This is a genomic window from Paraburkholderia sp. 31.1, assembly GCF_014397645.1.
GTDB lineage: Bacteria > Pseudomonadota > Gammaproteobacteria > Burkholderiales > Burkholderiaceae > Paraburkholderia > Paraburkholderia tuberum.
This window is the reverse complement of sequence record NZ_VZQN01000006.1, coordinates 57672-114352: the sequence shown is the minus strand read 5'-3', so window position 1 is coordinate 114352 and position 56681 is coordinate 57672. Positions and strand designations below refer to the sequence as shown.

Annotated in this window: 52 protein-coding genes and 2 pseudogenes (2 of these 54 cut by a window edge); 29 read left to right on the top strand and 25 right to left on the bottom strand. The window is 62.6% G+C overall.

Annotated features, from left to right (window positions below):
• A pseudogene (locus F6X37_RS05765) lies at window positions 1–483 on the bottom strand (amidase); it reaches 910 nt to the left of the window's first position.
• Window positions 484–734: 251 nt separating this feature from the next.
• Window positions 735–1430 (bottom strand): GntR family transcriptional regulator, encoded by a 696-nt coding sequence (locus tag F6X37_RS05760; RefSeq protein WP_187610619.1) that lies wholly within the window; start codon window positions 1428–1430, stop codon window positions 735–737.
• Between the two features lie 299 nt (window positions 1431–1729).
• Between F6X37_RS05760 and F6X37_RS05755 the strand changes: the two genes are divergently transcribed.
• Complete coding sequence (locus F6X37_RS05755; protein WP_184061581.1) at window positions 1730–3283, top strand: hypothetical protein; 1554 nt, start codon at window positions 1730–1732, stop codon at window positions 3281–3283.
• 213 nt (window positions 3284–3496) lie between these two features.
• On the opposite strand, the gene F6X37_RS05750 is transcribed toward F6X37_RS05755, so the two are convergent.
• From F6X37_RS05750 to F6X37_RS05740, 3 genes are read right to left on the bottom strand one after another with little or no spacing between them, the layout of a single operon-like run.
• Window positions 3497–3775, bottom strand: a complete 279-nt coding sequence (locus tag F6X37_RS05750) for a 2Fe-2S iron-sulfur cluster-binding protein (protein WP_090807615.1) — start codon at window positions 3773–3775, stop codon at window positions 3497–3499.
• A gap of 52 nt (window positions 3776–3827) precedes the next feature.
• Entirely contained in the window at window positions 3828–4148 is a 321-nt protein-coding gene (locus F6X37_RS05745) for a hypothetical protein (protein WP_187610618.1), read from the bottom strand.
• Window positions 4145–4453 carry a 2Fe-2S iron-sulfur cluster-binding protein gene (locus tag F6X37_RS05740; protein ID WP_184061583.1) on the bottom strand — a complete coding sequence of 103 codons (309 nt, stop codon included), beginning with the start codon at window positions 4451–4453 and terminating at the stop codon, window positions 4145–4147. The genes F6X37_RS05745 and F6X37_RS05740 overlap by 4 nt, the downstream gene beginning before the upstream one ends.
• Window positions 4454–4779: 326 nt before the next feature.
• On the opposite strand from F6X37_RS05740, the gene F6X37_RS05735 reads away from it, so the two are divergent.
• The 6 genes from F6X37_RS05735 to F6X37_RS05710 all read left to right on the top strand — a co-directional run bounded on the left by F6X37_RS05735 (window position 4780) and on the right by F6X37_RS05710 (window position 11329).
• Window positions 4780–5511 carry a TenA family transcriptional regulator gene (locus F6X37_RS05735; RefSeq protein WP_090807609.1) on the top strand — a complete coding sequence of 244 codons (732 nt, stop codon included), beginning with the start codon at window positions 4780–4782 and terminating at the stop codon, window positions 5509–5511.
• A gap of 105 nt (window positions 5512–5616) precedes the next feature.
• The gene (locus tag F6X37_RS05730) at window positions 5617–7077 is read left to right on the top strand and encodes an aldehyde dehydrogenase family protein (protein WP_187610617.1); all 1461 of its coding nucleotides are present in this window, start codon (window positions 5617–5619) and stop codon (window positions 7075–7077) included.
• A gap of 56 nt (window positions 7078–7133) precedes the next feature.
• On the top strand, window positions 7134–7613 hold the full coding sequence (locus F6X37_RS05725) for a GlcG/HbpS family heme-binding protein (RefSeq protein WP_184061585.1): 480 nt from the start codon (window positions 7134–7136) through the stop codon (window positions 7611–7613).
• A 66-nt stretch (window positions 7614–7679) separates the two neighbouring features.
• Complete coding sequence (locus F6X37_RS05720; protein ID WP_187610616.1) at window positions 7680–8696, top strand: 2Fe-2S iron-sulfur cluster-binding protein; 1017 nt, start codon at window positions 7680–7682, stop codon at window positions 8694–8696.
• Between the two features lie 53 nt (window positions 8697–8749).
• Window positions 8750–9694: an ornithine cyclodeaminase family protein gene (locus F6X37_RS05715; protein ID WP_187610615.1), complete on the top strand. Its 945-nt coding sequence runs from the start codon at window positions 8750–8752 to the stop codon at window positions 9692–9694.
• A gap of 6 nt (window positions 9695–9700) precedes the next feature.
• Window positions 9701–11329 (top strand): MFS transporter, encoded by a 1629-nt coding sequence (locus tag F6X37_RS05710; RefSeq protein WP_262419812.1) that lies wholly within the window; start codon window positions 9701–9703, stop codon window positions 11327–11329.
• A gap of 13 nt (window positions 11330–11342) precedes the next feature.
• On the opposite strand, the gene F6X37_RS05705 is transcribed toward F6X37_RS05710, so the two are convergent.
• Window positions 11343–11870: a GNAT family N-acetyltransferase gene (locus F6X37_RS05705; protein ID WP_187610614.1), complete on the bottom strand. Its 528-nt coding sequence runs from the start codon at window positions 11868–11870 to the stop codon at window positions 11343–11345.
• Window positions 11867–12454, bottom strand: coding sequence for a helix-turn-helix domain-containing protein (locus F6X37_RS05700; RefSeq protein ID WP_187610613.1), 588 nt, complete (start codon window positions 12452–12454; stop codon window positions 11867–11869). The genes F6X37_RS05705 and F6X37_RS05700 overlap by 4 nt, the downstream gene beginning before the upstream one ends.
• Window positions 12455–12853: 399 nt before the next feature.
• On the opposite strand from F6X37_RS05700, the gene F6X37_RS05695 reads away from it, so the two are divergent.
• Window positions 12854–15082, top strand: coding sequence for a beta-glucosidase family protein (locus F6X37_RS05695; RefSeq protein WP_187610612.1), 2229 nt, complete (start codon window positions 12854–12856; stop codon window positions 15080–15082).
• A 60-nt stretch (window positions 15083–15142) separates the two neighbouring features.
• Here F6X37_RS05695 and F6X37_RS05690 read toward each other — a convergent pair whose 3' ends face one another.
• The gene (locus F6X37_RS05690; protein WP_262419811.1) at window positions 15143–16609 is read right to left on the bottom strand and encodes a metal-dependent hydrolase family protein; all 1467 of its coding nucleotides are present in this window, start codon (window positions 16607–16609) and stop codon (window positions 15143–15145) included.
• Window positions 16610–17117: 508 nt separating this feature from the next.
• Between F6X37_RS05690 and F6X37_RS05685 the strand changes: the two genes are divergently transcribed.
• The gene (locus tag F6X37_RS05685) at window positions 17118–17984 is read left to right on the top strand and encodes a MipA/OmpV family protein (RefSeq protein ID WP_187610611.1); all 867 of its coding nucleotides are present in this window, start codon (window positions 17118–17120) and stop codon (window positions 17982–17984) included.
• Window positions 17985–18068: 84 nt separating this feature from the next.
• On the opposite strand, the gene F6X37_RS05680 is transcribed toward F6X37_RS05685, so the two are convergent.
• The 3 genes from F6X37_RS05680 to F6X37_RS05670 form a co-directional block, all read right to left on the bottom strand.
• Complete coding sequence (locus tag F6X37_RS05680) at window positions 18069–18608, bottom strand: thioredoxin family protein (RefSeq protein ID WP_018423742.1); 540 nt, start codon at window positions 18606–18608, stop codon at window positions 18069–18071.
• Between the two features lies 1 nt (window position 18609).
• Entirely contained in the window at window positions 18610–19326 is a 717-nt protein-coding gene (locus F6X37_RS05675) for a cytochrome c biogenesis CcdA family protein (protein WP_187610610.1), read from the bottom strand.
• A gap of 180 nt (window positions 19327–19506) precedes the next feature.
• Window positions 19507–20478, bottom strand: coding sequence for a LysR family transcriptional regulator (locus F6X37_RS05670; RefSeq protein ID WP_187610609.1), 972 nt, complete (start codon window positions 20476–20478; stop codon window positions 19507–19509).
• Window positions 20479–20782: 304 nt separating this feature from the next.
• Here F6X37_RS05670 and F6X37_RS05665 point away from each other — a divergent pair, with 304 nt between their 5' ends.
• From F6X37_RS05665 to F6X37_RS05655, 3 genes are all read left to right on the top strand, one after another.
• On the top strand, window positions 20783–21826 hold the full coding sequence (locus tag F6X37_RS05665; protein WP_187610608.1) for an alpha/beta fold hydrolase: 1044 nt from the start codon (window positions 20783–20785) through the stop codon (window positions 21824–21826).
• Between the two features lie 376 nt (window positions 21827–22202).
• A complete protein-coding gene (locus F6X37_RS05660; protein WP_187610607.1) occupies window positions 22203–22550 on the top strand; it encodes a DUF4148 domain-containing protein in 348 nt (115 codons plus the stop codon).
• Between the two features lie 88 nt (window positions 22551–22638).
• Window positions 22639–23427, top strand: a complete 789-nt coding sequence (locus tag F6X37_RS05655) for an alpha/beta fold hydrolase (RefSeq protein ID WP_187610606.1) — start codon at window positions 22639–22641, stop codon at window positions 23425–23427.
• A 23-nt stretch (window positions 23428–23450) separates the two neighbouring features.
• On the opposite strand, the pseudogene F6X37_RS37885 reads toward F6X37_RS05655, so the two are convergent.
• From F6X37_RS37885 to F6X37_RS05625, 6 genes and pseudogenes are all read right to left on the bottom strand, one after another.
• Window positions 23451–23525, bottom strand: a pseudogene (locus F6X37_RS37885) (AsnC family transcriptional regulator); the annotation flags it as partial.
• Window positions 23526–24306: 781 nt separating this feature from the next.
• Window positions 24307–24462 carry a DUF3309 family protein gene (locus F6X37_RS05645; protein WP_018423731.1) on the bottom strand — a complete coding sequence of 52 codons (156 nt, stop codon included), beginning with the start codon at window positions 24460–24462 and terminating at the stop codon, window positions 24307–24309.
• A 225-nt stretch (window positions 24463–24687) separates the two neighbouring features.
• Complete coding sequence (locus tag F6X37_RS05640) at window positions 24688–24894, bottom strand: hypothetical protein (protein ID WP_187610605.1); 207 nt, start codon at window positions 24892–24894, stop codon at window positions 24688–24690.
• A gap of 346 nt (window positions 24895–25240) precedes the next feature.
• Window positions 25241–25459, bottom strand: coding sequence for a hypothetical protein (locus tag F6X37_RS05635; RefSeq protein WP_184005151.1), 219 nt, complete (start codon window positions 25457–25459; stop codon window positions 25241–25243).
• Window positions 25460–25654: 195 nt separating this feature from the next.
• Window positions 25655–25957, bottom strand: a complete 303-nt coding sequence (locus F6X37_RS05630) for a hypothetical protein (protein WP_090807592.1) — start codon at window positions 25955–25957, stop codon at window positions 25655–25657.
• A gap of 91 nt (window positions 25958–26048) precedes the next feature.
• Window positions 26049–26315 (bottom strand): hypothetical protein, encoded by a 267-nt coding sequence (locus F6X37_RS05625; RefSeq protein WP_090807590.1) that lies wholly within the window; start codon window positions 26313–26315, stop codon window positions 26049–26051.
• A gap of 433 nt (window positions 26316–26748) precedes the next feature.
• On the opposite strand from F6X37_RS05625, the gene F6X37_RS05620 reads away from it, so the two are divergent.
• Window positions 26749–28839, top strand: a complete 2091-nt coding sequence (locus tag F6X37_RS05620; RefSeq protein WP_187610604.1) for a serine/threonine protein kinase — start codon at window positions 26749–26751, stop codon at window positions 28837–28839.
• Window positions 28840–28867: 28 nt separating this feature from the next.
• Here F6X37_RS05620 and F6X37_RS05615 read toward each other — a convergent pair whose 3' ends face one another.
• Window positions 28868–30868, bottom strand: coding sequence for an SUMF1/EgtB/PvdO family nonheme iron enzyme (locus F6X37_RS05615; protein ID WP_187610603.1), 2001 nt, complete (start codon window positions 30866–30868; stop codon window positions 28868–28870).
• 312 nt (window positions 30869–31180) lie between these two features.
• On the opposite strand from F6X37_RS05615, the gene F6X37_RS05610 reads away from it, so the two are divergent.
• The 9 genes from F6X37_RS05610 (at window position 31181) to F6X37_RS05570 (ending at window position 43889) form a co-directional block, all read left to right on the top strand.
• Window positions 31181–31684 carry a DUF4399 domain-containing protein gene (locus tag F6X37_RS05610; RefSeq protein WP_187610602.1) on the top strand — a complete coding sequence of 168 codons (504 nt, stop codon included), beginning with the start codon at window positions 31181–31183 and terminating at the stop codon, window positions 31682–31684.
• A 46-nt stretch (window positions 31685–31730) separates the two neighbouring features.
• A complete protein-coding gene (locus F6X37_RS05605) occupies window positions 31731–32168 on the top strand; it encodes a DUF4399 domain-containing protein (protein ID WP_090807583.1) in 438 nt (145 codons plus the stop codon).
• Window positions 32169–32420: 252 nt separating this feature from the next.
• Window positions 32421–32699 (top strand): hypothetical protein, encoded by a 279-nt coding sequence (locus tag F6X37_RS05600; RefSeq protein ID WP_184061603.1) that lies wholly within the window; start codon window positions 32421–32423, stop codon window positions 32697–32699.
• A gap of 349 nt (window positions 32700–33048) precedes the next feature.
• Window positions 33049–34425 carry an efflux transporter outer membrane subunit gene (locus tag F6X37_RS05595; protein WP_222944766.1) on the top strand — a complete coding sequence of 459 codons (1377 nt, stop codon included), beginning with the start codon at window positions 33049–33051 and terminating at the stop codon, window positions 34423–34425.
• A gap of 239 nt (window positions 34426–34664) precedes the next feature.
• Window positions 34665–37277, top strand: a complete 2613-nt coding sequence (locus F6X37_RS05590) for an FHA domain-containing protein (RefSeq protein ID WP_187610601.1) — start codon at window positions 34665–34667, stop codon at window positions 37275–37277.
• Window positions 37255–38628 carry an HlyD family efflux transporter periplasmic adaptor subunit gene (locus F6X37_RS05585; RefSeq protein WP_187610600.1) on the top strand — a complete coding sequence of 458 codons (1374 nt, stop codon included), beginning with the start codon at window positions 37255–37257 and terminating at the stop codon, window positions 38626–38628. The genes F6X37_RS05590 and F6X37_RS05585 overlap by 23 nt, the downstream gene beginning before the upstream one ends.
• Before the next feature lie 37 nt (window positions 38629–38665).
• On the top strand, window positions 38666–39418 hold the full coding sequence (locus F6X37_RS05580) for a peptidylprolyl isomerase (RefSeq protein WP_187610599.1): 753 nt from the start codon (window positions 38666–38668) through the stop codon (window positions 39416–39418).
• Window positions 39419–39468: 50 nt separating this feature from the next.
• On the top strand, window positions 39469–42537 hold the full coding sequence (locus F6X37_RS05575; protein WP_187610598.1) for a peptidase domain-containing ABC transporter: 3069 nt from the start codon (window positions 39469–39471) through the stop codon (window positions 42535–42537).
• Window positions 42534–43889, top strand: coding sequence for a sigma-54 interaction domain-containing protein (locus tag F6X37_RS05570; protein ID WP_187610597.1), 1356 nt, complete (start codon window positions 42534–42536; stop codon window positions 43887–43889). Before F6X37_RS05575 ends, F6X37_RS05570 begins: the two co-directional genes overlap by 4 nt.
• 45 nt (window positions 43890–43934) lie before the next feature.
• Here the strand turns inward: F6X37_RS05570 and F6X37_RS05565 are convergent, their stop codons facing one another.
• Together F6X37_RS05565 and F6X37_RS05560 are read right to left on the bottom strand one after the other, a co-directional pair.
• Complete coding sequence (locus tag F6X37_RS05565; protein WP_090807568.1) at window positions 43935–44705, bottom strand: PP2C family protein-serine/threonine phosphatase; 771 nt, start codon at window positions 44703–44705, stop codon at window positions 43935–43937.
• Between the two features lie 5 nt (window positions 44706–44710).
• Window positions 44711–44998, bottom strand: coding sequence for a hypothetical protein (locus F6X37_RS05560; RefSeq protein ID WP_090807566.1), 288 nt, complete (start codon window positions 44996–44998; stop codon window positions 44711–44713).
• 450 nt (window positions 44999–45448) lie between these two features.
• Here F6X37_RS05560 and F6X37_RS05555 point away from each other — a divergent pair, with 450 nt between their 5' ends.
• Both F6X37_RS05555 and F6X37_RS05550 read left to right on the top strand, forming a co-directional pair.
• The gene (locus F6X37_RS05555; protein ID WP_090807562.1) at window positions 45449–45970 is read left to right on the top strand and encodes a lecithin retinol acyltransferase family protein; all 522 of its coding nucleotides are present in this window, start codon (window positions 45449–45451) and stop codon (window positions 45968–45970) included.
• A 40-nt stretch (window positions 45971–46010) separates the two neighbouring features.
• Window positions 46011–46262 (top strand): hypothetical protein, encoded by a 252-nt coding sequence (locus F6X37_RS05550; RefSeq protein WP_090807560.1) that lies wholly within the window; start codon window positions 46011–46013, stop codon window positions 46260–46262.
• 4 nt (window positions 46263–46266) lie between these two features.
• Here the strand turns inward: F6X37_RS05550 and F6X37_RS05545 are convergent, their stop codons facing one another.
• Window positions 46267–47145, bottom strand: coding sequence for a LysR family transcriptional regulator (locus tag F6X37_RS05545; RefSeq protein ID WP_187610596.1), 879 nt, complete (start codon window positions 47143–47145; stop codon window positions 46267–46269).
• 340 nt (window positions 47146–47485) lie between these two features.
• Here F6X37_RS05545 and F6X37_RS05540 point away from each other — a divergent pair, with 340 nt between their 5' ends.
• Complete coding sequence (locus F6X37_RS05540) at window positions 47486–47977, top strand: DUF4126 domain-containing protein (RefSeq protein ID WP_090807556.1); 492 nt, start codon at window positions 47486–47488, stop codon at window positions 47975–47977.
• A gap of 65 nt (window positions 47978–48042) precedes the next feature.
• Here the strand turns inward: F6X37_RS05540 and tehA are convergent, their stop codons facing one another.
• The 3 genes from tehA to F6X37_RS05525 all read right to left on the bottom strand — a co-directional run bounded on the left by tehA (window position 48043) and on the right by F6X37_RS05525 (window position 51138).
• A complete protein-coding gene (gene tehA, locus F6X37_RS05535) occupies window positions 48043–49065 on the bottom strand; it encodes a dicarboxylate transporter/tellurite-resistance protein TehA (protein WP_187610595.1) in 1023 nt (340 codons plus the stop codon).
• A 180-nt stretch (window positions 49066–49245) separates the two neighbouring features.
• Window positions 49246–49596, bottom strand: a complete 351-nt coding sequence (locus F6X37_RS05530) for a PleD family two-component system response regulator (protein ID WP_090807552.1) — start codon at window positions 49594–49596, stop codon at window positions 49246–49248.
• Between the two features lie 6 nt (window positions 49597–49602).
• Window positions 49603–51138: an ATPase domain-containing protein gene (locus tag F6X37_RS05525; RefSeq protein ID WP_222944765.1), complete on the bottom strand. Its 1536-nt coding sequence runs from the start codon at window positions 51136–51138 to the stop codon at window positions 49603–49605.
• A 505-nt stretch (window positions 51139–51643) separates the two neighbouring features.
• On the opposite strand from F6X37_RS05525, the gene F6X37_RS05520 reads away from it, so the two are divergent.
• Together F6X37_RS05520 and F6X37_RS05515 are read left to right on the top strand one after the other, a co-directional pair.
• Window positions 51644–52690: a phytoene/squalene synthase family protein gene (locus F6X37_RS05520; protein WP_187610594.1), complete on the top strand. Its 1047-nt coding sequence runs from the start codon at window positions 51644–51646 to the stop codon at window positions 52688–52690.
• A gap of 184 nt (window positions 52691–52874) precedes the next feature.
• Window positions 52875–53123 (top strand): hypothetical protein, encoded by a 249-nt coding sequence (locus tag F6X37_RS05515; RefSeq protein WP_187610593.1) that lies wholly within the window; start codon window positions 52875–52877, stop codon window positions 53121–53123.
• 274 nt (window positions 53124–53397) lie between these two features.
• Here F6X37_RS05515 and F6X37_RS05510 read toward each other — a convergent pair whose 3' ends face one another.
• On the bottom strand, window positions 53398–53712 hold the full coding sequence (locus F6X37_RS05510; RefSeq protein ID WP_184024579.1) for a DUF4148 domain-containing protein: 315 nt from the start codon (window positions 53710–53712) through the stop codon (window positions 53398–53400).
• Window positions 53713–54521: 809 nt separating this feature from the next.
• Here F6X37_RS05510 and F6X37_RS05505 point away from each other — a divergent pair.
• Window positions 54522–55757, top strand: coding sequence for an ABC transporter substrate-binding protein (locus F6X37_RS05505; RefSeq protein WP_262419819.1), 1236 nt, complete (start codon window positions 54522–54524; stop codon window positions 55755–55757).
• A protein-coding gene (locus F6X37_RS05500) for an EAL domain-containing protein (protein WP_187610591.1) crosses the window boundary here: on the top strand, window positions 55754–56681 show its 5' portion. It continues 1997 nt past the right edge of the window; 928 of the gene's 2925 nt are visible here — the first part of the coding sequence; the start codon lies at window positions 55754–55756; the stop codon falls past the right edge of the window. Before F6X37_RS05505 ends, F6X37_RS05500 begins: the two co-directional genes overlap by 4 nt.

The window sequence follows — 56681 nt, the reverse complement described above, 5'->3', positions numbered from 1 at the left end:
ATCGACGAGCCGACATCCGAGCCGACGTCGAAGAATGACATGCCCGCGCAGACGGCCGCCGCGCTGCCACCCGACGAACCGCCCGGCGTGCGGGACGGATCGCGCGGATTGCGGGTCGTGCCGTAGAGGTCGTTATAGCTTTGCCAGTCGCGCAGATAGATCGGCACGTTGGTCTTGCCGAGCAGCACCGCGCCCGCGTCGAGCAGGCGTTGCACGACGTCCGCATGGGCGCTCGCGATGCGCGGGGTCGCCAAGGGTCGTCGGCCAGCCGCGGACGTCGAAAGATTCCTTGATCGTAAACGGAATGCCGTGCAAGGGGCCGCGCAGCCGCCCCCCGCGCCGTTCCTCGTCGCGTGCTTCGGCGGTGGCGTAGGCGGCGTCGAAATCGGATACGACGACCGCGTTCAGCAGGCCGTTGTCGGCCTCGAATGCGGCTTCGCACGCGGCGACGAGCGAGACGGCGTCGATCTCGCCGGCGCGCATGTCGTGCGCGGCCTGCTGGACAGTGGCGTAACGGTAGCGCGCCGCCTGACTGGCGGCGGGTGGGGAGGAGCTTGGTGTCATGAAAGGCCTGAGAGGGCGATTGATGGGCGGTATGTTGTATACCGTCTATCGCCAAATTCAGCCTGTCAAGTGGCTTGCAGCGTAGTCGACGAAATTATCGGGTGGCGTAAAGCGAGCGCGGTGGCGGGTGCCGCGCCTCGCTTCCTATGCCGCGCGTTTCAAAGGCCGTTTCAACGCGCATTGTTCGCCAGATAGTGCTGGGCGGCGCGCATCACATGCCGCTCGGCGAGCAGCGCCGACAGCGTCGCATCGCCCGACTGCACCGCGCGCAGGATCGCGGCGTGTTCGTCCCAGGTCTGGCGGACTTCCGCATCGCTCGCGTTCGTGAACAGCATGCGCGTGCGGTCGCGCAACGAGCGCATCAGGTCGCTCAGAATCGTATTGGCCCCGGCCGCGTAGAGCAGGTCGTGAAAACGCGCGTTGAGTTCGAGCAGGCCGGCCGTCTCGCCGGCGTCGACTTTTGCCTTGCCTTCAGCGAGCACCTGTTCGATCTGGCCGACCAGTTCGGGCGTTCGATGTTCGGCGGCGAGCCGGGCGTTGAGTCCCTCGAGCGTCGCGCGGATCTGGATCATTTCGCGTGCCGCCGACGGCTGCAGCGACGCGACCACCGCGCCGTGCCGCGGCCGCACTTCGACGAGGCCTTCCGAGGCGAGCGCGCGCAGCGCTTCGCGTACCGGCACGCGCGAGACGTCGAGCTCCTGGGCGATGCGTCCTTCGACCAGCCGCTCTCCGGGCGCGTACGTGCCCGAGACGATTGCTTCGCGCAGCCGCGCGGTGACGAGATGCGACAGCTGCTGATGCATGATCGGCGCGCTCGATTGCCCCTGTGCGCCGCTTGCCGCGGTCGTGTCCGCTTCGGTCTTCATAAGGATCTCCAACCTGTGTTGCTGATGGCGTGTGATGCAGGCGATTTTACCTCAGTGCACGTCACGAATACTGTAGACCTTATACGGAAATAGCCGGCTCGGTCTTGTCTGGCGGGGCATTGAAGCACGCGCCCCGCTTCCTCGTGGCTACCGGGAAAGGCGGGATTTCCGGCGAATGCGGGTAAACGCCAGGCAAACAGCCGTTGATCCTGTTTTATTTGGTACATAGTATACCGCGTGGTTATCTCAAACCCGCCGCATCCACCCGCGCTCGCAGGTCCGCGCAGTCAGGAGAAGCAATGGAATCTCACGTCGTTCTAACGTCGGCGCACTGGGTTTATCTGTGTGGTGTCGTCTCTATCATCGCGACGCTGGTGTTTCGCGCCAACGTCGTCGCGCCCGCGATTCTCGCGACCTTCGCCACCGTCTACGCGTTTTCCGGCCAGGTGTCGACCGCGATCGAAGCGGTGTTCTTCGCGCCGCTTACGGCGGCGCGCGAGCTGTTCAATATCTTCCTCGTGATTTCGCTGATGACCGCGTTGCTCAACGCGCTGAAACGGATCAACGCGGATGTGCGCATGGTCCAGCCGTTTCGCGCGGTCATGGTCAACGGGCACGTCGGCTTCTTCGTGCTCGGCTTCGTGAGCTACGTGTTGTCGCTGTTCTTCTGGCCGACGCCGGCCGTGCCGTTGATCGCCGGCATTCTGCTGCCGGCCGCGATTTACGCGGGCGTGCCGCCGCTGGGCGCGGCGTTGTGCATCGGCATCGCGGGACTCGGCACGGCCTTGTCGTCGGATTACGTGATCAAGGTCGCGCCGGGCATCAGCGCGAAAGCGGCCGCGGTCGCGATGCCGGACGTTGCCGACAAGGCGCTGCTGCTGTCGCTGATCACGGGCGGCATCGCGTTCCTGATCGCCTATCTGCGTATCCGCAAGCAGATCCAGGCGCCCGATGCGCGCCATCTCGAACGCTGGGAAGCGACCCAGGTCACGGCGAATGCCGTTGTCACGCCCGCGGCCGGCACGAGTCGCGCGCGCATCCGGCGCGGCAAACCGCAGCATGCGTCGGTCGGCGACGGCGGCCAGGTCAGCGGCGCGAGCGGCTCGCGGGCGTTGTTGTCGTCGCGCGACCTGTTGACGCCGTGGCAGGAGCGCTGGTCCCGCTGCTTCGCGATCGTGATCCCCGTCGCCTTTCTCGCGATCGTCGCTTACATGGTGTTGCCGCATCTGATCCCCGGCTTCAAGGGCGCGAGCGGTGCAGCGGCCGCGGCGCTTGTCGGCGGCGTCTCCGCGTTGCTGATGGTGGCGGTAGCCGCTGCGCGCGACTATCGCGCGATCTGCCGCAGCACGGCCGAGCACGTCACCGAGGGCTTCGTGTTTTCGTTTCGCGCGATGAGCTCGGTGCTGCCGATTGCGGGCTTCTTCTTCATCGGCGTGGCCGGCACTGCGGCGCCGATCCTCGGCTTGCCCGCCGGTACCCATGCCCCCGGCCTGCTTGCCGATCTCGTGAAAGCGGGCGAGGTCTACATTCCGCACAACGCGTTCTTCGTCTCGTACGGCATTCTGCTGGCCGGCATGGTGACGGGCATCGACGGCTCGGGCTTCGCCGGTTTGCCGTTGACCGGCGCGCTGGCGGGCGCGCTCGGCCGCACGGTGGGCTTCGACGTGTCGACCCTCGCGGCGATCGGCCAGATGGGTTCGGTGTGGACCGGCAAGACGCTGACCGCATGGTCGGCGCTCGCGGCGGTGGCGAGCTTCGCGCGTGTGCCGGTGTTGCAGGCGGTGCGCAATCTGTTGCTGCCGGTGGTGTGCGGCCTGGTGGTGTCGACGTTGGTGGCGATTCTGATCTGGTGATGGGGGGGCGGGACGCGCGTGTCGTCCGCGCGGTTTTTGCCGGGCCTTGCGCGTTGGTTTGCCGATGCGCAAGGCCTTGGCGGTTTGATCGTCGGCGCGCTTTGCCCGCGAGTTGCGGCCTACGTTTTACGCCTCGCAACGACAAGCAAAAACGCCGGCTTCAGTGCATCGAAGCCGGCGTCCCAGTTTGACTCACTACGTTGTGTTGCTAACTCACCATGACACGCTGACGTTGCCATTGACGAAAGTCTGACAGGCCATCCGATAGCCAGCTTTGATTTCGTCTTCGCTCAGATGGCGTTTTTCCTTGTCCTTCACGCTATCGGTATGTTCGATGCCGTGTTCGACCTTGCATTTGCAGGTGCCGCACAAGCCGCCGCCGCATTTGAACGGAATGCCGCCTTTTTCGCGCAGCGAGACGCGCAGCAGATTGCTGTTGGGCGGCGCGCTGACCGACTTGTTGTCGTTGCTGAGGAAAGTAATCTGGATCATTCGGAGGCTTACGTATTGGGTTCGGAGAGGAGGGGATGAAACGGCGCGGCAACTAGCGCGGGGTCAGTTGCGCGGCGCCGTTGCCGTGGCCCGCGAGCTGCCGCAGCGACTCGAGCGCGGCTTCAGGCGTCGCGAATTTTTCGAGGAACCTGGTGGGAACGAGATTGACCGCCGACGGTGTGGCTTCGTCGATCACCCTGATCTTCGTTTCTTTCATGAGCGCGGCGATGACGAACGTGGCGATATGCCGGCCGCCGTAGAGGTAGTCGAAGGTGGCGAGCGGCACGATGCCTTCGGTCGCCTCGGTGCGGTACTGGCCGGGCTTGCTCGTCAGAATCACGTGCGTGCCGGCCGCGACGGAGCGCGTATTCATGCTGCCTGCTCCAGATCGTCCTGCGCGAGTTCGATGTCGTGCTCGATCCATAGTTGGCACGCGAGGCGATAACCCTGCGCAAGCCGCTCGCCGAGCTGTTTTTTTTCCTTCCAGTTGGGCTCGGGCAGATACTGCGCGCCGGACATCACGCGGCACGCGCACTTCGAGCACTTGCCCATGCCGCATTCGTAGCGCAGATGCGGAAACGGGAATTGCCTGATGCCGGCGCGCACGACGAGGTTGGTGTTCTCCTTGACCTCGCCCTGATGGGTCGCGCCATTTTTGTGAAATACCACTGTTGGCATAACGCTCTCCGTGATTCGCTCGGATCTAGTCTAGTTGAAAAAAAGGATATAGTATACCGTCTACTGCCGGACGGACCACGGCGAGGGCCGAAGACAGCGCCGGTTGGCGCGCATTAGTTCCAGTTTTCTTAGGCTTTCCGCGGTGAGGCCGCAATGAAGCGGCGCGTAGACGGAGCGCTCTTCCCAAGAACGGCTCGCGCAATTCAGACATTTCGGTATACAGTATGCATTAAGAAGGCTACACTAGCTCAACTGTTCCTTCCGTGCCCGACGGCATTCGGGCTTTCGACAACGCCAACCTTTTCCCTACCTGTCAGGAGCTTGAAATGGCTGAATTGATGAACCGTGATGACTTCCGCGCCGCGCTCGAGGACGCCATCAAAGGCAAGAGTGCGAACAAGGCGCCGTTCAGCATCGCGTGGGCGAGCGGCAAGCTGAGCCGCGCGCATCTCGCGCGCTGGGCCGAGAACCACTATCACTACGTGGGCCCGTTCGCCGACTATCTGGCCTACATCTATGCGCGCACGCCGGACCGCTTCACCGAGGCTAAGGACTTTCTGCTCGCCAACATGTACGAAGAGGAAATCGGCGGTGACCGTCATACCGATCTGCTGATCCGTTTCGCCGAAGCGTGCGGCACGACGCGCGAGCGCGTGATAGATCCCGACAACATGTCGCCGACCACGCGAGGCCTGCAGGCATGGTGTTATTCGGTGGCGATGCGCGAGGACCCGATCGTCGCGGTCGCGGCGCTCGTCGTGGGTCTGGAATCGCAGGTGCCGTCGATCTATCGCAAGCAGACGCCGACGCTGCGCGACAAATACCAGTTCACCGACGAGGAAGTGGAGTTCTTCGATCTGCACATCGTGTCGGACGAGATTCATGGCGAGCGCGGCTATCAGATCGTGCTCGAACATGCCGACACGCCCGAGTTGCAGCAACGCTGCCTGAAGATCTGCGAGATCGGCGCGCAGATGCGTCTGCTTTATACGACCGCGCTCTATTACGACTACGTCGAGCAGGACCTGGCGCTGCCCGAACTCGAACTCGCGAGTTGAACCCGCGGCGGCGCGCGCAACGCGGCGCCGTCTTCCGTTGGCATCGCCGCGAGCCAGCCGGCCGGCATGGCGCTGGCCATTGCGGCAACAGCACAGGTATCCGTCATGAGCAATCCGGCAACACCAGAGTTCAAGAATCTCATCGCGGGCGAGTGGACCGCCAGCGTGAGCGGCGGCACGTTCGACAACGTGAATCCCGCCGATACGCGCGACATCGTCGGCCGCTTCCAGGCGTCTTCGGCCGAGGACGCGCGCGCCGCGCTGGCCGCGGCGGCTGGCGCGTTCGCCGCGTGGCGGCGCACGCCGGTCGCGCAGCGCGCGGCCGTTCTCAATCGCGCGGCGGCGTGGCTCGAACAGCACGCGGACGGATTCGCGAACGAACTCACGCGCGAAGAAGGCAAGCCGCTCGCGCAGAGCAGGGACGAAATTCTGCGCTCGGCGCAGGTGCTGCGTTTCTATGCGGTGGAAGGTCAGTCGTATGCCGGCGAGACGTTCCCGAGCGACGATCCCGACATGACCGTCCACACGCAGCGCGAACCCCTCGGCGTCGTCGCCGTGATTACACCGTGGAATTTTCCGATCTCGATCCCGGCGCGCAAAATCGCGCCGGCGCTGGTCGCCGGTAATACGGTGATCTTCAAACCGTCGTCGGATGCGCCGCTGATCGGCTACCGGCTCGCCGAAGCATTCGCGCAGGCGGGCATTCCATCGGGTGTACTGAATTTCATCACGGGACGCGCGTCGGAAATCGGCTCCGTCATTACCGCGTCGCCGGTCGTCAGGGCCGTGTCGTTCACCGGTTCGACCGCCGCTGGCGAACAGATTCATCGCTCCCTACCGCTGACCACGCGCACGCAGATGGAACTCGGCGGCAAGAACCCGCTGATCGTGATGGACGACGCGGATCTCGACCGCGCCGTCGACCTGACGATCAAGGGGGGCTTCTCGCTGACGGGCCAGGCCTGCACCGGCACGAGCCGCGTGCTGGTCATGCAGAGCGTGCGCGATGCGTTCAGCGAGAAACTGCTCGCTAAAGTGAAGACGCTCAAGATCGGCAGCGGCCTCACGCCCGGCATGGACATCGGCCCGCTCGCGACCCGGACGCAGCTCGACACCGTGCTCGACTACGTGGCCTCCGGCAAGGCACAGGCCACGCATCTGTACGGCGGCGAGCGCCTGAGCGGTCCCGATTACGAGCACGGCTATTACGTCACGCCGGCGATCTTCACCGACGTGACGCAGGACATGCGTATCTGCCGCGAAGAAATCTTTGGGCCGGTGATCGCGATCGTCACCGTGACCAGCTACGAGGACGCGATCGCGAAGGCGAACGACACCGAGTATGGGCTCTGCGCCGCGATCGTCACGTCGAATCCACGCCACATGCATCGCTTCGCGGACGACATCGAGGCGGGCACCGTGAAGATCAACCGAACGACGACGGGCAACGCGATCAACGCGCCGTTCGGGGGGCTCAAGCGTTCGAGCACGTCGACGTTTCGCGAATCGGGGCGTGGCGGTCTCGAGTTCTATACGCAGATCAAGACGGTCTATCGCGGCATCTGAGAGCGGCGAGATCAGCTTTCCGAATCAATGAATCAATCAACAATGAGGGGGTTGCAATGAAACAGATATTTCGCCTGGAACTGGCCGAAGCGCGCGAAATGATCCGCGCGGCCATCGGCCGGGCGCAGCAGATCGACGTGCTCGAATCGGTCTGCATCGTCGACGAGGGCGGCTATCCGCTCGCGCTCGAACGGATGGACGGCGCGCGCATCACTGGGCCGCAGATTGCGTGGAACAAGGCGTTCACGGCAGCCGGCCACAAGCGCTCGACGCATCTGTTCACCCAGCGGCCCAACGGTCCCGCGTTGCCGGGCAACGAAGCGTTCGGCATTCAATGGAGCTTCGAGGGTAAGTTTGCGGCATTCGTCGGCGGCTTTCCTGTTGTCGTCGATGGCCAGGTGGTGGGTGGTGTGGGCCTGAGCGGCGGCAACGGCGAGCAGGACACGCAGTGCGGCCTCGCCGCTTTGCAGGGGCTGCACGATCTGCTCGCGGCGCAGGGGCATAGCGTGCTCGTGGAAGCCGACATCAAGAAATGACGCCACGGGCCGCCGGTGCATGCCGGCGGTCCTGTCGTTCGCATCGCATCGTCATGAGGTGGCGTCATGTCATACCGGATTCAGGTGCTCGAAACAGGAGCGTGTTTCAGCGCCGAGCGCGACGAATCGCTGCTCGCCGCCGCGCTACGCGCGGACGTGCCGCTTGCGCACGATTGTCAGTTCGGCGGTTGCGGCACGTGCCGCGTGAAAGTGCACGAGGGCACGCTCGACTACGAGGAGTTTCCGCTCGGACTCACCGAGGAGGAGGCGCAGGCGGGATTTGCGCTCGCGTGTCAGGCGCGGCCGCGCAGCGACATTGTGATCGGCGCGGGCCACGCCGGTGCGCCGACATCGGAGCCGGCGCGTCATACGGTGCGCGTCGAGGCGGTACGCTTGCTGGCGCACGACGTTACGCACCTCACGCTCGCGCTTCCAGAGGATGCCGAAATGATTTACCGGCCCGGTCAGTACATGAACGTGATGCTCGAAGACGGTAGTCATCGCAGCTTCTCGATGGCATCCGCCGCGCGCGCGGGCGGCCTCGTCGACTTTCATGTGCGGAAGATCGCGGGCGGCCGGTTCACCGATCGTGTGGTGGCGCAGCTCAAACCGGGCGACCGCCTCGACGTGGAGCTGCCGCTCGGCGGATTCCGACTGCACGAAGAGGACTATCGTCCGTTGCTGATGGTCGCGACCGGCACCGGCCTGGCGCCGGTGAAAGCGATGCTCGAATCGCTGATGGACGATCCCGATTGCCCGCCCGTCACGCTGTACTGGGGCGCGAGAACGGCCGACGGCCTGTATCTGCATGACGAAATCGGCCGCTGGGCGGAGCGTCTCTACGAGTTCCGCTATGTGCCGGTGTTGTCGCGCGCGGACACAGCATGGAGCGGGCGGCGCGGCTATGTGCAGCATGCGGTGTGCGAGGACCATGCGGACCTGTCGGAGCACGCGGTCTATCTGTGCGGCTCGCCCGCGATGATCGCCGAGGCGAAGGCTGCTTTCATCGCGAAGGGCGCGAGCGTCGATCATCTGTACTCGGACAGCTTTACGTTCCAGCACGCCGCAGCGGCGCTCGTGTAGCGCGCGGCACGCGCGCCATCCAGTCATCAGATTCGCACAAGGAAGCATTCTCCATGATTCATCTGAACGACGCGCAGATCGATGCGCTCGTGGGTTTCGACGAAGCGATCCCGACGCTCGAGCAGGCGTTTCGCGCACTGTCGCGGGGACGCGCGGCGGTGCAGCGGCGCGTGCGCACCGAAGCGGGCGGCGTGAAGCTATCGACGCTCGGCGCCGTGTTGCCCGAAGCTGGCGTGACCGGCGCGAAGGTGTACACGACGATCAACGGCCGCTTCTCGTTCTCGATCGTGCTGTTTTCAACCGACGACGGCCGCCCGCTCGCCACGCTCGACGCGAACGCGCTCACGCGAATCCGCACGGCCGCGACCACGGTGCTCGCGGTGCGAGCGCTCGCGCGCGAAGATGCGCGCGCCGTCGCGATCTTCGGCACGGGCGTGCAGGGGCGCGCGCATGCGCAGGCGCTCGCCGCGCATACCGGTTTGCAGTCGTTCAGAATCGTCGGCCTCGATAACGTGGAGCAGGTCGTCGACGAACTCAACGCGCGTCACCGTGCGCGCGGCGTGAAGGCCACCGCAGGCGAAGCCGCCGAGGCGGTGCGTGATGCCGACGTGATCGTCACCGCGACGCGCGCGACCGGTGCGCTGTTCGATGGCGCGACGCTTGCGCCCGGTGCGATGGTCGCGGCCATCGGGTCGAGCCTGCCCTACACGCGCGAGCTCGACGACACGACGCTCGCGCGCGCGTCGCGCATCGTGGTTGAACTGCATGAACAGGCAAGGGAAGAGGCCGGCGACCTGGTGCAGGCCGCGCCCGGTACGTTCGACTGGCGCAACGTAGTCGAACTCGGCGACGTGCTGGAAGGGCGCGCCAGCGCACGCGTGCGGTCCGAGGACATCGTCGTCTATAAGGCGGTCGGCATCGGCTTGCAGGACGTTGCGCTCGCCGGGCTCGCGTGGCACAAGCATGTCGCTCGCGAAGCGGCCGCACAGCGCGCCTGAACGCCGATGAGCAACGGCACGCCACCCGGCGCCATACCGCACGGCACATCGCCGCCCAACACGGCCCGCTCGTTCCGTCAGTCGCTCTTTGCGATGCTTGGCTTGTCGAGCGTCGTGATGATGGTCGCGATCGATCAGACCGTGGTCGGCACCGCGTTGCCTACCATCGTCGCCGAGCTGAAAGGCTTTAATCTCTATGCGTGGGTCGCGACTGCGTATCTGCTCGCCTCGGTCATCACGGTGCCGATCTTCGGGCGGCTCGGCGACTGGTTCGGACGCAAGCCGTTGATCGTGATCGCGATCGTCGTGTTCACGGCCGCGTCGGTGCTGTGCGGTGCCGCGCACAGCATGCAGGCGCTGGTGCTGTTTCGCGCGTTGCAAGGGATCGGTGGCGGCATGCTGGTGGGCACCTGCTTCGCGTCGATTCCCGATCTGTTTCCCGATCCCGTCGTGCGTCTGCGCTGGCAGGTGCTGTTTTCGAGCGCGTTCGGCGTCGCGAATGCGGTAGGGCCTTCGCTGGGCGGCTTTCTGAGCGAGCACTACGGCTGGCGCTCCGCGTTTCTCGTCAACCTTCCGGTCGGCGTGCTCAGTCTTTATCTGACTGCCCGACATCTACCGAACATTCGCCATCAACTGCGCGGCAAGCTGAGCCCGGACTGGCGCGGCGCATTGTTGATCGCAGCCGGACTCGGTGCGTTGCAACTGCTCGTCGAATCGCTCGCGCAGCAGACGCTGAAGGTTTCGACGATCGCGTTCGGCGTGGTGGCATTGAGCGCGGGCGCGCTGCTCGTGCGCGAGGAACTGCGCGCGGCCGATCCGATTCTGCCGCCGGCGTTGCTGCGCGAGCGGGCCATCATCGCGTTGCTCGCGTTGTCGATGCTGATGGGCTTGGCGATGTTCGCGCTGCTGTTCTATGTGCCGTTGCTGCTGCAAGGCGGCATGGGTCTCAACGCGGATCGCGCCGGCATGATGGTGACGCCGCTCGTGCTATGCATCACCGTCGGCACGATCGCGAATACGCGCGTCGTCACGCGTCTGCGTAAGCCCAACGTGCTGCTGTACGTCGGCTTCGCGTTGCTGGGCGTGGCGTGTTGGGGCGTCGCGGCCGAACGCATGGAGACCGGTCATGCGTTGATGGCCGCATTGACTGCGGGCGGCGTCGGGATCGGTCTCGTGATGCCGAATCTGACCGTGTTTGCGCAGCAGGTGGCGGGCAAGCGTCAGCTTGGCATTGCGACCGCTATGATCCAGTCGGCGCGGATGGTGGGCGGCATGATTGGAACGGCCGTGGTCGGCACAATCGTGCACGTGCTGTATCGCCAACGGGTGGCCGATGTTTTGCAAGGGCACGGTATCGATACGGACGCGCCGTGGGTTGCGCCCGCCGCGCACAGCCCGCAAGTACTGCTGACGTCTCGCGACGTCGCGACCTTCATTCGCGATGCCCACGCGGCAGGGTTCGACGGCGACGCGCTGATCGCCGCGGCGCGCGTCGCGCTCGTGCAGGCCATCGACCACGCGTTGCTCGGGGTGAGCGCGGCAATGGTGCTCGCATGCCTCGCCGTGTCGCTCGTGCCGCTGATTCGCGTGCAGCGATTGGGACGCGAGGTCGCGTCAGTCGCAGTAAGCGAATGAGCGCTGGTGCGGGTCAAAGTTGCTTGCAATAGAAGGTCGTGGCGCAAAACGCGCCGTCGGGCATCAGCGCGTAATTCGGTACGCTGCCGACGCGTTGCCAGCCGGCGCGCTGATAAAGCCGTTCGGCATCGCCACCGGTTACGGTGTCGAGCACGAGAACCGATTTCTTCTCTTCTCGCGCAATGCGATCGAGTTCGCTCATCAGAGCGTGCGCGACGCCGCGCCGGCGTGCTTTTCTGTGCACGAGCATCTTCGCGACGTCGGCGCGATGTGGCTGATTTTCGGGTTGCGCGGTAATCAGCTGCACGGTGCCCACGATATCGCCGCTGTGATCTTCGGCGATCAGCAATACGCGCTCGCCACGCGCGACGCTCTCCACGACGTTGCGCCAGAACGCGAGCGCCGTGTTACGCGAGATCGGCAGCATGAAGCTGACCGATGCTCCGCCTTCCACGCAGTCGATCAGCACGTCGGCGAGCGCTTCGACGCAGGCCGAAGCTTCGTTCGCGCCCACGCGCCGTATGGTCACGTTATCGCTCATCCGTTTCTCCGTTCGTTGACTGGCGATGTGGTCAGCGCGACGAGATAGCGCGCGCGTTTGCGGGTGGGGTTACGGAACACGATCGGGCTGTCGAGCCGCATTGCCAGGCAGTCACCGGTCTTGAGCCGCCAGTTGGTGTCGCCGACCGTGATTTCCATCGACCCGTCGAGCATCCACACCTGTTGATGAATGTGCGCGTCGCGCGCGCCGGTTTCGTAACTGACGCGCAGACCGGCGGGAAAGTTGACCTCGACCAACTGGATCGCCGAGCGCGCGGTCGGCGACAGATGACGTCGCACATACCCCGAGCTCGGATCGGTCCACACCGCCTGCTCGGTCGCGCGACTGACCGGCGATGGCTCGGCAGCCGGCGCGCCATCCTGCTCGAATAGCGACGCGAGCGGCACGTTCAACGCGGTCGCGAGTTTGTCGAGCACGGTCGCGGTAGGGCTGCTCTGAGCGCGCTCGATCAGCGAGATATTCGAGCGGCTGACTTTGCTGCGCTCGGCCAGTGCATCGAGCGACCAATTTTGAGCGTCGCGCAGTTCTTTGATCCGGCGCGCGATCTGGGCGTTGATGTCCATGTAATCCAGTTTAAGGGATGCGGTTTCCAGTAAACTAGACGGCGGCTTTTTTGTTGTCAATGCGCAAATGCCCACTCACCAATTTGAATAAAAATCCGCACAACATTGCCGACTCTTTATTCGCTTTGATTCGCTAACTTTCAATTAGCCTGTGTCGGAAAAGCCTTACGCCCCATTACGCATAAAATTACACGTATTGGTATAAATACCGATGCTGTAGTCAGACTACATTCCTACATTACTCACCACGAAGAGTCGCTACAGCCCATCCAGTTGCGCCGATTCTTCGTCCCACAGGCAAACGTTTGCAGTCATCGCTGCATGCCTGTTTTCGCGTCCGTTTTCCATCCCCCGACGCACTCCGTTGCCCCAGAAAAGCACAATTTCGGAGAGACACCTATGCAGAAGAAACTATGGCCGGCCGTCGCGATAGCGGCGGCCGTGAGCGCCGCTGCGCCCGCCGCTGCGCACGCGGACATCCCCACTCCTGGTCTCGACTTCGCGCCCATGTCGACGGTGCTGAACGCGTTCGCGTCGGCCGCGGCGCATCGGCGCGCGGAAACGCTCGTCAACAAGATGACGATCGACGAAAAGCTGCAGTTCATTCACTCGGAGTACGCGATGTCCGCCGTGCCGGGCGGCGGCGCGGGCTACATTCAGGGCGTGCCGCGTCTCGGCATTCCCGACCTGAACATGGTCGACTCGGCCACGGGTTCGGGCAGCACCAACCAGCCATCGACGACCTTCCCGGCGACGCTCGCGGTAGCAGCGAGCTGGGACCGCGCGCTGTCGTGGAACTTCGGCAAGCAGATCGCGATCCAGTTGCGTCAGCAGGGCTTCGGCATGGGGCTCGGCGGTGGCACCAACCTCGCGCGTGAGCCACGCGGTGGCCGGCTCTTCGAGTACCTCGGCGAAGATCCGGTGCTTGCCGGCGAGATGCTCGCCGAGCGCACCGACGGCACGCAAAGCCAGAAGGTCATCGCGACGATCAAGCACTACATGGGCAACGAGCAGGAACATAACCGCGGCGGCGGCAATAGCCAGATCGACGAGCGCACGATGCGCGAGCTCTATCTGCTGCCGTTCGAAATCGCCGCGCGCCGCGCGCAGCCCGGCAGCGTGATGTGCAGCTACAACGAGGTCAACGGCATCCAGGCCTGCGAGAACCCGCACATTCTCAACGACGTGCTGAAGAACGACTGGCACTTCGAAGGTCAGGTGCAGTCGGACTGGGGCGCGACGCATAGCACGGCACCGGCGATCAATGCGGGTCTCGACGAGGAGGAAGACGTCGGTTCGACCGTCTATCTGACGCCCACGCTGGTCAAACAGGCGATCGCGAACGGCTCGGTGTCGACCGCGCGCCTCGACGACATGGTCGAGCGCAAGCTGTATGTGATGATCCGCACGGGCGTGATGGACGATCCGCCGAAGGGTGGCGCGACCATCGACTTCTCGGCCGCGAGAGCCTTCACGCAGTCGGTCGAAGAGCAGTCGATGGTACTGCTGAAGAACGCCAGCAATCAGTTGCCGCTCGCCGCTGGTTCGCTGTCGCGTATCGCGGTGATCGGCGGCCATGCCGACGCGGCGGTGCTGACGGGCGGCGGTTCAGGCAACACGCGCGATCCGGTGACGGGCGCGTTCGCCGGTTGCGGCGGCTTGACGTTCGGCACGGAGACGGGCTGCAGCTGGTGGACCAACCCGTGGCTGAAGCTGAACACGCCGATCGTGTCGGCGATCAAGGCGCTCGCGCCGCAGGCCACCGTGACCTTCGCCGGCAACAGCGATCAGCAGTCGCCGTTTGCCGCCTACACGCAGCAGCAGATCACCCAGGCGGCCACGCTGGCGGCCAACTCCGACGTCGCGATCGTCGTGGTCGCGCAGCCGGCCGGTGAGGATATCGGCGATCTGCCGAGCTTGGGCCTCGCGAATCCGACCAACCAGGATGCACTCGTCGAAGCGGTTGCGGCGGCCAATCCGCACACGATCGTCGTCGTCGAAAGCGGCAACCCGGTGCTGATGCCGTGGAAGGATAGCGTGTCGGCGATCATCGAAGCATGGTATCCGGGCGAAGGCGGCGGCAACGCGATTGCGAACGTGCTGTTCGGCAAGGTCAATCCTTCCGGCAAGCTGCCCGTCACGTTCCCGGTGCGCGACCAGGATACGCCGACGTGGGGCACGAATGGCGCGTTCGCGGCGAACCCGGTGTACGCCGAGAAGCTCGATATGGGCTATCGCTGGTACGACTCGCAGAACATCACGCCGATGTTCGAGTTTGGCTATGGCCTGTCGTACACGCACTTCGCATACTCGGGTCTGTCGGTTCAGCATCTGCCGGGCGGCCTGATCGACGTGTCGTTCGACGTGCGTAACGATGGTCGCGTCGCCGGTGCGGAAGTGCCGCAGGTGTACCTCGGCGTGCCGTATCAGGGTGAACCGCCGCGGCGTCTCGTCGGCTGGGACAAGGTGGGTCTGAACCCGGGCGAATCGCGTCGTGTGCACGTTGTCGTGACGCAGCGCATGCAGAGCGTGTGGGATACGACGAGCAACCGTTGGCTCTATGTGCCGGGCAGTTCGGTGTACGTCGGCGCATCGTCGCGCGACATCCGTCTGCAGGGGCACGGCTAAATAGTGTGACGGTGTAGCGAATGCGGGCGCGCCAGGTTGCGCGCCCGCCTGAATTGTTGATTACGCTTTCAGCGTGTTCTTGTAGAACTTTCCATCCTTCATCACGATGCGCAGGTTCTGCTCCGGCTTCGCGATCAGGTCGAGATTCTCGAGCGGATTGCCGTCGACGAGCAGCAGATCGGCGTACGCACCTTCCTCGAGTACACCGAGCTTGCGCGGGTACGGATTGCGGTGCCCGGACAGCGCGAGTAGCTGGCCATTGGTGCCCGTTGCGATGCCCAATGCTTCGGTTGCGCTATACCACGCCTTCATATGCGTGAGCATCGTGCCTTGCCGTGCGGCCACGGCCTGCGAAAAGATCAGGTCCGTGCCGAACGCGACCTTGATGCCATGCTTGCGCGCGAGTTTGAAAACCCTGTCGGTGCCCGCGATCACCTGAAGAAATTTTTCGCGGATCGGTGGGGCGAGCGGACCCGCGTCGTCTTCGTTGACGAACGGCTGCGTGCTCAACCACGTGCCGTTCTTCGCCATCAACGCCGCAGTCCTGTCGTCCATCAGATGACCGTGCTCGATGCACTGCACGCCTGCCGCAACGGAGCGCTGAACCGCTTCGGACGTGTACGCATGCGAGAGGATATAGGTGCCCCAGTCGGCCGCTGTTTCGACGGCCGCGCGCAACTGCTTTTCGGTAAACGTGAGCATGTCGAGCGGGCTGCGCGGCGTCGATACCCCACCGGCTCCGACCAGCTTGATCTGCGTCGCGCCCTGAATGAACTGCTCGCGCACCCGCAAGCGGACTTCGTCTTCGCTGTCGGCGATCGCGAAGCCACCGTCCCGTTCCAGTTGGGTGACCTGGTTGCCGGCGCGCGGCAGATCGCTCAGCGCACGAAAATCGCCGTGACCCCCGGTGGTCGTGATCATCGCGCCGGACGGATAGATTCGCGGCCCGGAAATCATGCCGCTATCGATTGCCTGCTTCAGCGCGAATGACGGGCCGCCCGCGTCGCGTATCGTTGTGAAGCCGCGCAGTAGCGTACGTTCGGCTTCAGCGCTTGCCGCAAGATGGACGAATGCAATGTCGGATTGAAGGATGACCTGAATCGGCACTGCCGCGAGCAGCGCGTGCCAGTGCATGTCGATCATGCCGGGCATCATCACCTTGCCACCGCAATCGACGAGCGTTTTGCCGTCGATCGAAGCCGGTTGACCCCGACCCAACTGGCTGATGCTGTCACCCTCGACAACCATATAGAGGCCGTCACGCAACGTCGACGATTTGCCATCGAACAAGCGGAAGTTCGTGAACAGCACCGGCTTGTCCGGCGGTGCTGGCGGTTGGGTGGTTTGAGCATTGCCAAGACCGGGCAGAACCAGGCTCAGCATCGAAGCGGCGAGACCGGTGACGAAGCCGCGCCGCGACAGATCGGCACTGATACGGCGGTTGGCATACTGCGCTTGAGACTTGTCACAAAGACATGAAAACGACGGACTGACTGCTTTATCGCCGAGGTACTTTCCTGAAGGCATAGCTCACCCGTAACGTAGATCACCGTGCATCGAAAGCCGCCATCTGACTACATTTCACACCTGGCGACGCGAAAGTCAAGCCCGCACAGATTATCGCCTCCGAACGAGGATGGCAAATTCCGCGTCGCTTGATACAAGCATTGAAATTGCATCTATTACTCGATTACGCGGCTGCAGCATGTAATTAGAAAAATATGCTTGCGACGGGCGAAAAGAACGGGCTATGCTCACGCCACGTATTCTGTAAGTGAATCTCCCGAAATAAGGCGCGATTCCCTACCCTGCTTGGGGGGGAGCTGCGCCAAACAAACGTCCCAATAAAGCGGATGCATCGGCTATTACAAACGTATTTTCTATCATCGCGATTATCGAGCGAGGCGATCGGTCATTCTTTTAACGCCGCTGCAATTAGAAACTCAACTATTTCACAATTTCGCCGCCACTCCATGAATGCCGGGATCGGAAAAGTCGCATTCAGTCTTTTTTAATTTTTCACGGAGAAACAGAAATGATCGATGTGTCAAAGCCGCGTATGCTCAAGGTGCTGGCGGGGGCCGGCTTGTCGCTGTTTGCCGTCACCGCGATGGCCGACGATACGCTCGGTTTGTCGGAAAGCCTGTTCTCCATCGGCGCGCCGGAAGTGACGCAGGCGCCTGGCGCGAGCGCGAGCCCGTGGCGCTTTGCGGTTGGCGCAGGGGTCGTGAACATGCCGAAATTTCCGGGCGCGAGTGGCACGAAATGGGAGGCGGTGCCGTCGGTGAGCGTGAATTACGACCGCTTCTTTATCGGCGCGAATCCAGACGCGGGCTCGGTGCTATCGCTGGGCGCATATCTGTATCGTGATAGTAACTGGCGCGTCGGCGCGGCGGTGACCTACGATTTCATCGAACCGCGCAGCGAGTCCGACGACTCGCGGCTGCACGGACTGGGCGACGTCAAACGCACCGCGCACGCGGAGCTGTTCGGTGTTTATACGTGGGAGTTCGTCACGGCGCGCGCGAGCGTTTTGACCGATATTGCCGGCAACGATCGCGGCACCGTCGCGACTTTCGATCTGTTGGGACGCTATCAACCCATTGCGCAACTGACGCTCAGCGCAGGCCCGGGCCTGACGTGGGGAAGCGACAAGTACAACGAAACCTATTTTGGCGTGAATTCCGAGCAGAGCGCGCGCTCGGGATTGCCGACCTACTCGGCCAGCTCCGGTTTGAACCAGTTGCGCTTCTCAGTCAACGGGGTTTACCGGATCGCAACGCGTTGGAACGTCGGCGCGAGCGTGTCGTTCGCGTGGCTGCGCGGCGACGCGACCGACAGCCCCATCACCGAAAAGACGAGTCAGATTACGTACGGCCTTTTCGCCAATTACCTCTTTTAGTCGTCCGCCAAAAACGAAGGCCCGCTGCACCCGATCGCGTGGGTGCAGCGGGCTTTCCCGTTCTACGAGTCAGCAAGCGCTTCGTCAATTCTTCTGCGCGAGCAGCGCCTGAATCCTGGCTTCGGTCTGCGCATAGTCGCCTTCTCCAAAGTGCGTGTAGACGATATGACCTTGCTTGTCGATCAGATAGAACGCGGGCCAGTACTGGTTGTTATAGGCATTCCAGGTGGCGTACTGGTTGTCCTGCGCAACCGGATAGCTGATACCGAGCCGTTTCAGCGCGGTCTTCACGTTGCCGGTGTCGCGTTCGAACGGATATTCCGGCGTATGCACGCCGATCACCGTGAGCCCCTGATCCTTGTACTTCTGGTTCCAGCTTTTTACGTAAGGCAGCGTGTTGGCGCAATTGATGCAGCTATAGGTCCAGAAGTCGACGAGTACCACTTTGCCGCGCAATTGCTGCAATTTGAGCGGCTCGCTATTGAGCCATTGCGTGATGCCTGTGAGCTCGGGTGCGGGCGAGCCGCTTTCCTGCGGCGCGGCGATGGCGACCGTACTCGTCGCGATCAACGCGCAGGCGGCAAACGCGGTGGACAGTGCGAAGGTTTTCAAGCGGGTAGTCATGTCAAAGTCCTTTGAGTGAGGGGAAAAGACCGGCGAGCCGCGCGTACAGCAGCACGTCGTACTGCAAATAGATGGCGAGGGCGGTCAGCATCACCAGTACGCCGAATACCTGTTGCAGGCGCTGCGCGTGACGTGAGACCACACGTACATGACGCGTCACGTAATGGCCGCCGTAGATGATCGCGAGCATCGGAATCGCCGCGCCGATCGCATACAGCGTGAGCAGCAGAGCCGACCAACCGAGATCCTGAGCCTTCACGACGAGCACCAGAATCGACGCGAGCACGGGCCCGGCGCAGGGCGTCCATACCGCGCCGAGCGACATGCCGAGCACGAAGCCGCCCGCGTTGCCGCTGCCGGGTTGCGTAGCTGGCGCAATGGCCGCGCCGATGCGCTCGAGCGGCCCTTGCAGTTGCGCGACGAGCCAGTCGTAAGGTCGCGGCCAGATACGCAGAAGCCCGGACAGTGCGAGCAACGCAATGCCGGTATTGCGCAGTACCTGTTGCGCAACGTGCACGGTGCTCGACACCGCGCCCAATAGCAGCGCGAAAGACGCGAAAGTCAGAATGAAGCCGGCGACGATGAACAGTGGCCGCGTGCGGCTCGGTCGTTCGACGGAAGTGCCGAGCAGGATCGGCATCACCGGCAGCACGCAGGGAGAGGCAATCGTCAGCAGCCCGGCGAGCAGGGCGAGCGGAGTTTCGAGAGTACTGTGCATGATGGGCGTTCCGTTGGCTGGGATGGCCGTATTGGAACGCCCGCACGTATCTGGTTTATGTCGGGGATCAGGCGCGCTTGCAATGTAGTGTGTCTGCGTATGGCGCGGATACATTGCGACACAAATCGGTTGAGGAACCGATGCGCGCGGGGGGCGAGGCGGCGGTAGCCGAACGCTGGCTCAGCGCGCCCTGCGCTTACGCACCGCGGTTCCCATCGCGGCTGCGACGCTATTTGCGCTGGACGTGGAGAACATCGGCATACGCTCCTCGATCCAGCGCAGCAATTCGAGAGGTCCCGGTGCGAGCGGCCGGCCGGTCTTGACGAGCACACGCGCCTGCGCGCCGGAAAACAGCGGATGCGCGATCGGTATCGTCGTCAATTCGCCGCTCGCGATTTCGCGGTAGGCAGCGAATTCGCCGATCAGCGTCATGAAGTTGTCGACCGTGACGAAGCGCTTCAATGCGCTCAGTGAGTTGCTGGTCAGCGTCGCGGGAATCGACACGTTTTCGGCGAGTTCCGTCATCTTGACGACATGACCGATCCCAAAGGTCGGTGGCATCAACGCGAGTGGCCACGCGCGTAGGTCGTCGAGCGTCGCGGGTCGCTTGCGCTTCGCGAGCGGATGGTCGCTTCTTAGCAACAACACGACCGGCTGCGGCGAACTCGCGCGATGCTCGAGGCGCGCATGAGGCGGCGGATTGTACGCAAGCCCGATATGCGCACGACTTTCGGCGACTTCTTCCTGGATCGCGTCGACAGCGAGCATATCGAGGCCGATTTCGAGTTCTGGATATTGGACGCAGAATGGCGCGAGCACATCGTCGACCAGCGTATCGACGAAGCCTTCGCTGACCGCGAGCCGGATCTGCCCTCGCTGCAGGCCTTTCAACGCATGCAATTGATCTTCGAGCTTCTCCTGCTGCGAACGGTAGCCGCGCCAGAATTCGAGCAGATGCGTGGCCGCTTCGGTCGGCCTGACTCCGCGCGGCTGCCGCTCGAACAGCACCGCGCCGAGTTCGTCCTCGAGCAGCTTGATCTGCCGCGTGATCACGGAGGGTGACGTATTGATGCTTTCGGCGGCGCCGCGGATGGTGCCGTGCATGAGCACCTCGTTGAAGTAGCGAAGGCGTTGCTGGTTGATCTCGCGCATGTGATTTGTCGATTGCAATTAATGTGTTGCCTACAAGGCAACGATATGTGAACTTAGTTGCTCTTGCTGATGAAGGCTTGCGCTGTCACTATCCATCTCAAGCGTCGCGACCGCGGTAAGCCAGTGGTTCAGTCGTCAAGGCATCTCCGGTTTCAGATTCGTTCTACCCGTCTCGTTCGATTCGTTTCAGATTGCCATTGAAGTCTGTTCTGCCTGCACGGTGCTCGCATGCGGCTGTGTGATATCGCGCGCGAGCGGACCCGATCAATTCCGTATCAAAGCCTTTGCTTGAAGGAGAACAACCATGTCGGATCAGATCAATAGTCGCCGCCGCCGCTTTCTCGGAACGGCGGTTGCCGGTATCAGCCTGCTCGAATTGGGACTGAGCGGGCTCGCGCATGCGCACTCGGCCGACGCGGCCGGCAATGCGAAAGCGGGCGCGCGCGTGGCGTCGTTCGAGAAGATTCGCTCGATCAATGCGGGCACGCTGAACGTCAGCTACGCGGAAGCGGGGCCGCAGAACGGACCGGTGGTCATTCTGCTGCATGGCTGGCCTTACGACATCTACAGCTTTGCCGAAGTGACGCCGTTGCTGACGGCGGCCGGTTATCGCGTGATCGTGCCTTACCTGCGCGGCTACGGCGGCACGCGTTTTCTGTCGGCGGATACGCCGCGCAACGGTCAACAGGCGGTGGTCGCGGTCGACATCATCAACCTGATGGACGCGCTGAAAATCGACAAGGCCGTGCTCGGCGGCTTCGACTGGGGCGCGCGCACGGTGAACATCGTCGCCGCGCTGTGGCCGCAACGCGTGAAGGCGATGGTGTCGGTGAGCGGCTATCTGATCGGCAGCCAGGACGCGAACCGCGCGCCGTTGCCGCCGAAGGCCGAGCTGGCGTGGTGGTATCAGTTCTATTTCGCCACGGAGCGCGGCCGCGCCGGCTATGAAGCGAACCGTCATGACTTCAACAAGCTGATCTGGCATACCGCCTCGCCGAAATGGAATTTCGACGACGCCACGTTCGAGCGCTCCGCCGAATCGTTCAATAACCCGGACCATGTTGCCGTGGTGATTCACAACTATCGCTGGCGTCTGGGACTCGCGCAGGGCGAGCCGCAATACGACGAACTCGAAAAGCGCCTCGCCTCCGGACCGACGATCGCGGTGCCGACCATCACACTCGAAGGCGATGCGAACGGCGCCGCGCATCCCGAGCCCGCAGCATACGCGAAGAAGTTTACCGGCAAGTATCAGCACCGCAATATCAGCGGCGGCATCGGCCATAACCTGCCGCAGGAAGCGCCGAAAGCCTTTGCGGATGCGATTCTCGACGTCACCCGCCTTTGATGGAGCCGGCGCGCGCCGGCTTCTTCTGAACGGAACCCCAGCAGTCGAACGTACGGCTGCTGGGGTTTTTTCATGAGCGGGCCATTTGCAACCCACCTGCAACCCGCACGACGCATGCGACGCCGGCCCTGCACGGCATGTTCGGAACTGGGTTTTTGTATCGCAATGTATCAACGGCATACGCAGACAAACACGCTTGCAGAAATGGGGGATGACGAAAACATTGCAGATACGTTGGAGCGTTCTAATGTCTTCACGCAAGGTTGATTCACGACGTTGCGTGTGAATCAGGCGGGACGTCACAGTGTATCTGCGTCGATGGCTTCGCGTCCCGCTCAATCCTTATCCCTGATGGTTCGATACCCGGAGAAGACTCATGAAACTCGTTCAATCGCTGATCGTCGCCGCACTCGTCGCCGTTCCCGTCGTTTCGTTCGCGCAATCGCAGCCGCAACAGGCACTCACACGGGCCGAAGTCCGCGCGGAACTGGTCCAGTTGGAAAAGGCCGGCTACAACCCGGCCAGCGACAACACGCAATACCCGCAGAACATCGAAGCGGCCGAGGCGCGCATCAGCGCGGGCCATGACGCGGCCGCCTACGGTGGCGTCGCGAACGGCAGTTCCGCTTCGGGCTCGCACGTGCCGATGAAGCGTGCGGCGGCGGATCGCGTGTACGACGGCTCCAACATCGTCGGCCTCGGTTCCATCTACGCGCATTCGTGATCGATGCAAATGAGCAGGCCGTCCGCGTGCATCGGCTCACGTCGACGCGCGGACTCCTTGTTTAACTCAACCTGTCGAGGCAAAAACGATGACCACGCTGCTGAAAAAAATTCTGGGCTCCGTTCTGTTGCTGGGCGGACTGTGCGCGTTGCAGGCCACGGAGTCCGCGCAGGCGGCGCCGTCCGATGACCTGAAGGGCAAGAACGTCGTTCTCGTACACGGCGCTTTCGCTGACGGGTCCAGCTGGGACAAAGTGATCCCATTGCTCGAAGCGCGCGGCCTGCACGTGGTGGCCGTGCAGAATCCGCTGAGCTCGCTCGCCGACGACGTGGCGGCAACCCGGCGCGTGATCGCGCAGCAGAACGGGCCTGTGATTCTGGTCGGCCATTCATGGGGCGGCGTGGTGGTCAGCGAGGCCGGCAACGACGACAAGGTGAAGAGCCTCGTGTACGTCGCGGCATTTGCGCCGGACAACAGTCAGTCCATTGCCGACATCACGAAGGACCACCCCGCGCCAGTCTGGGCGAGCGAATTGCGCAAGGACTCGGCGGGTTATCTGACGCTATCGACCCAGGCGGTGCTGGACGACTTCGCGCAGGATCTGCCGCTGCCGCAGAAGCGCCTGATCGCGGCGACCCAGCAGCCTTGGGCCGCTGGCTGTATCGACGACAAGGTGACGAACGCCGCGTGGCATGGCAAGCCGTCGTACTTCGTGGTGTCGGGCCGCGACCGCATGATCGATCCGTCCTTGCAACTGGAGATGGCGAAACACATCGACGCGAAGATCACGCGCGTCGCCACCAGCCACGTCGCGATGCTGAGCCAGCCGCAGGCCGTGGCCGACGCGATCATCGCCGCCTCGCGGGCCGCGCATTGAAGCGCGCGCAGTCTTGTCAAGCAGATTGCGATTGACGGAATGCTCTTCATGCAGCGCAGCGCGAACATCGAGCGGCTATGGCGAATGCCTGCGATCTTGTTTTTGCTGATCGAGCAATGCGACATAGCCGCGGATATACCCTTCGTTTTCGAGGCTTCAGACAATGGAGATACGGCACGTTTGCGGCTTCACCGGTTCTGTCCCATCAGTACCTCGTCGAATGAAGCGCATTGGTCGGCCAATCATCAGTACCTTTTGCTGGGCAGTACTTTTGCGCTGATATTCGCGTTGGGCGTCGCATCGACGGCACTCTTCCCGCACCGTCTGCGTACGGTTCTACAGCGGCCGACGCGGCTGCGCATCGTGAACCGTCTGATGGGGAGTTTGCTGGTAGGGATGGGCACGCTGATGGCGGCGGTACGCTGACCACGAAACGATCCGCATACCGCCGCCGCGGGAACAACGTCATCCTTATCGTCCGTACCGCGCGATATCAATGGAAAATGAGGTACAGGATGATCAATACGATCACTGGAACGCCGAGCAGCCAGCCAAGTAGGTAAGGCATGATGTCATCTCCTTTCGTATTGGAGTTCGAATACGCAGGAGTTTCAGCAGGCAGCGTGCCTGGCTCGAAGATGTCGATCTATTCGAGCAATCGAACGACGGCAACGCCGATGGTCCGCGTATCGGCTTTAGCCATATCGATGCCATAGCCGATTCCGAACTCGCGCCGGTAATCGGCGCGACCTGATTGGCCAGTAACTTTTCCATCGAGTGCTCCGGCAACGACGAAAAAGCGAAGCCGCCACCTACCGGCACGCGACATCGCGCGGATAGACGGCGGCCCGCCTCATGTTCCAGTCCACTACGCGTGGTCTATATCACACCGGCAACCAGCAGAACGATCACCACGATCAGTACGATGCCGAGTCCACCGGTCGGACCATAGCCCCACGATCGGCTGTGTGGCCACGCTGGAAATGCGCCGATCAGCAGCAGAATCAGCACGATTAGAAGAATGGTTCCTAGCATGTTATGACCTCCGCCTGGTTGAGAGACCTGCTTTGTCTACGTTGGCCACAAGGCCGCAGGGTAATCCCCAGGGAGCAAACCTTGTGCCCAAGGTCGATCCTTTAATCAGATCACCGGGGCGACGCGCGGCACGTGCGGACATTCTCGAGCCAATTGAAACGGCACCCGTCGCGCTCAAAACCTGAGCCGGGTGCCGTTTTTCCAATTGCGGACACCTCGCGCGTCCTACAGATAGGTTCCGCTGATGCGGCCTTCGAAGATCGCGGTGTTGATGTCCCAATCGTCGACGGTACCCGTGCCGCCACCGTCCACCTTGACGACTACCGAGCGGCCGCCGCGCAGCGTCTTCATCTGTTCGGCGGTCAGCGTTTTCTCGTCGGATGGCTCGCTCGCGCCGGGCGGCAGGTCTTTGATGATCACAACGGCTTTCATGGCATTTCTCCTTGACGTGGAAAGGCGAGCACAGTGCGGCGCCCGCATCGATTTCTGCAAGGCCTATGCCAATGTGAGGGAACGTGCGCCGCAACATGGAGCGGGGGCCGCGATGCGAAGCCTGGCAAGGATCCGCGCGATAGCCGCGTTGAATCGCACTGAACACGATCGCGATTGCGCGTCGATGTGTTTGCGCGCGTCCCACGAGTCACGAGCGAATGGTTGGGGCGCAGCGCAGCGTCGCGCGTCGCGAACTCAGGCGTCCAACACTCAATCGCAAGCGCAAACAGAAACGGCACGCGCCATATGTGCGTGCCGTGATGGTGAAACGCCCCGGCGAGGAATGCTAGCGGCGCTGGCGTCTACGCGGCGAGGCTGCTTCCGCGATACGCAGATGCGCGGCCGGAAAGCCCGGCGGGTATTCGACGACGCGCATCGCGGCCGGCACCAGCGGCGCGGCGAGACTCGAGCGCGCGCCGACACGGGCGCCGCCGACGATCGCGGCCATCGCCTCGCGGTCCAGTTCGACGCTTTCGGTCAGATCCTTGATGCTCAGCTTGGCCATGATGGCTCCAGAAAAATGCTCCGGCGGCCAGACCCGTTCGGGTGCCGGCCGCCGTGCTCGGAATGTGTTCGGCGTGTCATTCGTTGTGCTGAGGTCTCAACGCACTATCAGTATAGGAAATCCATTCGCGGCGCGCATGGCCGTGGTGTTGCCGCGGCAGTGAAGGAACCCCCAGTCCCCCGCTGCTGCCCCGGCTTACACGGCGGAGTAATTGGCGCCCGACAGGATAGGGTCGACTTTCAGCTTCAGCGGCAGCACGACGCCTGGCCCGATCGAACCGATGTCATTGAGCGCTGCGACGTTGACGATTTGCTGCTGAGCCAGATTCTGAGTGACGTTGACGTTGACGTTGACGTTGGCGATGCCGGCAAGGCTGCCGAGACCACCAAGGCCCGAAGGCATGGGCACGTTGCTGCCGGTGCCGCCGGCGATCCCGGACATGGCCCGGCGGTCGAGTTCGCGCGTGCCGGACAGATCGCGAATCATGAGGGATGACATGGCGTTTCTCCAAAGACGTACGGAAAGCGGACATGAATGGCTCGCGGCGAAGCGACCCGCGGCTGCGGGCGCCTCGCCGCACCACGCACTATTAGTGGTTGCTGTTGCTCGAATTGATATACGGCGAGAAGTCCGACGTGATGCCGGTGGCGAGCGCAACATCGTTGCCGTTGGCGTTCTGGAAGTTCAGTTCGTTACTGATCAGTTGCGTGGTGCTGGTGTTCTTGACGCTGGTCGGCGCATAGACCGGGGCGAAGCTGTAGTACTTGCTCGGGCCGAAGCCGCCGCGTACGGCTTGCATGGCTTTGCTGTCGAGTTGTTCGGTGACGGACAGGTCTTTGATCATCAGCGTTTTCATGGTGAGTCTCCTGAAAGAAGTGTTCGCAGTGTTGCGAGTGGTTTCGAGCAATTCGTTTGCTCGGACATCACTAACGCACAGGCTGTGCCAGTATTAATCAAGGATCCTGAGGAAATCGGCGAAGCCCTGTCGTATAAGGGTTTTGCGCGTGGAGGGACCACCGTGCCGGTCAGCTCGAAGCACGCTGACGCGCTCGGAGCGGTGGCCGCCGTCCGACATCGCGGCGGACCCTGTTGGATAGCGCACGACATTGCGCGAGCCAGCACGCGGCGCGGCGCGCGGCTCATGCCTGGTTTGCCTGGTTTGCGAAAGCGCGGACCGGGAGCTAGTATCGAAACGGCACATGTAACTGGATACGACAGGTTTTCTATCGACCCGCGTGGCGTCGGTCGCATGCGACACGGTCCAGCGGCAACGGCGGTGCTTCGCACAAATGGCTAGCCTTGCGCGTGTGATTCTCGACTTCCAGAGCGGCGAGCTATCGCGTGACGAGTTCGTCGCGCAGCTCGACAGCGCGTTGGCGACCGAGCAACTCGGTCCGACGCGGCTGCTGGAGATGCTGTACGCCGCGCATCATCGGTCGCCGTTGCCCGACGATCTCTACCTGGAAGTGCGGCGGCGCATCGAGTTGCTGCGCGTGTCGAACGTCGCGGCGGGTGGCGAGGAAACCGGCATCCAGACCTCGGTCGATCTACCGTCGCTGCGGTCGTCGAGCGCTGGCAGTGCGGGCGCCGCGAGTACTGCCGGCAGCGCCGCGCACGAGACCATCAAAGGCATCGGCGATACGCTGAACAACCGCTTCGTGCTCGAGGAGTGCCTCGGCGTGGGCGGCATGGGCACCGTGTACAAGGCGCTCGATCTGCGCAAGCTCGAAGCGTCGGATCGCAAGCCCTATCTCGCGATCAAGGTGCTGAACGTCCAGTTTCGCGGCAATCCGAATTCGCTGGTCGCGCTGCAGCGCGAGGCGCGCAAGGCGCAGGTACTCGCGCATCGCAACATCATCACCGTCTACGACTTCGACCGCGACGGACCGATCGTCTATCTGACGATGGAGTACCTGAGCGGCAAACCCCTGAGCCAGCTGCTGCGCACGCCGGGCTATCAGGGCATGCCGGTGCGGGCCGCGCTGCCGATCGTGCGCGGCATGTGCGCGGCGCTCGCGTACGCGCACGAGCGTGGCTTCGTCCATTGCGATTTCAAACCCGCGAACGTGTTTTTGACCACGAATGCCGAAGTGAAAGTGATCGACTTCGGCATCGCGCGCGTATTCCAGCGGCCTGAAGAGGAGAGCGACGCGACGGTGTTCGATCCCGGCAGTCTCGGCGCGTTGACGCCGGCCTATGCGAGCCCGGAGATGATCGAGCATCGCGAGCCGGACCCGCGCGACGATATCTACGCGCTTGGCTGCATCACGTACGAGCTGTTGACGGGACATCATCCGTTCGATCGCCTGTCGGCCACGCAGGCGCGCAATGCCGATTTCAAGCCGCAGCGTCCGGCGAATCTCGATGCGCGACAGTGGCGCGCGTTGCGTGCCGCATTGTCGTTCGATCGCAATACGCGGATACCGAGCGTCGTGCGCTTTATCGCCGAGTTCGACAATGAAGCGCGCGCGGAGAAGTCCGGGACGCTCGCGTGGGTAGGGCTCGCAGGCCTCGCCGTCGTGTGCGCGGTCACCGTGGGCGTGTTCGCTTTTCGCTCGGGGTCCAGCCGGCACCAAGCCGCGCCAACCGAGGCGGCGCGATCGCAGGGCGATCAGGTCGATCGGGCGGCTGGGGCGTCCGCTGTCGGGCCTGCAACGAATGTCGCGCAGACAACGCCGGCGCCCGCGCCGAAGCCCGCGTTGACGCTCGCCGCGATCACGCCCACGCTTGCCCAGGTGCCCTGTTCGGCTCTATCGGGCGCGGTGCAGGACCACGCACTGACGGTACGCGGTTTCCTGTCGCAGCGATACGGTGCCGCGCATCTGAAGGAGACGTTGGCGGCGCTGCCTGGCGTCGATACGGTTTCGCTAGACGTGCGGCCGCTCGCCGACGATAAATGCGACTTCGTCAAAACGCTCGCGCCGTTTCTGGTGCGCAACTGGCAGGCGGGGCGCGTGGCGTCGCTGCAGATGCGTCCGCCAAGCGGTTTTCTGACCGAGAACGACTCGCTGGTGGTCGACCTGAAAGCGCCGCCGTTCGATTCCTTTGCGACCGTCGACTACTACCAGCTAGACGGCCACGTCGTGCACATGGTGCCCAGTCGTCTGTGGCCGGACAATCAGATGCAGGCGAACGGCGGTCCGTACACGATCGGCAGCAATGCGGGCGATTGGACCGTATCGAAGCCGTTCGGCTCGGAAATGGTGGTGCTGGTGGTGACGCCGGTGCCGCTGTTCGACAAGCTGCGCCCGGAAAGCGAAGCGCGCGCTGTTTATCTGCGCGCGCTCGAGACCCGGCTCAAGCAGATTGGAGGTCAATACGGGCAGGATCGCCTGTTGGCGGACTTCGCCCCGATTACGACCAAACCCGCGACGCGATGATCCGTCAGGGAGCCAATCGACACGGCTTTTAGTGCAGATCCTTGACGACGCGAAAACCGTTCTGCGATTGGCGCACGCCCGCGCTGTATTTGAAGCGCGTCGCGCTGAGCATGTAGTCGCCGCCTTCGCGCCATGAGCCGCCGCGAATCGCGCGCATCTCGCAGCCGGGCGAGTCCCACGCGTGGCCATCGACGGGCGCGCCCTGATAGGTGTTGTGCCAGCAGTCGGCGGTCCACTCCCAGACGCCGCCGTTCATGTCGTACAGACCCAGCGGATTCGCGGCGAACGTGCCGACGTTTTCCGGGCCTTCCTTGTGCCACGGGTCGCCGCAGTCCTTGCAATTGGCGTTGCCCTTGCGCATCTGCTCGCCCCACCAGTACGCGGTCGTGGTGCCGGCGCGGTCCGCGTATTCCCATTCGGCTTCGGTCGGCAGACGGTACGGTTTGCCGGTCGTTTTGGCGAGCCACTTGACGTACTGCTGCGCGTCGTCCCAACTGAGATCGCGCGCGGGTGCGGTCTTGATGCTATTGCTCTCCGGCGTCAGCTTCTGGCAGGCGCCGGCGGCGACGCACGCATTCCATTGCTCGACCGTCACGGGGAATTTACCGATTGCGAAGGGCGCGCCGATGCTCACGTGATGCACGGGCTTTTCCGACGGATCGTCGGTATTGCTGCCCATTGCGAACGAGCCGGCGGGTACCGCGACCATGACCGGACAGGCCGCGCAGTCGCGGATTTCACCGGCCGTCGGCGGATGGGCGACGGTCTTTTCGGCGAATGGCGCGGCAGCGGGGCGCGGCGGCGGCGCGGCTGCGCTGGCTTGCGTCGCGGGATGCATGACCTGGGCAGGCGGCGTGGGTGGCGCGACGTGACCGCTCTGCGTCGCGGGCGCGGCTGGCGGTGCAGCCGGCGCGGCACTCACCGCGGGAGTCGATGCCGCCGCGCGCAATCGATCGATACGCGCATGCGCGAGTGTGGCGAAGCGGCCATTCGGATAGGCCTTCAGATAAGCCTCGTAATCGGCTGGGTAGTTGCTGTCCTTGATCGAATCCCAGAACGTGATTTCGTATTGTTCGCCGCTTTCCTTGGGCATGATGCCGCGACTGCGCGGCGTGATGGCCCGACGCTCTGACGTATTCGACGACTCGATAGCGCCTTCGCCACTTGTGGGAATGGATGAACGCGCGACAGAGAGCCACGGTTGCTGCGTTCCGCGTGTAGCGACGCGTACTTCGGCGCCGACCTGTCGGAACAGCGCGGCGAGCGATCGAGACGATGCGTCGGCGTCGTTGAGCGCTTGCAGCAAGGCATCGGTATAGACGCCATGGCGCGGACCGTCCGCCGCGAAACCGCCCGGTGCGGTTGCATAGGCAATCACGGTGTTGGCAGCGATCTTCAGTTTATCGATCGCAACCGCGGCGGGGGCAAATGGATTGTCGAGGCACGTATCGAGAATCACGAGATTGAGCCGGCCGGCACGGGCGGATTGCATCGCATGCAAAACGGTATTCAGATGGACGCCGTTATTCAGTAGCGACACCGGCGCGCGGATGTCGGCTCGCGCATCGAGTCCCGCCGGAAAAAGCAGCGTTTGTGCGCCTACCTGCATGCCGTGTCCGGCGAAATAGAACACTCCGATATCGCCTGTTCGCAATCGTCGTTGAAATTCGTCGATGGCCGCGCGCATTTGCGGCGGCGTAGCATTCGTGCGCGTGATGACTTCGAAGCCACGCGCACGGAGCGCAGCGCCGATCGATTCGGCGTCGCGCGGCGCGTTGGCGCGGATCGGGTTAGTGGCGTCACCGTACTCGCCATTTCCGATCACGAGCGCGACACGCCGCGAATGCGTGTCGTCGCGTGACGAAGCAAAGGGTGAAAGGAACAAAGCGGTGTCCGCCGGCCGCGCCGGATGACTCGCTACCCAAGCCGGGCCCGGCTCGATGCTTTCATGTTGCGTCGCGGCACCGGCACTGTCCCACTGCGCCTGGATTGCCCCAACCATGCACACCAGCAGGAATCGTCGCCACATCTTTATATCCTGTTTGTACCGGACAGAGTTCAGGCATTCGTGCACCAGGCTCGCGCTGCCCGCGCTCTTTATTAACGATAGCACGCACTTTGCGTCACAACTGTCCGGGAGTCCTTAACGCGTCATACGGTTAACGAGCATTGCGTATCTTTTTGGCAAGATACGTCCTAAGCTGATTCACAAAGTCACGTCACACGGTCGTTTTAACTAGGTGGCTGCCTGCCGGATTCAACCCGCGACGTGCCGCTCGAACACCCGGAAGGTCATCGATAGCCGGGCCCCAGCCATGACTCCTGTTCGGGAGAGTGCGCTATGCGAAGAACCCGTGTTTCCTTTCTTTTCGGCAGTCGTGATCCGGCGCAAGCGCGTCGCGGCGGATTACGCGCGGCGGTGTGCGCGACGCTCGTCGCGGTCTGCCTCGGTATCGGCACTGGCGGCGTTGCGCGCGCCGAGCAGACGCCGTCACCGCCGGGGGCCGAGGAGTACATCATCTGGCCGTCGGATGGCGCGGTGATTCACGGCGGCAAGCTGTGGGTGCGCATGGGGCTGCGCAATATGGGCGTGTGTCCGAAGGGCGTCGCGTTTCCGAATACCGGCCACCATCATCTCCTGATCGACACGGATTTGCCCGCGCTCGATCAGGAGATTCCATCGGATCGCCAGCACCTGCATTTCGGCGCGGGCGAAACCGACGCGCGCATCGAGTTGCCGCCCGGCAAGCACACGCTGCAGCTGATTCTCGGCGACCATAATCACGTGCCGCACGTACCGCCCGTGTATTCGAAGAAGATCACCATCACCGTGCTAAAGAACTAACGCGGTCCGTTCGTTCGAACTGGTCAAGCCGGAACGGAGAGTCCTGATGAAGAAGATCATTGCGGCCGCGGCATTCGTTGCAGCGGCGCTGACGGTATCGACCGCGCCGCAGGGCGCGTGGGCAGCGACGCCGTCGCCGCCCGGCGCTTACGCGTATATCGGCTATCCGAACGATGGCCAGGTGGTGCCCGCCAATAAACCGTTTCGCGTGTGGTTCGGTCTGCGTTTCATGGGGGTCGCGCCGAAAGGCGTGAAGTACCCGAACACCGGCCACCATCATCTTCTGATCGATACCGATCTGCCGCCGATGGATCAGGAGATACCCTCGGATCGCCATCATCTGCATTTCGGCGCGGGCGAAACGGAAACGATGATTTCATTGCCGCCAGGCAAGCATACGCTGCAGCTGTTGATGGGCGACGACATGCATATGCCGCACAACCCGCCGGTGTATTCGAAGAAGATCACGGTGATCGCGCGCTGACTGTCATCGAGCAGCCAACAATGTCGCGCGCGCTGTTGGCTGCGATCCACCATTCACTGGTCTCGCTGTGCCGCTCGTCAGCGTCGGAACAGCGAGTGCGATGTTCCTGGCCTTTGCTACAAGGCGTTCAGGACGCGAATGACGAAAGCAAGGCACTCCTGGCATAGCCCATGCATCAGTAGCGCCCGAGCAGACAAGTTGCTCGAATCCCGACGCTCGATGATGCGCTTTCCCACTCCCAGGAGATTTGCCATGAACACGCTGATGATCAAGGACCTGTCCAACACCGAACAACTCGACAGCAAGGCGATGAGCGCCGTGCGCGGTGGCAACGGCTACTATTCGATGCCGTCGTACCTCAGCTATGCGCCCGTCTATGCGCCGACCAGCATCAAGAACGTCTCCACGACGCAGATGATCAACACGGAAATGAACATCCAGAGCGCTAACGGCAACGACTCGGCGCTAGTCAGCGGTACGGCCACCTACATCCAACCGACCATTTACTCGAGCAACGTCAACAACGGGTAGTGAGCGGCGCACACGCGGCCCGGGCGGCCGCGTGTGCGTGCCCCAACAGGCGCGTCGCTCAAAAAGACCGCTAATCCAATCGTCCTTTCCACGCATCCTTCGCGTATCCGCCGCTCCCCGCATCGACTTTTCCGCCGCTTCATTGCCGAAGCCGCGCGGAAGCGGTTCGGGCTGAAAAACCGGGCATCTCGCGCGAAACTGGCGGGTGCAACTGGAGACCACCGTGTCAGCATTGCCGGAATCATCGTTCGATTCGTCGAGTGATTCGCTGGACCTTCAGCGGGTTCCTGCTGAAGCCAGGACGCCTCGCCGCATAGCCCGTGTACTGCGCGGGATCTGCGCGGCAACGATGTGCGCTTTGGCAGTGAGCGCGTGCGTCGACGTCAGCATGCCGGCTTATCAACGCCCGGACACGCCGGCCAAGACATCGTGGTCGGATCGCAATGGCGCGCCGGTATCGGCCGCGGAGACGATCGAGCGCGACTGGTGGAAGGGCTTCCAGGACCCGTACCTCGATACGCTGATCGACAAGGCGATCGACGGCAACTTCGATATCCGGGTGCTGGCCGCGCGTATCGAAGTCGCGCACACGCAGATCAGCGAGACAGGCGCGGCCGCGTTGCCGACGGCGGACCTCGGCGCCGGCGCCGACTACACGAAGACGACTGGGCAGCCTCTGACGAAGACGTACAACCTCGCGCTGCAGGTGAACTGGGACATCGACATCTGGGGCAAGGTCGAAAAAGGCGTGCAGGCGCAAAAGGCCGAATTCCACGCGAGCGAGGCGGATTGGCGCGCGGGGTATCTCGAACTCGTCGCGAATGTGGCCAGTACCTATTTCCAGATCCTGCAATTCGACGACCAGATCGCACAGCAGCAAAAGACCATCGCCACGAACAAGCAAATCCTGGCGATCTACGAAGGCCAGGCGCGCAATGGGCTCGTGCCGCAAACGCAGGTGTTGCGCCAGCAGGCGGAGATCAACCGGCTCACCAACGATCTCTATGATCTGCGCCGATCGCGGGCGGTCTCCGACAACGCGCTATGCACCTTGCTCGGCGTGCCGGCCGGCGAATTCCATGTGCCGCAGGGCCATTTACAGGAGCGCGTGAAATTGCCGGGCGTGCCCGATGGTTTGCCCGCGCAATTGCTGTCGCGCCGCCCCGACGTGGTGGCGGCCGAATTCAGGGTGCTCGAGGCCTATGACCTCGTCGGTCAGTCGAAGCTCGCGCAATTGCCGAGCATCGGCCTCACCGCGCAAGGCGGCACGGCAAGTTACGCGCTTAACCAGTTGCTGAAGTCGTTCACGTTCGGCCTGATGCCGAGCATCAATTTTCCGCTGTTCGATCCGGGCGTGCGCGCACATGTGAAGGTGACCGAGGCGCAATCGAAAGTCGCCGAGCAGCAATATCGCGTGGCCGTGATGGGCGCATTCGAGGAAGTGGAGAACGCGCTCGTCAATCTGAGTGCCCATAAGGCGCAGCACGCGGAATTGCAGCAGCAGGTGTCGCGCCTGCAGATCGTCGCTGATCAGATCCAGTCGCAACTGCGCCTTGGCGTCGTGTCGCAACTCGAAGTATTCGAAGACGAGCGGACCTTGCTGGAAGCGCAACAGGCGTTGCTGGAAAACCACCAATTGATTCTGTCCGACACGGTAACGCTTTATAAGGCGCTCGGCGGCGGATGGCCCGGTGTCGACGTGCAAGCGCAGGTCAAAGAGAAGTAACGAAACATTGAGCTAATCCACGAGTTGGCGTATCGCGCGGGTATTTCGTCGGCTGACGGCTTATCCGCGGTCTTCTCATCCGGCGATATCCAAATTGACACTCTCGATGCGTGACTTACAATCCTTTAGGGGTCAGCGTTTGCGTGGCTCTTCACGACAATATCGTTGCGCCGTTGTTCTTCGTCCAGTTCGCCCCGCGTTCCCGCCGCGGCAGGTAAACGCTTAGCGATCCAGATAAAATGGCCACCGGCGAAGCTCCGATTGCTGAAATGCGCGTGACAGTGGACGCTGCCTTCGACGTGGTGTTGTCACCGGTTGCCTGCGCGCAGCGCCCCGCGCTCGACGCCATTCGCATCGTCGACAACCTGTTCGCCATCGGCCGCATCGAAGCGCCGTTCAGCGACTATCCCGCACCATGGACCGCCGGTCTCTCGCGCCGACATGCGCGCGTTTTCATCGAGCATGGCGCGATTTATGTTGCCGATCTCGGCAGCAAGAACGGCACGACGGTCAACGGCATCGCGGTGCGACAGACCCCCGCGCGTGTACGCGCCGGCGATGAACTCTGCTTTGGCGGTGAATTGCGCTATCGCGTCGGCATCGAGCCGCGCGCGCGCGTCGTCACGGGTGGAAGCGCTTCTCCCCTCATTCATCTATTGCTGGTGCCGCAGCGCGATGACCTGGGTCTGCAACCGGTCGACGTGCTGGCTTTTCCATTTCTGGTCAGTAAAACGGACGAGGTTTTCTCGCGCTACAAAGACCGTTATCCGCACCAGGTCAATTACATTTCCCGGCGCCATGCGCACCTGTTTCTGAAGGGCGGCGAGCTCTATGTCGAGGATCTCGGCAGCACCAACGGCACGTTCGTGAATGGACAGCGGATCGGCGAATCGGCGCTTGCACTGGCGGACGGCGACGTCGTTGCATTTGGCGGCGACCACTTCGTCTACAGGGTGTCGCTACAGGACTCCGCCGACGTCGAACCCACCGTGACCCAGCTCTCTCTTCAGCCCGCTGTCGACAGTGCCGCCGATGCCGACAAGACGACCTTCGTCGGCGCTGCGCATTCGTTTCTCGACATCTTTTGCGTCGATCCGGCGCTGCAACGCGAAGACGAAGTGAATGAAGCGGCGCAGCCGGGCTCCGCGCGCGCGAAGCGTGACGGAGTAGGGACGGCAAATGGCGCGCAGGGCGCCAAAGGTGCGCAGGCGGGGCATCCCGCCGATACGAGAGACGGCGCGAACGAAAGAAGCGGCAAAGCTAACAGCGCGGCAAGAGGTAAGCCGCGTCGCTGGAAGATGGTCGCCGGCGAACTCCACAAGGCGTTAGTGGACGGCGAGCGCACCAATGTGCGGCGCGCGGCGGCATGGGGCGCAGCGGGTATCGCGATCGTGGTTGCGCTTGGCGTGGGCCTTTATCTGCACGGTTCATCGGAACGGGAGTTGAAGAGCCTGCTCGCGAGCGGTGATTACTCGAGCGCTCTCACGATGGCGCGCGGCTATCTGGCCACGCATCCGGCGGACACGAAAATCAGCGCGCTCGCGAGCGAGGCGTTGTTGAAAGCGAACCTGCCGGGCTGGATCGAAGCCGTGCAAAAAGCGCAGTTCGACCAGGCCGACACGCTGCTGAAGAACATGAGGGCGTTGAGCGGAAATGACGCCGATGCCGCGTCGCTGGTCGCCGAATTGCAATGGGTCGGCGATCTCGAACGCTTCGTCGCGGCGCGTGGCGGCGTCGACGCGCCGATCCGCATGTATACGGACGAAGCGACGATCAACGGTCTGCTGCACCGCTGGGACGACGACGCGGCGAGTCACCAGCGCGCGCTCGATCGGATTGCGAGTTACGTGCCGGCCTTCGCGGAGCCCTACGCACACACGCTCAGCCATCTGCGCAAGCTCGAAAGCGACGATTCCGTGTACGTCGCCGCGATCGATCGGCTCAATGGCGTAATTCGTACCGAACTTTCGCGCGACAAACCCGACGCGCTGCCGCCGGTACTCGACGATTACGCGCAGCGTTATCCGCGGCTCGCGGGGCTCGATAGAGTGCGCGACGATTTGCGCCAATACACCGGGTTGCTGAATGCCGCGTTGAGCCGTCAATTGACGTCATTGCTGGCGATGATGAAAACGGTGCGCTTCAGCACGCCGCCTTTTCAGGCGCAATTCCAGCAGCTTGCGGCGACGCGCTTGCCGTCGCCGGACATCGTTCAACGGCAGGACGCGGTCGATGCCGCGTGGCAGCGCGGCGACGCGCAGCAGGCGCTGAACGATTTGCAGTCGATGCCGGCGAGCCCGTGGTCCGATGTGCTCTCGGCCGAAGCGACGCACAAGAAGGCGTTGTCCGATCAATACAACGATCTGCGGAAAACGCGTGACGGGAAAGATTACGACCAGCGTCTGCTGTCGTTCTACGCGAGCCTCGATCCGCGGACCGACGCATGGTTCGTGCAGGCGATCCAGAAAGACGTGGCCGCATTGCATGACAAGGCACTCGCGCATGCGCAAGATCTGCTGGTGCGCGCGCAAAGCCTGTGGAAAGCGTACCGCGCGAACGGCCCGATCGGCGGCACGCAGCGGCTCGAAGCCGGCATCTCGCCGGGCTTTCGCAACGAGGCGCGTCTGCTGAGCGAGGCGCAGACGGCGGCACGCCAGGGCATGCGCATCTATACGCAGCTGAAGGCCGATCATCCCGCCGACTTCGATCGCCTGCTCGCGGATATCGAAGCCGAAGCGAGTTTGCAGCGCCGCTCGTTGACCGAGTTGCGCATGGTGCTGGACCCTGGGCTGCTGAAAGCGAAGCTCGCGTTGATTGGAGGCGATCAGAGTGAAACGCGATCCTCACCCTAGACCGTTGTCGGAGGCGCTCGAAGATCATAGCGTCGAAGGCATTGCGATTCTGACGTCCGAGCCGGTGCGGATTGCGCGCGCGCTGATCTGGGCGATGGTCGCGCTCGTCGTGTCGGGTTTGCTGTGGTCGTTCGTCGGCCGCGCGGATGTGATCGTCAGTGCGCCCGGCACGTTGTCGCCGGAATCGGAGGTGCGGCGCATCTATACGCCGATCGACGGCGAACTCGCGGATCTGTATATCGCCGAGGGGCAGCCGGTGTCGAAAGGCGACGTGCTCGCGCGGCTCAATGCGCGCGGCGCGATCGAGGCAGCGAGCAACGCGTTACAGGCACAACTGAAGCTCGAAGACGCCGAACGCGAATGGAAGCAGTTCCCGGAGAAGAAGGCGTTGATGGAACGCAAGGCCACGTCGTTGAAGGCGCAACTCGAAGTCGAGGAGCGCTTGCACGAGAATCGCGTTTCAGAAGGCACGACGAAGCTTGCCGAAGGGCAGAAGGCCGAACTCGACGAAGCGCGCAGCTCGCTCGACAACGCGCGCCGCACGCGCGAAGCGGCGAATCAGGAACTCGATCGCTATTCACGGCTGTTCGCGCAGCCGGGCGGCGGTGGCATTGCCGAATTACAGGTCGAGCAGAAACGCACGGCCGCGCTCGAAGCGGATAACGCTTACCGTGTCGCGCAGTCGAAGCTGGCCGAGCTCGACTTTCGTCTGAGCCATGAATACGCGCAGGCCAATGCGCAACTGGCGACGAGCGGCCAGCAAAGCACCGATCTGCAGCTGCAATACGATCAGGCGGTGCGCGACATCACCGATGCGGAAGACAAACTGCGCGTGCAACTGCAAAGCGCGCGCCTCGAAGCTGATGCCGCCGCGCGGGTGCGTTTCGAGAACATCGATAAAGACAATTTTCTGCTGATTCTCGCGCCGGTTTCAGGCGTGATCACCGACGTCACGTCGACGCAGCGCGGCGACAAGATTCAGGCGAATGCACCGCTCGGCGGCATTGCGCCAAAAGACGCGCGGCCCGTGCTGAAGATCGAAATCTCCGAACACGACCGCGCCTTTCTGCACGTGGGCCTGCCTGTCAAATTGAAGTTCAACGCGTTTCCTTACCAGCGCTACGGGTTGATCAGCGGCACGCTCGCCTATATCTCGCCGGCGACGAAGCCATCCGCGCAGGACAAGCAACCGGTCTACGAAGGCCGTGTCACGCTGGACAAGGACTACTACCAGGTGGCCGGCACGCGTTATCCGCTGCGTTACGGCATGACCGCCAATGCGGAAATCGTCGTGCGCGAGCGGCGCCTGATCGACCTCGGTCTCGATCCGTTCAGAGAGGTGGCGGGTTGAGCGCGCGAATCAAACATCCACGAAAGGAGCCGAGCAAATGACCGCGATAGTGCGTATCGATGACGAAGTCGTGGACGTGGACGAGTTCATTCGTCTTCTGAAACTGACCGGCCAGTTCGAGAGCCTGGTCGAGCAGATCGTGCGCGACAAGCTTACCGTCCATGCGGCGAAGAAGCAGGGCGTCGCCGTCAGCGCCGACGAAATCCAGCAGCGCGCGGACCAGTTTCGCCGCGTGCGCGGGCTGCATCGCGCGGCGGACATGAATCATTATCTCGACGCGCTGCACGTGAGCCTCGACGAATTCGAGGCGTTCATTACCGACGGGCTTTATCAGGAGAAGATGCTCGACGACATCGGTAACGACGCGGCGATCCATGATTACTTCGCGCTGAATTCACCGAAGTTCGACGCGATCGAAGTCAGCCATATCGTGCTCGATAGCGCAGGCAAGGCGAAGGAAATGATCTCGTACCTGCACGACGACCCCGACGCCTTCGGCGAGATGGCGCGCGAGCATTCGATTGCCGATACGCGCGAGTCGGGCGGCGTGATCGGCAAGGTACTGCGCGGTTCGCTGAAGCCCGATATCGAGGCGAAGATCTTCAATGCGGCGGTCGGCGATCTGCTTGGGCCGTTTCCGTCGGCCGACCGTTCGTGTTTCGAGATCTTCGCGGTTACGGCCAAATATCCGGCCACGCTCGATGCCGACGTGGCCACCGAAATCCGCCGTTTGCTGCGCGAGAGCTGGCTCATTGCCCGCGCCCAGGAACACGTGATCGAAGCGCGCTAGTGCCCGACTAGTGCCCGACTAGCGCCCGATAAAGCGAGGCTCACCGATACATGGACGCCCTCCAGACCGCGCCATCCGCGCCTTCCACCGCCGAATTTCTCGCTTCGGTGGAGATCCTGTCGCCGTTCTCGCGCGACGAAATCGAGCGGCTTGCCGAGTACGCGCAGGCAAGGTTCTATCCGTTTGGCGAAACGGTGTGCTCGGCCGGTGACGTGGCCGAAGGTCTCTATGTGATCCGCTCGGGCACGGTACGTATCTTCACCGAGGAGCACGGCAAGGAAACCAGCATGGGCGTGCGCAAGTCGGGCGAGATCTTTGCCGACATTGCGATGTTGCGCTCGTACGTTCACGAAGCGTCGGTACGTTCGTCGGGCAAGACCGAAGTGCTGTTCATTCCGCGCAGCGCGATCGAACCGGTGATGGCGGGCAACGCCGCCGCGTTGGCGTTCGTCGCCAGCTATGTGGCGATCAATTCGGCCGGGGGCTTCGTCGCGCAATTGTTCGATCTGCGCGGCAAGCTGGACAAGGCGGAACTCGAAGAGTACGTGCGCAGCGTCGGCGCAAAACGGGTCGCTGCCGGCAAGGAGATTCTGAAACAGGACGGCCGCGACGACAGGCGGCTTTATGTGGTGCGGCAAGGCCAGGTGCGCATCGTGCGGCAGGAGGAGGGCCACGACTATACGCTCGCGACGCTCGGCAAAGGGGAGATATTCGGCGAGAAGGCGTGCCTGATGCGCCAGGAACAGATGGCATCGGTCGTTGCAACCACCGACACGCGGCTGCTGGTCATTCCCGAGCGCACCGTTCATTTCATTCTCGAGCGCAATCCGAAACTGCGAGAAGTGCTCGACGAGCGCATCCGCTATGGCGACCGCGAATTACAGCGGCAAAAGCGGCTCGAACAGCGGCGCAAGCTGCCGTTGATGCTCGACCTGCAGAGCAAGCCGGAACTCGGCGAGAAGATCATCCGGCGTTTCGCGCTCGTCGAGCAGGCCGAGGAGATGGATTGCGGCGCCGCGTGTCTCGCGATGATCTGCCGCCATTACGGCATTCCGATGACGCTCGGCAAATTGCGCGAACTCGCGAACGTGACGACGCAGGGTGCGACGCTCGACAGCCTCGCGCGCGCGGGCGAGTCGCTCGGCTTCACGACGCGCGGCGTGCAATGCACGTTCGATTCGCTGCGCGGCTTCGATCTGCCGTTCATCGTGCATTGGGAGGGCTATCACTATGTGGTCGTGTACGGGCTGTCGAAAGACTATGTCTGGATGGCGGACCCGGCACTCGGTTTCAGAAAGCTGAGCGTCGAAGATTTCGAACGCGGGTGGAGCGGCACCTGCCTATTGTTTACCGGCGGATCGCAACTGCTGCAGATGTCGGCCGAGCGCTCGCCGTGGATTCGCTTTGTCGGCTATCTGAAGCCGTACCGCAAGATACTCGGCTATCTGTTTCTGGCGACCTTCGTGATTCAGGTGCTCGGCGTGATTCCACCGCTGATCATTCAGAACATTCTGGACGGCGTGATCGTGCATCAGAACGTCAGTCTGCTGCATATGCTGATCGGCGGGCTCATCATCTCCAATGTCTTCACGCAGCTGATGTCGACGATTCGCGCGTATCTGGCGAACTTCATGGTTCGCAACATGGACTTCGCGATGATGTCGCAGTTCTTCAAGCATACGTTGTCGCTGCCGTTCTCGTTCTTCGCGAAGCGCAAGACCGGCGATATCTTCGCGCGCTTTCAGGAAAACCAGACGATCCGCGCGTTCCTGACCGAATCCACCGTGACGACCGCGCTGAATCTGCTGATGATCTTCATCTACTTCACGATCATGTTCGTGTACAACGTGAAGATGACGCTGGTGTTGATCGCGTTCGTCATTCCGATCATGGGGCTCACGGTGATCGCGACGCCGAAGATCAAGGGCTACGCCCGCGAGGTCTTCACGGCGTCGACCGAGGCGAAGTCGTTCCTGATGGAAGCTCTGTCCGGCGTCGAGACCGTCAAGGGCATGGGCATCGAGCGGCCGGTACGGTTGCGCTGGGAGAAGAAATACGCAAAGGCGCTCGAATTGCAGTATCGCGCGCACGCATTCAATATTCTGGTCGGCTTCGGCAGTCAATTGCTGAATGCGGCAACGACGATTGCGATTCTTTGGGTCGGCGCGAATCTGGTACTCGCGCGTGAATTGACGATCGGTCAGCTGATCGCGTTCAATGCATTCATGGGCAGCGTATTGAGTCCGCTGATGGGTCTCGTCGGCTTGTGGAGCATGCTCAACGATGCGGGTGTCGCGATGGAACGGCTCGGCGATGTGCTCGATATCGAGCCCGAACAGAAGCCGCAGGATTTGCCCTCGCGCGTGATGCTGCCGGAGCTGCAAGGCGAGATCAGCCTGCAAGGCGTGTACTTCCGCTATGGCGAAGAGGATTCCGCTTATGTGCTGGAGAACATCAGCTTCGATATCAAGCCGGGTGAACTGGTCGCGATCGTCGGGCGCAGCGGGTCGGGAAAAACCACGCTCGCGAAGCTGCTGGTTGGCTTCTATCAGCCGAGCGAAGGGAAAATAACGATCGACGGCTATGACTCCGGCGTGATCGACAAGACTTATTTCCGCGCGCAAATCGGCTACGTGATGCAAAGCAATCTGCTGTTCTCGGGCACGATCGCCGAGAACATCGCAAGCGGGGACGACGCGCCGGAGCGCCGCCGCATCGAGGAAGTCGCGAAAATGGCCGACGCGCATGGCTTCATCAGCAAGATGCCGCTCGGTTATGAGCAGATCGTCGGCGAGCGCGGCATCGGTTTGTCGGGCGGTCAAATCCAGCGGCTTTGCATTGCGCGTGCGTTGTATCACGATCCGCGTCTGCTCGTGTTCGACGAGGCGACGTCGGCGCTCGACTCGCAATCGGAAAGCAATATTCTCGGCAATATGCACGACATCCTGAAGGGCCGCACGGCGGTGATCATCGCGCATCGGCTCAGCACGATCATGCGCGCGGACAAGATTCTCGTGCTGTATGAAGGCGCGATCGTCGAACAGGGCCGTCACGAGGAGCTGATCCAGCGCGGCGGCATGTACTATCAGCTCGTGCAGAAACAGTTGAGTGCATCATGATGAAGATACTCGACCAGATTGAAGAGGCGAGTCCCGCGATATCGTACGCGGGACTGATCGAGCGGATCGAGATCCTGCGCTCCACGTTGCGCTGGTCGTCGCGGCTCGAACGCGCCGATATCGAGAAGCTGCTGAGGCAGGCCACGTCGTTGCGCGACGAAGTGATGCAGCTTTCGCACAAGGAGCGCTTCGTGCAGGCGGCCACCGCGGGCGAGCCGCAGACGAGCGCGGAGCAATCGCGCGGTGCGCGCCGCAAGGCACTACTCGAACGCAGCTTCATTTTCGAGGGCACGTTCGGCGACAACCCGCGTTTGCTCGAATCGCTCGAAATCGCGGAAAAAGCGGCGCCAACCGATTTGCCGGTGTTGATCGATGGAGAAAGCGGCACCGGCAAGGAGCTGATGGCGAAAGTGATTCACGCGAATGGCTCGCGTGCGGACAAGCCGTTCGTTTCGGTGAACTGCGGCGCGATTCCGGAAAATCTGCTCGAATCCGAACTTTTCGGGCATCGCAAGGGCGCATTCACCGGCGCGTCGAGCGACCGCAAGGGAAAATTCGAAAGCGCGCATACGGGCACGATCTTTCTCGACGAAATCGGCGAGTTGCCGCTCGCGGGCCAGGTCAAGCTGCTGCGTGTGCTCGAGGCGCACGAGATTCAACGCGTCGGCTCCGACGAAACGATCGCGGTCGATACGCGCATCGTCGCGGCGACCAATCGCAATCTGCGCAAGCTCAGCGAGGAAGGCCGGTTTCGCGAGGATCTGTTCTACCGGCTCAGCGTGATTCACGTGACGTTGCCGCCGCTGCGCGAACGGCGCGACGAAATTCCGTTGCTGATTGCGTGGTTCTGCGACGAAGCGGCGGGCACGCTGAAACGCCGGCCAGTCAGGTTGACGCCGCGTTTGCGGGACTTTCTATTGAGCTACGCGTATCCGGGCAACATTCGCGAATTGCGCAACGTGATGTACCGCATCTCGTGTCTGGCTGCAGACATGGCCGACATCGAGCATTTGCCGCTCGATATGCGACCCGCCGCACCCGGTTCCGCGGCGGCGCAGGCGGAGGGCGGACAGGCGAGCGGCGAGCAGCCGATCAGCGTCGCGAATCTGATGTCGTTGAGCGACGCGAAGCGGGCGGCTAGCGACGACGCCGAGAAAGCGTTCCTCGAACGCGGACTGCGTGAAGTCAGCGGGACCGTCGCCGAACTGGCGCGGCGCATCGATATGAATCGCTCGCACTTGCAGATGCTGCTGAAAAAGCACGGCCTGCACTCGAAGGATTTCCGCAATCGCAATGCGCCGCCCACGAAGAACGGCGCGAACGAGCGCGACGAGGAAGACGACGAAGGCTGAGTGAAGGACCACTGAACGCTCGCTGAAACGCGCGCCTGAAGATCGTCAAGGCGCCGGGTTCAGCAAGGTCTTGTCCGCCGCATTCGGGTCCTGCGCTTCGACGACCACTGCGGTGATGTTGTCGCGCCCGCCGCGCGCGAGCGCGAGGTCGACGAGTTCGCAACTTGCGTTTTCGCGCTCCGCCGTGGTCAGCACGGCGGCGATCTCGTCGTCGCTCAGTTCGTTGCTAAGACCGTCGCTGCACAACAGGAACACGTCGCCGTCGGCGACTTCGATCGCGTCGTCGTCGAGTTCGAGCGAATCCGTTGCCCCGACCGCGCGCGTGATCATGTGCTGCGCGGGATGATGGCGCGCCTCTTCGTCGGTGATGACGCCGAGCGAGCGCAGCTCCTCGACCTGGCTGTGATCGCGCGTCAGTTGCCGCAATTGCCCCGCGCGGTACAGGTAGATGCGGCTGTCGCCGGCCCACACGTAGCCGCAGAAGCGATCGCATGCAAGCAGCACGACCACGGTGCTGCCGATGCGCTGCACCTGGCGGCGCGCGGCTTCGTCGCGCAATTGACGGTTCGCGGTTTGCAGACGCGTGCGTACATCGGCGATCAGCATTCTGAGGCCGTGCGGCGCCGCCAGCTGAGTCAACGCGTCGATCACGGTGCGGCTGGCAACGTCGCCGACCGCGTGACCGCCCATCCCATCGGCGACAGCCCAGCGTCCCGCTTCGGGTTCGTCGAGGCAGGCATCTTCGTTGATTTCGCGGACCCGTCCCGTGTCGGAACGCGCGGACGACGTCCAGCGAAATTGGCTCTCGCATGTCACAACGGCTACACCATATCGTTTCGGTTGCGTGCGTCCGGAGACACGGTGAGGTTCGCGTTCGCGCCGGTGTTGCGTACGTCGACCGACTGGAACTGGTTGATCATTTGGTTAGCATAGAAGTTGTTGGAGACCTCGTACAGATTGACCACCGGCCCAATGCTCGGCGTTTGCGGCACGTACGGCTGAATCCAGCCATAGATCCATGGCGCGCCGCCGCCACCGCGAATCGCCGCCATCGCTTTGCGATCGAGCGCGAGGTTCAGCGAGAGGTCGTTCAATTTGATGCAGGACATGTCGTTCTCCGGTTGGCCGCGTGCGCAATGCGCGCGGCTGAATGGACTCTGCACCCAACGCTGCAAAGGTCATGCCAATCGGGGGCGGATTCGACGCGAAGCCCGCGGCGCATTGACTGGCGCGGCTTGCGCGGCTTTACCACGAACGCGGTCGACGCGATCGGTCGGCTCGCGGCCAACAAGCCCACGTTCGAACAGGTGTGAGACCCAACACATTCGGCGGGGTCCCACGGGTTCTCCATTCAGTTGAAATCAACTCGCGACACGACTCGCAAATGAGCGTCGCACACCAACAGATCAGCGCGATTTCTGTTGGTCCCGTCCTGACATCTTCCTCTTCAGAAAACCGCTCGATCGGCCGTCAACCCTGTAAACAGGGGTTTTCCGGCGCCTGGCCCGGATGATGCACAAGCTGTCGCAACAGTGTTGGAAATGCGAACGAGGCCAGCCATGAACACCCAAACGCTCGATACACGCGACGACGACCCGCAATCCGCAGCCGCTTGCGACACCGCATCATCGACGATCGATCTGCCGATCGGCGCGCACCTGGTCACGCAACGCAACGGCTACGAACATCACGGCATCTATGTCGGCAATGGCCGCGTCGTGCACTACTCGGGCTTTGCGGCCTCCGCGCATCCCGGACCGGTCGAGGAAGTCGAACTCGCGCGCTTCGCCGCCGGCCATTCGCTGTCGGTTCGCGCCACGCCGAGCGCGATCTACGTCGGCGCCGATGCGGTGCGCCGCGCGCGCTCCCGCCTCGGCGAAAACCGCTATCGCCTGCTGACCAACAACTGCGAACACTTCTGCGCGTGGTGTCTGCTCGGCGAAAGCCGCAGCGAACAGGTGCATTGCTGCTTGCGCCATCCGAGCACGGGCATGCGCGCACTGCTGTGCCTCGTGAAGGCGTTTGTCGAGAGCGGGGCGAGGAACGAACACCGCGTGGCGCAACTCGCGCAAGTCGCGTGAACGCAGCGCGTCGGGAACGGGACGATTCGAGGAGAACATCATGGTAGCCGCAGAAAAAAGCTTGCACTGGGCCGTCGACAAATGGCTCGCGCCCACGCCGTCGATGCCCGCGCGCGTGGTGCGGTTCTGCCATCGCGCGTCGCAACAGCAACGCTATGTATGTGTGCAGGCGTTGAAGCCGGCAGGATTGCTGTCGATTTTCTTCTTCCGCCACGGCGACGGATCGTGGAACGTGTTCCCGCCGCAAGCCGAGCGGCCCGCGATGAACGGGTATTGCCGCACGGCCGCGTAGAAACTCATGCGTGACCCGCCGTGGCCGCTTCCGTGGCAAGCCACTGACTGAACAGCAACATCGCCGGCGTCATCGGCTTGCCCTTCAGGCAGGTCAGCCAGTAACTGCCCGCCTTGACCTCGACGTCGAACGGGCGCACCAGACGCCCGGTATTGATCTCCCTTTCGAACATCAACGCAGGCACGAGCGCGATGCCCGCGCCCTGTATCGCCGCTTCCACCATCAACCGCGACGAATCGAACACCGGTCCGCGCACCGGCCGCGGCGCGATGCCCGCGGCCGCGAACCAGTTCATCCAGTCGTCCATGCGGTACGAGCGCAGCAGCGTTTCGTTGGCGAGATCGTCGGGCCGCGCGAGGCGCGCGGCGATCTCGGGCGTGCAGAGCAGCGCGAGCGGCGCGTCGAGCAGTTTGGTGGCGAGCGAGCCGGGCCAGGTGCCGTCGCCGAAACGGATCGCGAAATCGAGGCCCTCGGTCGCGAGGTCGACGAGGTTGTTATTGGTCAGCAGCCGCAGCTCGACGAACGGATGCGCGTCGCGAAACGACTTCAGGCGCGGCATCAGCCAGCCGAGCGCGAACGTGCCGACCACACCGACCGTCAGCACCTCGTGAAAATGCCCGCCGTCGAACTGCTTGAGCACCGCCTCGATACGATCGAACGCGTCGGACAGCACGGGGCGCAGCGCGAGCCCTTCGTCGGTCATCGCGAGGCCGCGCGGCAAACGCTTGAATAGCGCGGTGCCGAGCCGCTCCTCCAGCGAGCGGACCTGCTGGCTGACCGCGGCTTGGGTCACGTTCAGCTCTTGCGCCGCGCGCGTGAAGCTCAGATGCCGCGCGGACGATTCGAACGCGCGCAGCGCGTTGAGCGGAAGATACGGTCTCATGGTGCAGATACAAGATTTTCTTGTGAGTGGGCTAACTTATCACCATCGGCCCACTTCGCCGACTCCCTGTCTCTTATTCGCTAGTCGAATTGTGCGACACTGGGGCCACATCGACGGGGGCAATCGCATGCCCGGCGCCGCGCCAGACGCGCGATGGCGAGTCGGCAATGAAGAGCCGGCAATTGTGAGCAACGGTGAACGGCCGCCACGGATTGCCTCGATGTAGGTGGTGAGAAGTTGACTGTCCAGATGGAATGCTCGACATGTTCTGCCGACGTTCGTCCAGGTAAGCCGTCGGCTTGTGCAACCTTGCATCATTGCCCTCGATCGGGAGTCCGCTATGTCCGTGTATGTTCTGGCCTTGCTGATTGGCGTCGTCGCCGGCCTTCGCTCGATGATCGCCCCCACCGCCGTCAGCTGGGCCGCGCGTCTGGGATGGCTGCCGCTGCAAGGCACGTCGCTTGCCTTCCTCGGCTTCGCGGCCACGCCGTATATCTTCACCGTGCTGGCGGTCATCGAACTGATCACGGATCAATTGCCCGAAACGCCGAGCCGCAAGGTGCCGCTGCAGTTCGGCGCGCGAATCGTGCTCGGTGCGCTGAGCGGCGCGGCGATTAGCGGCGCGCATGGCGGCCTGGCGGGGGGCATGATCGTCGGGGTGGTGGGCGCGGTGGTCGGCGCGGTAGGCGCGGTGATCGGCACGCTCGGCGGCGCGAAGGTGCGCAGTTCGCTCGCCAGCATGTTCGGGCGCGATGCGCCCGCGGCGTTGATCGAGGACGTGGTCGCGATCGTCGCGGCTGCGTTGATCGTCGTATCGTTGCACGGGTTCTGACACGAACGCAAAAACGCGGCGGGACGCTTTGCGCGTCGCCGCCGCGTTCGGTCGCTGCCCGCAGCTTATTGAACCCGGGCGATTCGCGCGGCCGTCGTGACTTGCGTGACCGGCGCCGCCGCCGTCGAACTCGCCGCCACGGGCGGCATCAGCTTGCCTTGCACGAGCAGTTGAAGCGTCTTCACGACCAGAATCGCGATGATCGCGTTCGCCACCACGAACAGAACCGGTGCCGCGAATTCGATCGGACCCGTCGCGCCGCGTTCGACGAGACGCAGGGCCATCGTCGGCAACGCCGCTACGCCGAAGCTGAACGCCCAGTAGCCGGGCACGAATGCCTGTTGGCGGATCCACGGCAGCAAACGCAGCAGCATCAGCGCCTGATAGAGACCGTAGCCGAGCAGCGCGTAGGCGAACAGGTCGGGCGTGCCGCTGGTGAGGCTCAAATACGCGACACCACCGACGACTGGCGGCGCGAGTTGCACGCCGAGGGTCGGGCGCAGCGCTTCGGGCAGCGGTTCATGCACGGCGGCGCGATGCAGGATCATCGATTCGAGCGCGAGCCACGCCAGCATGCCGCCGCCGAAAAACAGCTCGCCCAGTTGATGGAAGCCGAATGCGGCCGAGCTCGCCGCCGCGACGAAGCCCGCTCCGACCGTCGGCAGATAGATCGCCGGCGTGGTCAGTTCGGGCTTGCGGCCGCCTTGCCACAGCTTGCCCTGTAGATGGACGCCGAGCCCAAGTTGCGCGATCGCCGCGATGCCATACAGCGTCAGCGCGAGGGTATGCGCGTACGGCTGCAGCAGTTGCGCGGCAAGCAGCGTTGAGATCGGCGCGAGCGCGACGAACGAAGACTGCACCGGATGATTCAGTTCGGCGCGTGCGTCGTCGGTCCGTGCGAACCACTTGTGCGCGTAGGCGAACAGAATGATCGCCCAGACGGCGAGCGCCGCGATCGTCACCACGCTGCCGGCGACGGCCGGCAAGTGCCACAGGCGGATTGCGACGCGCCACAGGTTGGCCAGCGCCAACGAGCCCACCGCGATGCTCAAGAAGCCAGCGGGAACCGCACCACGATTGCTGTTCATGACGACCTCCGAAAGTTGCGTCGCGCTGCGGGTTGCTGGCCATGCGCGATCGATGGCCCACTGTAAAAGGCCACGGAGAATCGCAGAACGCTGCAAACGCTCGACAAATGGCGCGAGCGTCTCAAGCTGTGTTTTAGCGGGGGAAAGGGGCAGAGAAGGCGGGGGGAGGAAGGGCGGCCGTCAACCGCCCATGCGCACCAGCATCGCCAGCAGCTGGTCGAACGAAAGCGGCTTGCGCGCGTAGGCAAAATGTGGATTCGGCTGCACCGGAATGTCCGATGCGGCGCTGCACAGGATGATCGGAATCTCGCGCAGCTCTGGGTCCTCATACAGCGTCGTGCACAACTGGAGGCCCGACATGACCGGCATCATGCAATCGGACACGATGATATCGGGCCGGCTCGAACGGACCAGTTCGAGCGCGACGGAGCCGTTCGACGCCGTCCGTACCGCATAGCCGTGTCGTTCCAGCAGCAGCCGCCACACCGTGAGGATGTCGAACTCGTCGTCCACCACCAGAATGGTTTTCATGGGCGGCTAGGTTTTTCGCCCCAATTGCAGCGTGGCCGACAGGCCCGGCGTCGATTGGATGCCGGCGGCGCCGGGCGAGCCGTCGATCACGTCGAGTCCTTGCGACGAAATCGACAGTTCGCGCAGTGACGTGTCGTGCGCGCTTTCGCGTTGCTTCACCACCGAAATCACGCGCCGCAGTCCGCCTTCGGTCTCGGCGTAGCGCAGCAGCACGAGGTTTTCGGTCAGCGCCGACACGCGCACGGCCTTCGCGTGACCCGGATCGCTGTACAGCGGCAGCTCCTCCGTGACGAGCGTCGTGATGGCCGCTTCGCGCAACTGATGCAGCAGTGCGTTCAGGAACAGGTCGAAGCGCTCGGTACGCAACGCCGAATCGCGAAAGCCCTCGACGCCGTCGATCACGATGCGCGTCGCGCTGGTCTGCTTGACGGTGGCGAGCGCTTTCGACGCGATTTCATCGACCGCGAGTTCGATCGCCGGGTGCCAAAGCACCATCAGACGACCGTCCTGCCACGCATCGGCAAGCGCGATCGACACCGCTTCGGCCTTGCCGATGAGTCTCTGCGGACTCTCGTAGAAGCCGAGATACACGCAACGCTCGCCGCGTGCGAGACCGGCCGCGAGGAACTGCAGGCACAGCAGCGTCTTGCCGACGCCCGACGGACCGATCAGCGTGGTCGTCGCGCCTTGCGCGAAGCCGCCGCCGAGCAGGTTGTCCAGGTGCAGCAAGCCGAAGCCGAGCCGTGCTTTCAGATCGACGGGGCCCGCTTGCTCCGCGCACTGCGCTTCGAGGCGCGGGAACATCAGCAGCCCGCTGCCGGCGATGCGGAAGAAGTGCTTGCCCATCAGATGATCGCGCGCGCGCATCTTGTGCACTTCGATTTCGCGCGCGCGCCGCATGCCGTCGTGATAGCTGTTCAGCTCGATCAGACCGTCCACCAGCGTGTGCTCGGGATGCGACTCGTTGCCCGACAGCGGCGCGAGCAGCAGTGTCGTGCAGTCCATCGCGGCGACCAGCGCGTTCAGCTCGTGGATGAACTTCGACAGCGACAGCTCGGTTTCGCTGAATTCGCGCGCGCTGCGAAAGCCGTCGATGATCATCAGGCTCGGCCGGTAGTCGTAGATGCTCGACGCGATCAGCTTCAGGAAACCGTCGAGGCCGTCCTGCATCAGCTCGTGATAGCCGGACACGAACAGCATCTGCTGCGCGACCGCGGCTTCGTCGAAAAAGCTCAGGCCTTTCAGGTGACCGAGCAGCTTGTCGTGCGATTCGGCGATCAGCGTCATGTACAGCACTTTCTCGCCTTGCCGCACCCGATGAAAACCGATCTGGCTCGACAGGATCGTCTTGCCGGCGCCGGCCATGCCCTCCAGTAGATAGACGCCACCGCTCACCAGACCGCCGCCGAGGATCTCGTCGAAACCGGGCACGCCGGTTTCGACATTGCGTCGGGCCGCGTCAGGTCGCGCCGCGTCAGGCCGGGCCGCGTTAGGTCGCGCCGCGTCGGACGGGCGGGACGTGTTGGATGCGTCGGTAGTCATTGTCGATGTGTCGTTCAAAGTGCAAGCGACGGCCTGGTCGTAACCGTCCTGTGCTCAAATCCGTTGGGGCAGCAATCCCCATTCCCGGTCGCGAGCGACAGTGTCCCGCGGCGTGAAATGCGGGGAGTCTATCCGGCAACGCTTGCCCGGCGAACGGCGTGTGCTCGACATGGCGGCGTGAGAGGGCGAAAAAGGCCGGCGGCGAGGAGCCGGTGCATGCGGTATGAGGGGGAGTGAAGTGCGGTGGCCGGTCGAACTTGCAAACCGATGCAATGAAACGGAAAGGCGAGCACTTCGCTCATACGGCGCCGCAGGCTTCGGTCGAGGCTGCCGATCAGATAGGTCAGGTGCAGGTTCGAACGACGGCTGCGAGCGGCGCCGGCTTCGGCGGACGGCTTCTGATGCTGGTTCATGGTGTACCGGGTGACGCGCCTCGCCGTATACAATTCGGCAGCGCCTGATCCCAGCGGGCTTTCACCCGCCTATTTGCCAACCGATCCAACCCATGCCGAATCCGACCCGGGCCTTTCTTCTCGGCCCGCTCCTGAAAGGCGTTTCACGCTCCTTCTATCTGACGCTGCGCGTGCTGCCCATCGGCATGCGCGATCCGATCGGCCTTGCGTATCTGCTCGCGCGCGCGGCCGATACGATTGCGGACACCTCGCTGATCGCGCCGGGCCAACGCCTCGAATTGCTGCTCGCGTTGCGCGATCAGGTCAATGGCGTGGCCGTCGACAGCGCGCCGTTCCAGCGCATCGCCGCGGAAGTCGCGGGTCAGCAGGCGCAGTCGGATGAAAAGCTGCTGCTCGAATCGTTGAGCCCCGCGCTCGACGTGCTCGCGCAACTGAGCGAGTCCGACTGCCACTCGGTGCGCGCGATCGTCACGACGCTGACCGAGGGCATGGAATTCGATCTACGCACGTTCCCCGACGAACGCTCCGGCCAGATCGCGGCGCTGCGCGAATACGACGAACTCGATCGCTATACGTATCTGGTCGCGGGCTGCGTCGGCGAGTTCTGGACCACGATGACTTACGCGCACATGCCGGGCACGCTGAAAGAACAACCCGACACGATGAAGCAGCGTGGCGTGCGTTTCGGCAAGGCATTGCAGATGACCAACGTGCTGCGCGATTGCGGAAAAGATTTGCGCATCGGCCGCTGCTATCTGCCGCAGAGCATGCTCGAGCGCCACGGTCTGAGCGCGCGCGATCTGCTGCAACCGGCCAATTCGATGCGCGCGCGGCCGCTGCTCGTCGAACTGCTGCGCAAGACGCTCGATCATTTCCGCGCGGCGCTCGCCTATACGCTCGCGATTCCGGTGAGCGCGGTGCGCTTGCGGCTCGCCTGCCTGTGGCCGATCCTCATCGGCCTCGACACCTTACTGCTGCTCGCGGATAACGACGCGTGGCTCGATCCGGCGAAAGTGTCGAAGGTGACGCGCCATGACGTGTATCGGATCATCGCGTCATCGCTGCTGCTGGTGCCGTCGAATGCGCTGGTGCGCCATGCGATCAATAGCCGCATCGCGCGGATCGAAACTCGGCTGTAGGCGTAAACGCCTACGGTTGCGCTCACAGTCACGCGCATCGAATAAAACTGAATCGCTTCAATGCACTACGAATCGCCCGCAGTAGCCGCGATTTATTCTGGATCATTGAATCTTCAACAATCGGGAAAGCCCCAGGCCACTGCATTCGCGCTTCACGTTAGTCTCTTCGAAAAGGAGACGACCCATGCGACAAGCGTTCAATATTGCGTTGGTGCTTTTGCTTGGCTATCTGATGGCGGATCGGGCGTTGATGCGTGCGCAGGCGGGCGAGGTCGGCACGATTACGTGTCACCAGGGCGCGGCGCTCGTCAAATCGGACGCGTTGAAAAAGGGCTTTGGTGACGCTGGCGCGAGCGCGCAGAGCGAGAGCTTCCTGTCGAGTTGCCTCGTGACCGGGCGCGGCCAGGTCGGCGATCTGATCGCACGCGACTGAGCGCGGGCAGCTGAGAATTCATCGCGGCGCACGCAGAGCGGTGCGAAAAAGCGCCCAGACCGTGAAGGCCTGGGCGAAGTCATCGGGAGCCCGATGACGGAGGTAACCACATACGAACTGGCCCGCGCTCGGAGATACCCGAGTCGCGGGCCAGTTCATTTGAATCGGGGTGCGCGTCGCAAGGACGCGCTATTTGGAAGTGCTCGCGGTTCGTTTCGCCGTAGGGCTTCGTGGCCATACAGCTGCGCTTGACGAACCGCCTGCCACCTACCGCTTACTGACCGAAGTAGACCGACTTCGGGCCACTCGTCGGAGCCGCATGGCTCGTTTGCGACGTACCGCTCACCACACCACCGAAGCCGGTAGCGGCTTGACCGACGCCGTTTTGCGCGTCGACGCGGGCTTGCGCAGCCTGGATGTCAGCCGGGTAGTGCGGGTCGGCGTGACCAGGTTGATAGCCGGCCTTTTCCAGTTGGATCAGCTCGGCGCGCACTTGAGCGCGGGTCACGGGCTGGTTGGCTTGCGCGAACGCGGCGACCGGAGCGGCGACAGCGACGGCGATGACAACGGCTTGAATCAGCGATTTCATGATACTTACCTCCAGTTCAGGGTTTTATCTTGCTGCGAACTTGCTTGTTCGTAGTCAGTGATTGCATTGTAATTTGGCGAACTGGACAGAGTAACTCGTGAGATAGGTAATATTTGTTGCGAAAATTGATATAAAGCGACGGAACTTTTAGGGTTAACGCGTAGACGTGTGTCCGGTGTCACAGGAAATGAAAACTATGCGAGGTCGGGGAACGACTGCTGCCACAGTTCGTGATTGATCCGGGCGGTCGACATCCCTTGCGGGAGTAAGGTGGTCCGCGATTGCGTCAAATCGACCCCAAGCCGACCGTGAACCCATCACCACATATTCGGCAGTTTCCAAACTACAGCGGCCATCCATTCCTGCCAGTCGCTCGGCGGGTCATCGGCCCTGAGCGGACGACCGGAAGTACAGGCGTTCCCTTCAGTTAAAGTATCTGCGTCTGTTGCCGATATGCCGTGTGAGTGCCGACCCGTCAAGAGCTCTAAGCAGCCCTGTTTTATAAACATTCCGGTACCGATCGATAGGCGTCGTCGATGACAAAAGATCGGCCGGCAGCGAGAAAGATTTGCGATGAAATGCGCAGCGGCATGCCGGGCTTCGTCACAACTTACCGCTGCAGGGACGCCGCCATGGTTATGCAAGTGATTCGACCGCGATGAAAGTTTCACCGGTTTGCCATCGAATGCGCCCATAGCCTCTGCCGAGGGCCGCCCAATCCAAGCCGAACCTGAAAAAGTGAACCCCACGTGCGACAAACTGAGTTTGGCTCCTTGCTGTCGGTCTTGGCCTGTTTCATTCTTTTCTCGTTGTGCGGTTGCCATCAGCGAGACCACGATTCTTCGAACACGAGCGGGCCGGCCAGTACCACCATCACCGCCTTGATCTGGGCTCCTGACTGGCCGGAAGAAATGCTTCAGATTGCTGCCGAATTCAGCAAGCTGAATCCGGACATACACGTGGATGTGCAGTTCATGATTGGCAATTCGGTGGAAGAAAATATCAAGCCGCGGATCGCCTCCGGCAACTTGCCCGATCTGGTGAGTATCAACCCGAATGCCTACGCGGCCGACCTGGCCGATCAAGGGCTCCTCGCCGACGTTAGCAAGACATCCGCCTGGAACAACATGCTCGATCCTCTCAAAAAGGACTGGACCAGTCGCCAATCCAGGCACTTTGGAATAGCGGGGGGAATGGCTACGACTTTGATCTATTACAACGAGGACATGTTTGCGAAGGCGGGGATCAGGGAACTGCCGACCAATTTCAACGAATTCCTGGCGGTTTGCGAACAGCTCAAACGTGCGGGCTATACGCCAATAATGTGGAACGGCGGCTTCCCAAATATGCTCGGCAACGGCCCCTTCAGTTCAGGCTTTGCTAACAATGTGGTTGCGCGCGAGCCAGACTGGAAGGACAAAATCAGCGATGGCACGCTGGATTTGAACACCCCCGAGGTAGCGGATATTTTCGCCAGGATCAGGCTGATGCCGGAACGGGGTTTCGTACAGGAATCGTTCATGACAACTGGCTACGATGATGGCATACGGCTATTCAAGGAGGGCAAGGTCGCAATGGCTTTTCACGGTAGTTGGGCAGCCGGTCTGTTGCTGCACGGCAATCCCTTTGAAGTTGGCGTGCTCATCCCGCCCTGGAACGCGCCAGGCGAGCAGGTGGTGCCCGTGATCGGCAGCGAAACCGGGTTTGCGGTGTCGGAAACGCCCAACAAGGCCGCGGCAATGCGTTTTCTCGAGTTCGTCGCTGGGCAGGGGTTTTCCATCCTCCAGATCAAGCGCCAGAACATTTCCCCATTCAAGCAGTTCCCGGGCATGGTGGTGAGCGATCAGAAGATTGTCGACTACACGAACATGGTCAGTCGCTACGCTGTGACCGGCAGCCCGTACTATTCGTTTCTACCTTCCAATTCCATCGAGCGCTTGCATCGATTGATACAGGATGTGCTGTTCAGGAAAATCACGCCAATGCAGGCTGCAAAACTCCTGGACGAGTCTGTTAAGAATGAAGCGAAGATGCACTACAAATGAGCCCACTGATCGCCTGGCTGCGAAGCGCATTCGCCTACTTCTCGTTGGATCTGCTGCGCCGGGTCGAAATTCGCTACCGGCTGATAACCGCGTTTATCCTGCTTTCGCTGATACCGATACTTGTCTCCAGCTACATATCGTATGTGGAGTCAACAGCAGAGTTCAAGCACAAAGCGGAGATATTTTCCAAAGAGGTAGTCAAACAGGTATCCAAAAACATCTCGTTGCGGATGGAGCAGATCGAGACGGAGAGCAGCCTTCTGGTGCTCTCCGATCAGGTTCAAGACGCGCTGACCCGCGTCGCACACGGCAATGAAAAGGAGCAGAGCGAAGCTCGCCAGGATCTGACCCGACTGCTCCTGGAGCACTACGGCGCGGTTGATTTCATCAACCAGAAATATTTGCTCGACAAGGACAACCGGATCACGGACACCCAGGCGTTCGCGCAATTGACGCGAAGTGTGGTGCATCTGGTCCAACAGGCTCCCGATCGAAATGGCCGGCCTTACTGGGGCAGCTATGACAACGGGGCCGGTCAGCAAGATCTCGGGATGGTGCGCGCCATCATCGACAAGAGCGACAATCGACAGATCGGTAATCTGGTTCTAGTGATTCGCCCCGAGTATTTCTCATCGATTTTCAATGACGTCGCCGTGGGCAGTGGAACGGAGATCTATGTACTTGACGCCAGCAGCGACAAGCTGATTGTTCGTGCCGACGGCTCTTCAATGAGCACCGACGGAAAGGCTGAACCGGGTCTGCTCGAAAGAATCACAAACGCCGATCCGCACGGCGAGCCAAATGGCTTCGTCGACTTCCATGGCAAGAATGGCGACCGATATCTCGCTGCATACACGGGTATCGCCGGCACAAAATGGTTTGTGGTCAGTACGATCCCGGAGAAGAAGTTGACGGCGGAGGCAC

Coding starts and splice junctions, on each gene's coding strand:
- F6X37_RS05760 (WP_187610619.1), bottom strand. CDS start 1,430: ATGAAGACCGAAGCGGACACGACCGCGGCAAGCGGCGCACAGGGGCAA.
- F6X37_RS05755 (WP_184061581.1), top strand. CDS start 1,730: ATGGAATCTCACGTCGTTCTAACGTCGGCGCACTGGGTTTATCTGTGT.
- F6X37_RS05750 (WP_090807615.1), bottom strand. CDS start 3,775: ATGATCCAGATTACTTTCCTCAGCAACGACAACAAGTCGGTCAGCGCG.
- F6X37_RS05745 (WP_187610618.1), bottom strand. CDS start 4,148: ATGAATACGCGCTCCGTCGCGGCCGGCACGCACGTGATTCTGACGAGC.
- F6X37_RS05740 (WP_184061583.1), bottom strand. CDS start 4,453: ATGCCAACAGTGGTATTTCACAAAAATGGCGCGACCCATCAGGGCGAG.
- F6X37_RS05735 (WP_090807609.1), top strand. CDS start 4,780: ATGGCTGAATTGATGAACCGTGATGACTTCCGCGCCGCGCTCGAGGAC.
- F6X37_RS05730 (WP_187610617.1), top strand. CDS start 5,617: ATGAGCAATCCGGCAACACCAGAGTTCAAGAATCTCATCGCGGGCGAG.
- F6X37_RS05725 (WP_184061585.1), top strand. CDS start 7,134: ATGAAACAGATATTTCGCCTGGAACTGGCCGAAGCGCGCGAAATGATC.
- F6X37_RS05720 (WP_187610616.1), top strand. CDS start 7,680: ATGTCATACCGGATTCAGGTGCTCGAAACAGGAGCGTGTTTCAGCGCC.
- F6X37_RS05715 (WP_187610615.1), top strand. CDS start 8,750: ATGATTCATCTGAACGACGCGCAGATCGATGCGCTCGTGGGTTTCGAC.
- F6X37_RS05710 (WP_262419812.1), top strand. CDS start 9,701: ATGAGCAACGGCACGCCACCCGGCGCCATACCGCACGGCACATCGCCG.
- F6X37_RS05705 (WP_187610614.1), bottom strand. CDS start 11,870: ATGAGCGATAACGTGACCATACGGCGCGTGGGCGCGAACGAAGCTTCG.
- F6X37_RS05700 (WP_187610613.1), bottom strand. CDS start 12,454: ATGGACATCAACGCCCAGATCGCGCGCCGGATCAAAGAACTGCGCGAC.
- F6X37_RS05695 (WP_187610612.1), top strand. CDS start 12,854: ATGCAGAAGAAACTATGGCCGGCCGTCGCGATAGCGGCGGCCGTGAGC.
- F6X37_RS05690 (WP_262419811.1), bottom strand. CDS start 16,609: ATGCCTTCAGGAAAGTACCTCGGCGATAAAGCAGTCAGTCCGTCGTTT.
- F6X37_RS05685 (WP_187610611.1), top strand. CDS start 17,118: ATGATCGATGTGTCAAAGCCGCGTATGCTCAAGGTGCTGGCGGGGGCC.
- F6X37_RS05680 (WP_018423742.1), bottom strand. CDS start 18,608: ATGACTACCCGCTTGAAAACCTTCGCACTGTCCACCGCGTTTGCCGCC.
- F6X37_RS05675 (WP_187610610.1), bottom strand. CDS start 19,326: ATGCACAGTACTCTCGAAACTCCGCTCGCCCTGCTCGCCGGGCTGCTG.
- F6X37_RS05670 (WP_187610609.1), bottom strand. CDS start 20,478: ATGCGCGAGATCAACCAGCAACGCCTTCGCTACTTCAACGAGGTGCTC.
- F6X37_RS05665 (WP_187610608.1), top strand. CDS start 20,783: ATGTCGGATCAGATCAATAGTCGCCGCCGCCGCTTTCTCGGAACGGCG.
- F6X37_RS05660 (WP_187610607.1), top strand. CDS start 22,203: ATGAAACTCGTTCAATCGCTGATCGTCGCCGCACTCGTCGCCGTTCCC.
- F6X37_RS05655 (WP_187610606.1), top strand. CDS start 22,639: ATGACCACGCTGCTGAAAAAAATTCTGGGCTCCGTTCTGTTGCTGGGC.
- F6X37_RS05645 (WP_018423731.1), bottom strand. CDS start 24,462: ATGCTAGGAACCATTCTTCTAATCGTGCTGATTCTGCTGCTGATCGGC.
- F6X37_RS05640 (WP_187610605.1), bottom strand. CDS start 24,894: ATGAAAGCCGTTGTGATCATCAAAGACCTGCCGCCCGGCGCGAGCGAG.
- F6X37_RS05635 (WP_184005151.1), bottom strand. CDS start 25,459: ATGGCCAAGCTGAGCATCAAGGATCTGACCGAAAGCGTCGAACTGGAC.
- F6X37_RS05630 (WP_090807592.1), bottom strand. CDS start 25,957: ATGTCATCCCTCATGATTCGCGATCTGTCCGGCACGCGCGAACTCGAC.
- F6X37_RS05625 (WP_090807590.1), bottom strand. CDS start 26,315: ATGAAAACGCTGATGATCAAAGACCTGTCCGTCACCGAACAACTCGAC.
- F6X37_RS05620 (WP_187610604.1), top strand. CDS start 26,749: ATGGCTAGCCTTGCGCGTGTGATTCTCGACTTCCAGAGCGGCGAGCTA.
- F6X37_RS05615 (WP_187610603.1), bottom strand. CDS start 30,868: ATGTGGCGACGATTCCTGCTGGTGTGCATGGTTGGGGCAATCCAGGCG.
- F6X37_RS05610 (WP_187610602.1), top strand. CDS start 31,181: ATGCGAAGAACCCGTGTTTCCTTTCTTTTCGGCAGTCGTGATCCGGCG.
- F6X37_RS05605 (WP_090807583.1), top strand. CDS start 31,731: ATGAAGAAGATCATTGCGGCCGCGGCATTCGTTGCAGCGGCGCTGACG.
- F6X37_RS05600 (WP_184061603.1), top strand. CDS start 32,421: ATGAACACGCTGATGATCAAGGACCTGTCCAACACCGAACAACTCGAC.
- F6X37_RS05595 (WP_222944766.1), top strand. CDS start 33,049: ATGTGCGCTTTGGCAGTGAGCGCGTGCGTCGACGTCAGCATGCCGGCT.
- F6X37_RS05590 (WP_187610601.1), top strand. CDS start 34,665: ATGGCCACCGGCGAAGCTCCGATTGCTGAAATGCGCGTGACAGTGGAC.
- F6X37_RS05580 (WP_187610599.1), top strand. CDS start 38,666: ATGACCGCGATAGTGCGTATCGATGACGAAGTCGTGGACGTGGACGAG.
- F6X37_RS05575 (WP_187610598.1), top strand. CDS start 39,469: ATGGACGCCCTCCAGACCGCGCCATCCGCGCCTTCCACCGCCGAATTT.
- F6X37_RS05570 (WP_187610597.1), top strand. CDS start 42,534: ATGATGAAGATACTCGACCAGATTGAAGAGGCGAGTCCCGCGATATCG.
- F6X37_RS05560 (WP_090807566.1), bottom strand. CDS start 44,998: ATGTCCTGCATCAAATTGAACGACCTCTCGCTGAACCTCGCGCTCGAT.
- F6X37_RS05555 (WP_090807562.1), top strand. CDS start 45,449: ATGAACACCCAAACGCTCGATACACGCGACGACGACCCGCAATCCGCA.
- F6X37_RS05550 (WP_090807560.1), top strand. CDS start 46,011: ATGGTAGCCGCAGAAAAAAGCTTGCACTGGGCCGTCGACAAATGGCTC.
- F6X37_RS05545 (WP_187610596.1), bottom strand. CDS start 47,145: ATGAGACCGTATCTTCCGCTCAACGCGCTGCGCGCGTTCGAATCGTCC.
- F6X37_RS05540 (WP_090807556.1), top strand. CDS start 47,486: ATGTCCGTGTATGTTCTGGCCTTGCTGATTGGCGTCGTCGCCGGCCTT.
- tehA (WP_187610595.1), bottom strand. CDS start 49,065: ATGAACAGCAATCGTGGTGCGGTTCCCGCTGGCTTCTTGAGCATCGCG.
- F6X37_RS05530 (WP_090807552.1), bottom strand. CDS start 49,596: ATGAAAACCATTCTGGTGGTGGACGACGAGTTCGACATCCTCACGGTG.
- F6X37_RS05525 (WP_222944765.1), bottom strand. CDS start 51,138: ATGACTACCGACGCATCCAACACGTCCCGCCCGTCCGACGCGGCGCGA.
- F6X37_RS05520 (WP_187610594.1), top strand. CDS start 51,644: ATGCCGAATCCGACCCGGGCCTTTCTTCTCGGCCCGCTCCTGAAAGGC.
- F6X37_RS05515 (WP_187610593.1), top strand. CDS start 52,875: ATGCGACAAGCGTTCAATATTGCGTTGGTGCTTTTGCTTGGCTATCTG.
- F6X37_RS05510 (WP_184024579.1), bottom strand. CDS start 53,712: ATGAAATCGCTGATTCAAGCCGTTGTCATCGCCGTCGCTGTCGCCGCT.